Annotated in this window: 54 protein-coding genes (2 of these 54 running past the window's edge); 20 read left to right on the top strand and 34 right to left on the bottom strand. The window is 47.4% G+C overall.

Annotation, left to right across the window (positions count from 1 at the left end; all coding sequences use genetic code 11):
• The 5 genes from ACKKE8_RS04800 to ACKKE8_RS04780 form a co-directional block, all read left to right on the top strand.
• A protein-coding gene (locus ACKKE8_RS04800; RefSeq protein ID WP_409177161.1) for an ATP-binding protein crosses the window boundary here: on the top strand, positions 1–1,145 show its 3' portion. 319 nt of this gene lie to the left of the window's left edge; only the last 1,145 of its 1,464 coding nucleotides appear in the window; its start codon lies beyond the left edge, outside the window; its stop codon occupies positions 1,143–1,145.
• A 15-nt stretch (positions 1,146–1,160) separates the two neighbouring features.
• The gene (locus tag ACKKE8_RS04795; RefSeq protein ID WP_017249936.1) at positions 1,161–1,856 is read left to right on the top strand and encodes a response regulator transcription factor; all 696 of its coding nucleotides are present in this window, start codon (positions 1,161–1,163) and stop codon (positions 1,854–1,856) included.
• 326 nt (positions 1,857–2,182) lie between these two features.
• The gene (locus ACKKE8_RS04790; RefSeq protein ID WP_409177160.1) at positions 2,183–3,655 is read left to right on the top strand and encodes an S-layer homology domain-containing protein; all 1,473 of its coding nucleotides are present in this window, start codon (positions 2,183–2,185) and stop codon (positions 3,653–3,655) included.
• Between the two features lie 101 nt (positions 3,656–3,756).
• Positions 3,757–4,422 (top strand): ankyrin repeat domain-containing protein, encoded by a 666-nt coding sequence (locus tag ACKKE8_RS04785; protein WP_409179070.1) that lies wholly within the window; start codon positions 3,757–3,759, stop codon positions 4,420–4,422.
• 179 nt (positions 4,423–4,601) lie between these two features.
• The gene (locus tag ACKKE8_RS04780; RefSeq protein ID WP_409177159.1) at positions 4,602–6,311 is read left to right on the top strand and encodes a hypothetical protein; all 1,710 of its coding nucleotides are present in this window, start codon (positions 4,602–4,604) and stop codon (positions 6,309–6,311) included.
• Between the two features lie 303 nt (positions 6,312–6,614).
• Here the strand turns inward: ACKKE8_RS04780 and speD are convergent, their stop codons facing one another.
• Positions 6,615–7,430 carry an adenosylmethionine decarboxylase gene (speD, locus tag ACKKE8_RS04775; RefSeq protein ID WP_409177158.1) on the bottom strand — a complete coding sequence of 272 codons (816 nt, stop codon included), beginning with the start codon at positions 7,428–7,430 and terminating at the stop codon, positions 6,615–6,617.
• Between the two features lie 199 nt (positions 7,431–7,629).
• Here speD and ACKKE8_RS04770 point away from each other — a divergent pair, with 199 nt between their 5' ends.
• A complete protein-coding gene (locus ACKKE8_RS04770; RefSeq protein ID WP_409177157.1) occupies positions 7,630–7,983 on the top strand; it encodes a DUF805 domain-containing protein in 354 nt (117 codons plus the stop codon).
• Between the two features lie 103 nt (positions 7,984–8,086).
• Here the strand turns inward: ACKKE8_RS04770 and ACKKE8_RS04765 are convergent, their stop codons facing one another.
• The 11 genes from ACKKE8_RS04765 to ACKKE8_RS04715 all read right to left on the bottom strand — a co-directional run bounded on the left by ACKKE8_RS04765 (position 8,087) and on the right by ACKKE8_RS04715 (position 19,830).
• Entirely contained in the window at positions 8,087–8,959 is an 873-nt protein-coding gene (locus tag ACKKE8_RS04765) for a sugar phosphate isomerase/epimerase family protein (RefSeq protein ID WP_409177156.1), read from the bottom strand.
• 45 nt (positions 8,960–9,004) lie between these two features.
• Positions 9,005–10,000 (bottom strand): Gfo/Idh/MocA family protein, encoded by a 996-nt coding sequence (locus ACKKE8_RS04760; protein ID WP_409177155.1) that lies wholly within the window; start codon positions 9,998–10,000, stop codon positions 9,005–9,007.
• Positions 9,997–10,902: a Gfo/Idh/MocA family protein gene (locus ACKKE8_RS04755; protein WP_409177154.1), complete on the bottom strand. Its 906-nt coding sequence runs from the start codon at positions 10,900–10,902 to the stop codon at positions 9,997–9,999. The genes ACKKE8_RS04760 and ACKKE8_RS04755 overlap by 4 nt, the downstream gene beginning before the upstream one ends.
• 51 nt (positions 10,903–10,953) lie before the next feature.
• On the bottom strand, positions 10,954–12,156 hold the full coding sequence (locus ACKKE8_RS04750) for an ROK family protein (protein WP_409177153.1): 1,203 nt from the start codon (positions 12,154–12,156) through the stop codon (positions 10,954–10,956).
• 22 nt (positions 12,157–12,178) lie between these two features.
• Complete coding sequence (locus ACKKE8_RS04745; protein WP_409177152.1) at positions 12,179–13,141, bottom strand: ABC transporter ATP-binding protein; 963 nt, start codon at positions 13,139–13,141, stop codon at positions 12,179–12,181.
• A complete protein-coding gene (locus tag ACKKE8_RS04740) occupies positions 13,134–14,126 on the bottom strand; it encodes an ABC transporter ATP-binding protein (protein ID WP_409177151.1) in 993 nt (330 codons plus the stop codon). Before ACKKE8_RS04740 ends, ACKKE8_RS04745 begins: the two co-directional genes overlap by 8 nt.
• Before the next feature lie 18 nt (positions 14,127–14,144).
• On the bottom strand, positions 14,145–15,035 hold the full coding sequence (locus ACKKE8_RS04735) for an ABC transporter permease subunit (protein WP_409177150.1): 891 nt from the start codon (positions 15,033–15,035) through the stop codon (positions 14,145–14,147).
• Positions 15,036–15,054: 19 nt separating this feature from the next.
• Positions 15,055–15,978, bottom strand: a complete 924-nt coding sequence (gene nikB / locus ACKKE8_RS04730; protein ID WP_409177149.1) for a nickel ABC transporter permease — start codon at positions 15,976–15,978, stop codon at positions 15,055–15,057.
• A gap of 67 nt (positions 15,979–16,045) precedes the next feature.
• On the bottom strand, positions 16,046–17,632 hold the full coding sequence (locus ACKKE8_RS04725; protein WP_409177148.1) for a glutathione ABC transporter substrate-binding protein: 1,587 nt from the start codon (positions 17,630–17,632) through the stop codon (positions 16,046–16,048).
• A gap of 72 nt (positions 17,633–17,704) precedes the next feature.
• Complete coding sequence (locus ACKKE8_RS04720) at positions 17,705–18,769, bottom strand: Gfo/Idh/MocA family protein (RefSeq protein ID WP_409177147.1); 1,065 nt, start codon at positions 18,767–18,769, stop codon at positions 17,705–17,707.
• Between the two features lie 104 nt (positions 18,770–18,873).
• Positions 18,874–19,830 (bottom strand): ROK family protein, encoded by a 957-nt coding sequence (locus ACKKE8_RS04715; RefSeq protein WP_409177146.1) that lies wholly within the window; start codon positions 19,828–19,830, stop codon positions 18,874–18,876.
• Between the two features lie 207 nt (positions 19,831–20,037).
• Between ACKKE8_RS04715 and ACKKE8_RS04710 the strand changes: the two genes are divergently transcribed.
• The 8 genes from ACKKE8_RS04710 (at position 20,038) to ACKKE8_RS04675 (ending at position 24,810) form a co-directional block, all read left to right on the top strand.
• A complete protein-coding gene (locus ACKKE8_RS04710; RefSeq protein ID WP_409179069.1) occupies positions 20,038–20,283 on the top strand; it encodes a spore gernimation protein GerQ in 246 nt (81 codons plus the stop codon).
• A gap of 13 nt (positions 20,284–20,296) precedes the next feature.
• Positions 20,297–20,668, top strand: a complete 372-nt coding sequence (locus ACKKE8_RS04705; RefSeq protein WP_409177145.1) for a spore coat protein — start codon at positions 20,297–20,299, stop codon at positions 20,666–20,668.
• 15 nt (positions 20,669–20,683) lie between these two features.
• Positions 20,684–21,820, top strand: a complete 1,137-nt coding sequence (locus ACKKE8_RS04700) for a zinc-dependent alcohol dehydrogenase (protein ID WP_409177144.1) — start codon at positions 20,684–20,686, stop codon at positions 21,818–21,820.
• A gap of 30 nt (positions 21,821–21,850) precedes the next feature.
• Positions 21,851–22,045 carry a hypothetical protein gene (locus ACKKE8_RS04695; protein WP_409177143.1) on the top strand — a complete coding sequence of 65 codons (195 nt, stop codon included), beginning with the start codon at positions 21,851–21,853 and terminating at the stop codon, positions 22,043–22,045.
• Between the two features lie 11 nt (positions 22,046–22,056).
• Positions 22,057–22,350, top strand: a complete 294-nt coding sequence (locus ACKKE8_RS04690) for a spore coat protein (RefSeq protein ID WP_409177142.1) — start codon at positions 22,057–22,059, stop codon at positions 22,348–22,350.
• Positions 22,351–22,560: 210 nt separating this feature from the next.
• On the top strand, positions 22,561–23,124 hold the full coding sequence (locus ACKKE8_RS04685; RefSeq protein WP_409177141.1) for a hypothetical protein: 564 nt from the start codon (positions 22,561–22,563) through the stop codon (positions 23,122–23,124).
• Between the two features lie 273 nt (positions 23,125–23,397).
• A complete protein-coding gene (locus tag ACKKE8_RS04680; protein ID WP_409177140.1) occupies positions 23,398–24,165 on the top strand; it encodes a matrixin family metalloprotease in 768 nt (255 codons plus the stop codon).
• 120 nt (positions 24,166–24,285) lie between these two features.
• Positions 24,286–24,810 carry a GNAT family N-acetyltransferase gene (locus tag ACKKE8_RS04675; RefSeq protein ID WP_409177139.1) on the top strand — a complete coding sequence of 175 codons (525 nt, stop codon included), beginning with the start codon at positions 24,286–24,288 and terminating at the stop codon, positions 24,808–24,810.
• A 12-nt stretch (positions 24,811–24,822) separates the two neighbouring features.
• Here ACKKE8_RS04675 and ACKKE8_RS04670 read toward each other — a convergent pair whose 3' ends face one another.
• From ACKKE8_RS04670 to ACKKE8_RS04590, 17 genes are all read right to left on the bottom strand, one after another.
• Positions 24,823–26,076, bottom strand: coding sequence for a CynX/NimT family MFS transporter (locus ACKKE8_RS04670; RefSeq protein WP_409177138.1), 1,254 nt, complete (start codon positions 26,074–26,076; stop codon positions 24,823–24,825).
• Between the two features lie 206 nt (positions 26,077–26,282).
• Positions 26,283–26,852, bottom strand: coding sequence for a helix-turn-helix domain-containing protein (locus ACKKE8_RS04665; RefSeq protein ID WP_409177137.1), 570 nt, complete (start codon positions 26,850–26,852; stop codon positions 26,283–26,285).
• Between the two features lie 102 nt (positions 26,853–26,954).
• Entirely contained in the window at positions 26,955–27,554 is a 600-nt protein-coding gene (locus ACKKE8_RS04660) for a response regulator (RefSeq protein ID WP_409177136.1), read from the bottom strand.
• Entirely contained in the window at positions 27,551–28,693 is a 1,143-nt protein-coding gene (locus tag ACKKE8_RS04655; protein WP_409177135.1) for a histidine kinase, read from the bottom strand. Before ACKKE8_RS04655 ends, ACKKE8_RS04660 begins: the two co-directional genes overlap by 4 nt.
• Positions 28,694–28,756: 63 nt before the next feature.
• Positions 28,757–29,815: a fatty acid desaturase gene (locus ACKKE8_RS04650; RefSeq protein WP_409177134.1), complete on the bottom strand. Its 1,059-nt coding sequence runs from the start codon at positions 29,813–29,815 to the stop codon at positions 28,757–28,759.
• A gap of 256 nt (positions 29,816–30,071) precedes the next feature.
• Positions 30,072–31,091, bottom strand: coding sequence for an ABC transporter substrate-binding protein (locus ACKKE8_RS04645; protein WP_409177133.1), 1,020 nt, complete (start codon positions 31,089–31,091; stop codon positions 30,072–30,074).
• Between the two features lie 117 nt (positions 31,092–31,208).
• Positions 31,209–32,798 (bottom strand): AraC family transcriptional regulator, encoded by a 1,590-nt coding sequence (locus ACKKE8_RS04640; RefSeq protein ID WP_409177132.1) that lies wholly within the window; start codon positions 32,796–32,798, stop codon positions 31,209–31,211.
• Between the two features lie 111 nt (positions 32,799–32,909).
• Positions 32,910–34,970 (bottom strand): Fe(3+)-hydroxamate ABC transporter permease FhuB, encoded by a 2,061-nt coding sequence (gene fhuB / locus ACKKE8_RS04635; RefSeq protein ID WP_409179068.1) that lies wholly within the window; start codon positions 34,968–34,970, stop codon positions 32,910–32,912.
• Positions 34,971–34,990: 20 nt separating this feature from the next.
• Positions 34,991–36,010: an ABC transporter substrate-binding protein gene (locus tag ACKKE8_RS04630; protein ID WP_409177131.1), complete on the bottom strand. Its 1,020-nt coding sequence runs from the start codon at positions 36,008–36,010 to the stop codon at positions 34,991–34,993.
• A 267-nt stretch (positions 36,011–36,277) separates the two neighbouring features.
• Positions 36,278–38,155, bottom strand: a complete 1,878-nt coding sequence (locus ACKKE8_RS04625) for an FtsX-like permease family protein (protein ID WP_409177130.1) — start codon at positions 38,153–38,155, stop codon at positions 36,278–36,280.
• Positions 38,156–38,168: 13 nt separating this feature from the next.
• Positions 38,169–38,936 (bottom strand): ABC transporter ATP-binding protein, encoded by a 768-nt coding sequence (locus tag ACKKE8_RS04620; protein ID WP_173605832.1) that lies wholly within the window; start codon positions 38,934–38,936, stop codon positions 38,169–38,171.
• Between the two features lie 176 nt (positions 38,937–39,112).
• Complete coding sequence (locus ACKKE8_RS04615; RefSeq protein WP_409177129.1) at positions 39,113–40,120, bottom strand: ABC transporter substrate-binding protein; 1,008 nt, start codon at positions 40,118–40,120, stop codon at positions 39,113–39,115.
• A 159-nt stretch (positions 40,121–40,279) separates the two neighbouring features.
• Positions 40,280–41,731, bottom strand: coding sequence for a polysaccharide deacetylase family protein (locus ACKKE8_RS04610; protein WP_409177128.1), 1,452 nt, complete (start codon positions 41,729–41,731; stop codon positions 40,280–40,282).
• Positions 41,732–41,854, bottom strand: a complete 123-nt coding sequence (locus ACKKE8_RS04605; protein WP_409177127.1) for a hypothetical protein — start codon at positions 41,852–41,854, stop codon at positions 41,732–41,734.
• A 6-nt stretch (positions 41,855–41,860) separates the two neighbouring features.
• Positions 41,861–43,090 carry an efflux RND transporter periplasmic adaptor subunit gene (locus ACKKE8_RS04600; RefSeq protein ID WP_409177126.1) on the bottom strand — a complete coding sequence of 410 codons (1,230 nt, stop codon included), beginning with the start codon at positions 43,088–43,090 and terminating at the stop codon, positions 41,861–41,863.
• A gap of 20 nt (positions 43,091–43,110) precedes the next feature.
• Positions 43,111–46,242 (bottom strand): efflux RND transporter permease subunit, encoded by a 3,132-nt coding sequence (locus tag ACKKE8_RS04595; protein WP_409177125.1) that lies wholly within the window; start codon positions 46,240–46,242, stop codon positions 43,111–43,113.
• Between the two features lie 38 nt (positions 46,243–46,280).
• Entirely contained in the window at positions 46,281–46,664 is a 384-nt protein-coding gene (locus ACKKE8_RS04590; protein WP_409177124.1) for a MarR family winged helix-turn-helix transcriptional regulator, read from the bottom strand.
• Between the two features lie 228 nt (positions 46,665–46,892).
• Between ACKKE8_RS04590 and ACKKE8_RS04585 the strand changes: the two genes are divergently transcribed.
• Positions 46,893–48,056, top strand: a complete 1,164-nt coding sequence (locus ACKKE8_RS04585; protein WP_409177123.1) for a sensor histidine kinase — start codon at positions 46,893–46,895, stop codon at positions 48,054–48,056.
• 35 nt (positions 48,057–48,091) lie between these two features.
• The gene (locus tag ACKKE8_RS04580) at positions 48,092–48,811 is read left to right on the top strand and encodes a response regulator (protein ID WP_409177122.1); all 720 of its coding nucleotides are present in this window, start codon (positions 48,092–48,094) and stop codon (positions 48,809–48,811) included.
• A 72-nt stretch (positions 48,812–48,883) separates the two neighbouring features.
• Here ACKKE8_RS04580 and ACKKE8_RS04575 read toward each other — a convergent pair whose 3' ends face one another.
• From ACKKE8_RS04575 to ACKKE8_RS04565, 3 genes are all read right to left on the bottom strand, one after another.
• Positions 48,884–49,360, bottom strand: a complete 477-nt coding sequence (locus tag ACKKE8_RS04575) for a GNAT family N-acetyltransferase (protein WP_409177121.1) — start codon at positions 49,358–49,360, stop codon at positions 48,884–48,886.
• 1 nt (position 49,361) lies between these two features.
• Positions 49,362–49,502, bottom strand: a complete 141-nt coding sequence (locus ACKKE8_RS04570) for a hypothetical protein (RefSeq protein ID WP_409177120.1) — start codon at positions 49,500–49,502, stop codon at positions 49,362–49,364.
• Between the two features lie 145 nt (positions 49,503–49,647).
• Positions 49,648–51,369: an amidohydrolase gene (locus ACKKE8_RS04565; protein ID WP_409177119.1), complete on the bottom strand. Its 1,722-nt coding sequence runs from the start codon at positions 51,367–51,369 to the stop codon at positions 49,648–49,650.
• Between the two features lie 274 nt (positions 51,370–51,643).
• Here ACKKE8_RS04565 and ACKKE8_RS04560 point away from each other — a divergent pair, with 274 nt between their 5' ends.
• Entirely contained in the window at positions 51,644–52,093 is a 450-nt protein-coding gene (locus ACKKE8_RS04560; RefSeq protein ID WP_409177118.1) for a MarR family winged helix-turn-helix transcriptional regulator, read from the top strand.
• Positions 52,081–53,697: a DHA2 family efflux MFS transporter permease subunit gene (locus ACKKE8_RS04555; RefSeq protein ID WP_409177117.1), complete on the top strand. Its 1,617-nt coding sequence runs from the start codon at positions 52,081–52,083 to the stop codon at positions 53,695–53,697. The genes ACKKE8_RS04560 and ACKKE8_RS04555 overlap by 13 nt, the downstream gene beginning before the upstream one ends.
• 72 nt (positions 53,698–53,769) lie before the next feature.
• Here ACKKE8_RS04555 and ACKKE8_RS04550 read toward each other — a convergent pair whose 3' ends face one another.
• Positions 53,770–54,525, bottom strand: a complete 756-nt coding sequence (locus ACKKE8_RS04550; protein ID WP_409177116.1) for a metallophosphoesterase family protein — start codon at positions 54,523–54,525, stop codon at positions 53,770–53,772.
• 264 nt (positions 54,526–54,789) lie between these two features.
• On the opposite strand from ACKKE8_RS04550, the gene ACKKE8_RS04545 reads away from it, so the two are divergent.
• Positions 54,790–55,347, top strand: a complete 558-nt coding sequence (locus tag ACKKE8_RS04545; RefSeq protein WP_409177115.1) for an RNA polymerase sigma factor — start codon at positions 54,790–54,792, stop codon at positions 55,345–55,347.
• Positions 55,344–57,098: a DUF4179 domain-containing protein gene (locus ACKKE8_RS04540; RefSeq protein ID WP_409177114.1), complete on the top strand. Its 1,755-nt coding sequence runs from the start codon at positions 55,344–55,346 to the stop codon at positions 57,096–57,098. The genes ACKKE8_RS04545 and ACKKE8_RS04540 overlap by 4 nt, the downstream gene beginning before the upstream one ends.
• A 402-nt stretch (positions 57,099–57,500) precedes the next feature.
• Here the strand turns inward: ACKKE8_RS04540 and ACKKE8_RS04535 are convergent, their stop codons facing one another.
• Positions 57,501–57,671: the end of a SagB family peptide dehydrogenase gene (locus ACKKE8_RS04535; protein WP_409177113.1), read on the bottom strand. The gene runs 1,425 nt beyond the window's last position; 171 of the gene's 1,596 nt are visible here — the last part of the coding sequence; its start codon lies beyond the right edge, outside the window; its stop codon occupies positions 57,501–57,503.

Below are 57,671 nucleotides of genomic sequence, written 5' to 3'. Positions count from 1 at the left end.
CCCCAACCATCAATCAGCCCGAGCTGGAAAACAGCTTGCCGCCCTATGACTTGAACAACAACCAGATTCGCAACACGTTCAACATCGGTGAAAGATTTTATGCGTATGCCAAGTTTGACTTCAAATTTTCGGATGGCGCAAAAGGCAGTGTCTTTGTGATCCGCGAGCGCAGTCCATTTGGTGAGGTTATCCGCAAACTGCTGCCGATTCTCGTGTTCCTCCTCATCGGCGTCATTGTCATCGCAAACGTCTTGTTGTACCGCTGGATTACCCGCAGCGTCGTCAAGCCGCTCGATTTACTCCGCAATTCGGCTGAGAACATCAAGGAAGGCAATTTAGACTTTGAGCTCCATCTGCAAACGAAGGACGAGATTGGACAACTGAACGAAGCGTTTGAAAACATGCGCAAACGATTGCAGGAATCAGTACGGCTGCGCCTTGCGGACGAAGAAAGCCGCAAAGAATTGATTTCTAACATCTCGCATGATTTGCGTACACCGATTACCAATATCAAGGGCTACATCGAGGGAATCCGCGATGGCGTAGCTGATACCCCGGAGAAAATGGACAAGTACGTGAACATCATTTACTCCAAGGCGGTAGACCTCGACATGCTCGTCGATGAGCTGTTTCTCTACTCCAAGCTCGATCTGAAACAAGTGCCCTTTACGTTTGAGCATGTAGATATCGTGCAGTTTTTGGATGATTGTATCGACGAGATGCACTACGATCTGGAAAAGAAGGGCATCACAATTCAGTGGAATCAACGCACAACAGAAGGCACCCTGGTCATCGCCGATCTAGAAAAAATCAAGCGCACCGTCTTAAACATCATTGGGAACTCGCAAAAATACATGGATAAACCTGAGAAAATCATTTACGTCTCGGTTCAAGCGGACGCTCATTGGGCGACTATTGAAATCAAAGACAACGGCATCGGTATCCCGCAAGAAGCCATTCCTCACCTGTTCGAACGCTTTTATCGGGTGGAGCAATCCCGTAATTCTTCCACGGGCGGTAGCGGTCTCGGACTTTCCATCGCGCGCCAGATCGTCGAGGGTCACGGTGGCACCATCTGGGTAGAGAGCAAGCAAGGAGAAGGTACCAGCCTGTTCTTTACGTTAAAACGTACCCACAAACAATAGGAGGTGCACATTCCCATGTCTTCACGCATCCTCATCATTGAAGATGAGACGACCATCGCTCAGCTGGAGCGGGATTATTTTGAACTGAACGGCTTTCAGGTCGATTTATGCCACTCTGGCAGCGAGGGCTTGCCGCTTGCCATCAATGGCGATTACAGTTTGATCATCGTTGATTTGCAGCTTCCGGGCATGGACGGCTTCGAATTGTGCAGCCAGATCAGACAAGTCAAGGAAGTGCCGATCCTGATCGTCTCCGCCAAAAAAGAAGAGATCGATAAAATCCGCGCCTTTAATCTCGGTGCCGATGACTATATTACAAAGCCCTTTAGCCCAAGCGAATTAGTAGCCAGAGCCAAAGCCCATCTGACAAGATACGAGCGTTTGACAGCCCGACAGCCTCAACCATCGAACGCAGAGATTCACATTCGCGGTCTCGTCATCGACAAAGTCTCAAGAAGAGTGTATGTACGCAATCAGGAAGTCATTTTCACGACAAGAGAATTCAATCTGCTTGAATTTTTAGCGACGCACCCGAATCGGGTTTTTAACAAAAATGAGCTGTTCGAACGAATCTGGGGCATGGATTCCAGCGGAGATATCGCGACCGTTACAGTGCACATTCGCAAGCTGCGTGAAAAGATCGAAGTCGATCCGTCCAATCCGCAGTATATCGAGACGGTCTGGGGTGCCGGGTACCGATTTACTGTCTAAGTGTGAATACCATGATCCATCACAAAGCCTTCGGCGAAAACGAGGACGGATTTTCCGCTCCACGTCAAAGCTGGGGTTTTTTTACGTGCAAGAAAGTTTAACCACTTCACCGTATCAAAGCGTCATTGCTTAAACTTTCTGGAACGCATAATGACTTTCCGCTAAAGCGCGGTCGCTCCTCCATGTCCAGGCTTCGATAGAGGTCATTTTATCTTTTTTTAAGAACTTTTTTAGATTCTATTAATCTCTTGTTTCTTGGCAGTTTATGTCTCTCGTCTATCCTACAGGTAATCAAGTAACAACCGACTCTAAAGGAGGACCAACCGATGAGAAAGTTTTCCAATAAAATCGCAATCATGATGCTCGCCACTGTTTTGGGCACAGCATCCCTTCCTTACGCTGTACTGAACGTCCAAGCAGCTTCCACTCCCCTAAGTGCACAAGAAATTCAAAAAGCGGTTAGTGAGCTCGCCAAGCTGCAAGTGATGCAAAGCAACTCCAACACTCACAATCAAGTTACACGCGCTGAACTGGCAAAAATGGTCTCGCACACATTTGGTTTGCAAGGCGGCAAAACAGATAAATCCGTAACCTTCACGGATGTGAAAACAAATGATTGGTTCTCCAAATACGCGGTTGACCTGGTATCTCTTGATATTATGCAAGCAAAAGATGGCAAGTTCGATCCGCGTGGAACTGTGACGGATGCTGAGCTCACTCAAGTCGTTGCAAAAGCGCTCAAGCGCGATGCGAAGTCCGTTAACTACTGGGCAGAACGCTTCTTCTCTGCAGACAGCACCGCTACACGCGGCGAAGCTGCTTATCTGTTGAATACAGCTCGTCAGGCGATGCCTTCTGACAAAGCAAGCATCACGAACGTTCAAGCCTTGAACGAAATCACGTTGATTGTGACCTTCGACGCTCCGTTGACCGCAGAAAACGAAGCATTTGCAAAAGCAAAAGAAGACTTTGTCTTCAGCGAAGGTCTGACACTGACCAACATGCCACGTCTGAAAACGGGTTCTACCAATACTTACATCGTGCCGACCTCGGTTCAAAAACCAGGAACAACCTACGAGCTGACTTACAAAGGGAAAAAGGCGGGCACATTCCAAGGCAACGCAACCAAGATCGACATGACGGAAGTACGACAAGTAACAAACGACACGTTTGAAGTGGAGTCCTTGCGTGAAAATGGTGTCCTTGATTACGGATACATCATCTCTGCCTACAGCGGCGGACGTGGAGCAAATGCATTGGTGCTGGATCAAAACAACAGTGCAGACGGCAAAACGTATCAAATCATTCCTTCCATGCAAGCAAGACAAGTGACCATTACACCGGAAGGCGGACAACCAATCGTAGCGAAGTACGTGCCTTTCACACAATCAACAGACGGCAAGCAAGAAATTAAATTCCGTCTCCCAGAAGGCCAAGTCCTGACTCCGGGCGTTACGTATACCATTACGTCCGACTGGGCGAATATCGCGAATCCTACCTTCGTCGCAGAAGAAATCGCTCCGCTCGAAATCAGCGAAGCCAAAGCAGCTAGCGAAACCTCTATCACGGTTACCCTGACAGAGGACCCGGGAGACGAGCTGTTCTCTGGACGCAGCGTAGAACTCACTAGTGCAGACGGAGAAAAACTGCTGGCGACGTACAAATATTCCAGCCGCAAAGGTACTACAGGCGTGTTTGACATCCAGCAAGATGGTAAACTGAAAGCAGGTACCACATACACGGTAACACCTGTCGGCGATTGGGCTAGCAAATCTTCTGCTGAGTTGACAGTGGAGTAGTCTTTGGGGTGTTGCAGGTATCCAAATCAAAAGAAAGGTGTGGGCTCGCTATACTGCGTATTGGTCTTATGACGATCGCCATCGCTCTGACTGGGTGTGAGATGAATTGGAATACCCTCTTGGCGAGTGGCGAGCAGCAAGCAACCCAGGCGGTGAAAGTTGAAATGGATAAGCTGAATCAAGCCTTATTGACAGCAACCAGTCAAGGAGACAAAGCAGCGATTGAGAGGCTGCTTGCAGAAGGAGCAGATATTGACGCTACTGATAGTAGGGGCCGCACCTCTGCGATGATCGCGGTCCACACTGCTCAACTCGACATTTTCAACTTGTTGGTTGAACACGGAGCCAACATCAACATCCGAGACAAAAACTTAGACAATCCCCTGCTCTTCGCAAGCGCAGCAGGCCAGCTCGCATTCGTAAAAGCCTCGATAGCAGCAGGTGCCGATACGACCATTACGAACCGTTTTGGCGGAACGGCCCTAATTCCTGCGGCTGATCGTGGACATGTCGAGATCGTCAAGGAACTCCTCACCACCTCTGATGTCAACATCGATCACGTCAACAGATTGGGCTGGACCGCTCTCTTAGAAGCGGTGATTTTGGGCGATGGTGGCAAGAAGCATCAGGAAATCGTGAAGCTCCTGATCGAGCACAAAGCCAATGTCAATCTCGCTGATCACGATGGTGTGACTCCTCTACAGCATGCGAAAAGGCATGGCTACAAGGAAATGATTGAAATGCTCACGCAAGCAGGCGGTAAATAAAAGGACTTCTCCCATATGAAAAAGGATAGGATCGTCAGGAATCATCTGACCCCTATCCTTTTTCTTATTTCCTAGACCAAAAGACCCTGCAAAACTCAAAACTTTTTCTATATTCAGGCGTCAATTACTAGTGGACTATTCCATTATGCCTATAACATTTTGATAGGAGCCTGTTTTACATGACCGTCAGCTCGTATACATCTATTCTGGAAACGGACAAACGCATCCGAAAAGCTTCTCCTAACCTTGAAGCCAAGGTGGAGATGTACAAGCTCTTTCTTGCTTCTACAGATGCTATCGAAATCCATATGAATAACCTGACGCATCCTTTGACTACCCTCAGAATCTATGACATCCATCGAACAAAACTCGCAGAAGCTGAATATAGTCCGAACGCTCCCATCATCCTTCCATTTTTTCCGGAGGAAGATGGTCTTTACTATGTGCAGCTGACGATTGGGCCTGATCCAGACCCGCAGCACACTTATCAACTGCACGTGGATAAGTACAAACGCCTATCGGGGATCATCAATCAATCGGAGGAATTTACAGCAGAGCATGGTCCGTACATGATCGGACCAGAGGATGTCATCATAGCTGGTGGGACTTCAATCAGCTTTGAAGCAGGTACATCCATCAACGTACGGTGCCAAAACAAGATCATCGTCCAAAATGGTGCCTCTATTTCTTTTCGCGGAGAATCAGACAAACCCATCGTCGTCATCGGTGCCATAGACGATACAACCGCGCACCGTTGGAATCAGCTCGTGTTATCTCCCGCAGCTGAGGCAACCTTCCAGCACATCATTGTGCAGTACGACAACGACGAAGACGGAGTGGACTTCCTGACCTCAGCAGCCCCTTTCGTCGCGATCGCCTCATCCGTTGAAGAATTCGAGTCAACCGTTGCCAAAACGAACTATGTGGAGCGGGCCGCAGTCGTGTCTCCCTCTTCTCGCCTGGACTTCATCAAAACTTGGTTCCAGCAGTCCAGCCCTTATCGCTTCCATATTTTTGGCGACCTCTTGCCTGAGCTTTATTTCGGCATTGATGTCACCACCTTTGCGCGATGGGAAACGGATACGAATCGGATTAATGAAGAACGCGTAGAAGCTGGTGAAATCAATTACTGGGATTTTGTTAACGGCAACTTCACTGCCGATTTGATAGAAGCTACGTATCTGTTTGCCAATAATGAGAGCAGCCCGGAGCTGCGAATCCAACGATTGATTGATTTTCTGATCATCGCGCAAAAATGGAGGAGAAAACACGGGTGCTTCAGCCTGTTCGACATGATCGATCCGTTCCATGATCACGACGAGGAATTTTACAAGACGTTTGAACAGATGTCGTCCTCCTTTTGGCTCGCGCACAATACGTCCATTATTCACTGGGATACTCTTTCACGAGAACTCGGCATATGGCAAAAAGAAAGTTTCTTCGAACGGCAATTCATCAACTCCGTTATGATTCGCCTGCACTTCGCAGCTGATCTGCCGTTCACTCTTCCGGGGTATGGAAACAACATTCCACCTGTCGGCTTTCTCGGTATTTCCATTCACTTTGGCCCGTTCCGCTATCCAGAGGATTATCCGGCACCCGAGCCTGAATTCGATGTCAATTACGGCGAACTCTCTACAGCTACCTATGTGAAATTTATGTTTGAATCGTTTCTCAATGGCAAAACGAATCCCGTCTACACGTGGTGGATACCTACGCAAGCGGATAAAGAACTGTTTCGAACCTTGCAGGAAAAGGGCATCTCGCTGGATTCCCCTCCGGAAGATTGGGACCGCGAATTCGTGCAGCCTGCTAGAAAAACGCTGGAGGAGATTCGGGCATTCTACCTTAACCCTACTGCAAATGAAAGGTTCACCTCCAACTATTGAGGTCGGGAGAAGTCATGCCACATGACTTTCGAACAGCAGAGGATTATTTCGGGGGTTAGACTTTTTCGGCAGTTATGTCTGGGAGTTTTTTGAGAGATGATCTTTTGTTTCATCATCTTGTGTAACCTGTAGAAAGTATTTCGATTTAAGATCTTTTGAATTAACGTTCAGGGAAGCACAAAAAGTTGCGTGGAAAGAAGCGCATTTCCAGTCCAAGCGCCTCTGGAGCGGACAGTCTAACCCACAGCGGGGCGGAGGCCGAAGCGTAGACTGGAAATGCGCTTCTTTCCCCCACTAGAGCTACTAATTCACAAAATTTTTCCCATAGTAAATCTCGTCCATCTCTATTTGCAATTGCTTGGCAATATCCTCCTGCTCCTCCGATGTCAGCTTATCCTTCGTGTATCCGAACAAATAATTGTTCAGATCAAATTGCCTGCGTTTGCATTTGGTATGGAAAATATTATCTTGGTACACATTCACATCAATCATGTGGAACAATTCCTTAATTTCCTCGGGAATATAATTTTGGATCGAACTGATGTCGTGATCGATAAACAGCTTGTATCCATGTATATCCCGGGTAAAACCGCGCACCTTGTAATCAATTGTCATCAAGTCTGTATCAAACGAACGAATTAAATAATTGAGTGCTTTGAGCGGAGAAATTTCGCCACAGGTCGACACGTCGATATCGGCCCGGAATGTACTGATACCCTCCGTTGGATGGTACTCTGGGTACGTATGCACCGTAATATGGCTCTTGTCCAATTGCAGCACCAGATTTTCAGGCAAAGGTCCGGGGGATTCCTCATAAGATTCAGTAGGGACTTCTACGACTGGCCCCTCGGATACAAGAACAGTGACGCTCGCCCCTTGTGGTACGTAATCTTGTTGGGCGACATTCAGTATATGTGCACCGATAATATCCGACACGTTTTTCAAGATATTCGTCAATCGCTCTGCATTGTATTGTTCATCTATGTATTCGATATACGCTTCCCGTTCCGCTTTTGTTTTCGTGTAGCAAATGTCGTACATGTTGAAGCTGAGTGACTTGGTCAAATTGTTGAAGCCATGCAGCGTAACGTTTTGTTCTGTTTTTTGTTCCAACGTCATTTCCCCCTGTGGTGGCATCCAAAAACTCGTTTGCTCTTACTTTTTCCTCCATCTCCTTCATAAATACCCACTACTTTTGTCCCACCTAAAAATGATTCGATAGCATTAGGAAAACTTGACAGGATATGGTTCTAATCCCCTGTGTTTAGTGATAAAATATCGAAGTGTGTCAAAATTTAGAAGAAAGGGGGAAATTATCATGCATTGGTATACAAGCGTATTGAAGAAATACGTCGCTTTTACAGGAAGAGCTAGACGTCAAGAATATTGGATGTTCACTTTGTTCAACATCATCGTATCTCTGGTAATTGCTCTCGTAGACTCATTAATTGGTACAGCATCTGTTTTGGGCATAATCTATTCACTGGCAGTATTGCTGCCTAGTTTGAGCGTAACTGCTCGCCGATTGCACGATACTGGAAGAAGCGGTTGGTGGATCCTTCTCTCGTTTATTCCTTTTATCGGTGCAATTATTTTGATCGTATTCTTGTGCCAAGACAGCCAAGGAGACAACCAATACGGTGCGAATCCAAAAACTTCGCAATCCTTCTAATGTCTCCATCACCTCTCCTCATAAGGGAGAGGTTTTTTATTTTTGGACCCAAAGAAAAAACGGCAGTTCGGGGCTCCCCAAATGCCGTTTTTCCACTACCGTTTTACGCCTCGTCCCAAAAACGTCGCAGGTTGTCCATCCCAATCTTGGAACCTTCTCGACAATCCTCCATGCCTTCGAACTCGACCGTGATATAGCCATCATAGCCGGACTGCTTAACCAGCTTGACGACTTCACGAATGTTGATGTCACCTTGGCCGACTATTGCTCCACGCAGGAAGTTGCCATTGACGGTCTTGAACCATTTGCCAGCGCCTGGATCATGGTAAGACGGACGGAAGTAGAAATCTTTGAAATGTACGAGCGAAGCGTAAGGCAGATTTTTTTGCACACCGACCAGCGAAGCCTCGTCTACACACATGAAGTTTCCGATATCCAGCGTCGTTTTGAAATTCGGACGATTGACCTCATGCAAGACACGCTGCACGCGATCGCTTGCCTGCACCAGCCAGCCATGATTCTCGATTGTCGTCGTTATTCCGAATTGCGCGGCATAATCAGCGATTCGGCGGCTTCCCTCGACCATCTCAGCCAAATGCTTTTCGAAGTACTCGATCGTCGTCTCCTCTACGGGAACAGTAAAAGCGGACACATCGTGGCGCATATGCTTGATACCCATGCGTTGCAGCAGATCGACATGTGTTTTTACGCGTGCGACTTCTGCTTCGAAGGCTTCTTCGTCTGGTTGAATAAAGTTGGTCGGCATCGAGTAGTTGGACAGCTCGATCCCTACCGCTTTTGCCTTATCCCGAACAGCGTCTGCCAATTCGTAGTTATCGACCAGCGTAAAACCGTACGGCACAATCTCCATGTGCTCGCCGCCGTTATCCGCGATCCATTGCACGACATCCAGTACATCCATTTCCCCAGCTCGGATTGCTGTCAGTAGACTGTAAGTGCTCAACCCAATTTTCATCAGTTCCACCTCATTTGATTTATTTTATAGAAAGGCTACTGCTCATCATGATGAGAAATGCACCTTGTTGATAGTCACGACTTGCTTGAGACGATGGGATTCATAGGCTGCCTTCACCACTTCGAGTGTCCGCAGTCCATCCTCTCCTGTAATAGACGGAGGTCGGCCTTCCCTAACATTTTGCACAAAATCGGCGATAAGCCGCTCATCCATATCCACAGCCCAAGGTAAGTTCTGCACCTTCGAATCGCGGTCATTGTAATAGAGCGCGTGTTGCTTGAACACATCGACGTCCAACGTACCTTTGGTGCCGACAACTCGCATCGTCACATCTCCCCACGTCGGGAACGTCTTCGGCCGCGACCAGCTCGGATCAATTCCGACGATCACGCCAGACTCCATTTCCACGGAAACCAGGCCACAATCCTCTACCTCAATCTCGTAAAAGCGTGTGTCCAGCTCAGCGTAGACGCTTTTTACTTCGTCTCGGAGCATCCAGCGTACGAGGTCCATCAGATGGACGATGTGATCCGTCGCTGCCCCGCCACCAGACAGCTCTTTTTCAATGAACCAGCCACCTGGCATTTGCCCGTGGTTCGTGCCATCGATGGCGAGAATGTCTCCGAGAGCACCTGACTGAACGAGCTGTTTGACGTTTTCCATCACAGGTGCAAAACGGACAGGATAGGCAACCTGGAGCATGACACCTTCCTCTTTGCAGACCTGAATCATTTCACGTGCATCCGCAATCTCGGTGGCAATTGGTTTCTCGCACAGAATGTGCTTTTTCGCTCGCGCTGCCGCAATCACGTGCTCCTTGTGCTTGGCATTTTCTGAGCAAATAATGACCGCGTCGATACCGGATTGCAAAAAGGCTTGCAGATCTTCGTAAAAATCGAGCTGGTAGGCAGTCGCTATTTCCTCTCCACGGTGCGAGTCATCATCCCAGACTGCTATCAGTCGCGCATTCGGGTGTTTTTGCAAATAAGCAGCGTAGCTATGCGCATGCATATGGGCGAAGCTGATGATTCCTACCTTCATCCCCCGTCACCTCCGTGCATGAGCTTCACAGGTTGTCCCTTCTTGACCGATTCTCTCGCCGCCGATGCGATATCGAGAGCAGCGAGCAGATCACGAGAATGCAGACGTGGCATTTCCTGCTTCTGTACACAGCGAATCAAATGCTCCCGCTGTCGCTGCATCAGGTCCATCCCTGGGAATATTGTCGAAAGAAACTGCTTTCCCCGACTCCAGCGAATAGGGGTGCTTTCCCGGCTATCATGTGCAATCATTCCTTGATCACCAGTAAGCTCAAAGGAAGCATGTTCTGTCCCCTCCGCCCAAGATAGCTCTACATGAGCAATTGCCCCGCCTGCCATTCGAAGCATGACCAGCCCATAATGGACGATCTGTCCTGACTCATTCGTGTGCTTAACCTCTCGTGCCATCACTCGCTCAACCTCGCCGAATGTCCAGCGCAGCCAATCGAATTCATGTATTCCAAGCGCTTGAAAAATGCATTTCCCTACATTTCCAGCCGATGCAGGAGCACCTCTTCGCAAGCGAATGACGCCTGCTTTGCCGATGGCCCCATTCTTTATTTGTTCGTGCGCTTGCTCGTATTCTGGAGCAAAACGCAGCGTATTTGCGAATTGCAGCACGAGATCATGCTGATTGCACAAACTGATTCCTTCACGCCCTAGAGCAGAACCGTCTGCGCATAAAATATGCTTCCCCGCCTGGGCAGCAAGTGTCACCCATGGGTCAGCGCTGTCCGTAATAGAGCCTATATCCACGATATCGACTTCTGCTCCCTGCAAGATTTCGCGCAAAGAAGACAAGCTGTCTGCCACCCCTACAATCTCTGCCTCTTTGATCCGAAGCCAAGCCTGCGACTCTTTAACGCTTGTTCCTGCTTCCCCTGCGACCACAACTTTTGCCACGATCCCGCTCCCCCTCTCCTCGAGCTTTGTGGACTGCTTGACACAACTCTCCTATAGCGAAAACTGAAACGTATCCTGCAATAAAACAGCGGCAGCTCCTGCGACCTCTACATTTTCACCCAATGAATTCGGCCGAATCTCCAATTCCTCCGTCAGGATTCCATGCGCGTATTCCCCCACGTAGTCTTTTACTTTGGCGATCAGCAGCTCATTTTCGAAGGCAATCTCGCCGCCAAGAATGATGACCTCAGGATTGAACAAATGAATCAGATTGACCAGTCCCGAAGCCAAATAAGAAGCCGTTTCCTCCAAAATGCTGACCGCAAGCGGGTCCTGCTCTGCCAAAGCCTGACGAAACACCGCAGGAGTAATCCGGCCAACATCCTGCTCCACCAAATCCGAGATGCGGCTCGACTTTCCTTTCGCAAGCGAGGAGACCAGCTTGGAGTAAATCGTTGGCCAGCTCACGTAATTTTCCAGACAGCCAACATTTCCGCAGTCGCACCGCACACCTGCCCGATCAATCGTGGTATGACCGAACTCACCGGCCCCGCCTTTAAAGCCCCTGTAGATGGCACCATTCATCAAAATACTGGCTCCCAATCCATCCCCAATCGTGACGTACAGCATGTTTTGATAATGACTGAAATCCCCGATGGTCTTCTCGGCGAGCAAGTATGCGTTCGTGTCGTTATCCAGCCAGGTTTTCAACTGGAAACGCTGCTCGATCATTTCTTTAACAGGTGCGTTCTGCAACCGGAGCTTCGGATTGTAGCGAATCACCCCATTGACCGAGTCCACGATGCCTTGCGTGACAATTGAGATTCCCATACATGTCTCCAGACTCGCGGCTCCACGCAAAAATTGCTCAATGATGTCCATCAAATAAGCGAGGACGCTCTCCCCTTGGTACGGCTTGATTGAGTGAACTTCCTTTCGTTTGACTGCGGCTTCCAGATTCATCTCGGCAATCGTAATCCTCGAGCCAGAGATCGAAATGCCAATCAGAAAGCGACTATTAGGTGAAAACTGGACCAATATCGGTTTTCGTCCGCCATTTGACTCTCCTGTTCCCACCTCGCATACGAACGAGTCACGAATCAACTCACTGACTGCCGAGGTCACGGTAGTAGGACTCAGTTTGTTCCGCTTCGCTATTTCACTCCGGGAAATGGGCCCGTAATGACGGATCGTATCGAATATGATGGAGCGATTCAGTTCCTGGATCAGCTTTAAATCACCCGTCCTACGCATGTAACCATCCCTTTTATTCAAATCACAAATGGCAAGCGACAAAATGATCTCGGTCTGCTGCTTCCCGCAGTGCAGGTGGTGTCGTTTTGCATATGTCCATCACGAACGGACAGCGCGTATGAAACAGACAGCCTGACGGCGGATTCACCGGGCTCGGCACATCCCCCTGCAAAATGATCCTCTCCCGCTTTGCCCGTGGATCAGGAATCGGAACCGAAGAGAGCAGCGCTTTTGTATACGGATGCCCGGGATTGGCAAAAATCGTTTCCTTCGGGCCGGATTCTACGAGACTCCCCAAATACATCACGCCGATCTTGTCGCTAATATGCTCGACCACGCTCAAATCGTGGGAAATAAACAAATAGGTTAAATGAAATTCTTCCTGCAAATCTTTTAGCAAATTCAAGATTTGCGATTGAATCGACACATCGAGAGCTGAGACTGGCTCATCCGCGACGATCAGCTTCGGCTTCAAAATCAAGGCGCGAGCGATGCCGATACGCTGCCGTTGCCCTCCACTGAATTCATGGGCGAATTTCTCCGCATGATAGCTGGAGAGCCCGACGACCTCGAGCATTTCGGCGACAATCCGATCCCGCTCTTGGGCAGACAGTTTCGTATGAATGAGAAGAGGCTCTGCTACCACATCGCGAATTTTCATCCGCGGATTCAGTGAGGCGTACGGGTCCTGAAAAACCATCTGTACCTGCTTGCGCACTTCCCGCAGCTTTGTTTCGTTCATTTTGGAGATTTCTTCACCATTGATCCAAACCTTGCCCTCATCTGGCATCAAAAGTCTTGTGACCAAGCGCCCTGTCGTCGACTTGCCGCAGCCACTCTCTCCGACCAGACTGAACGTCTCGCCTTCCTTGATCTCGAACGAAACGTGATTTACGGCTTTTACGCTTTTTTTGCTGCTTAATAGACCGCTATCAATCGGGAACGTTTTTTTGATACCGTCTACCACGACTAGTGATTTAGACATGAACATCCCTACCTTCCTCTTGATAGAGCCAGCAGCGGCAAGATCGTTCCTCTCCCACCGTCGTAATGGCGGGCTCCTTTTCCCAGCAGACAGGCATGACATCCTTGCAGCGCGGAGCGAATTTGCAGCCCTTCGGCATATTGTTTGGTGTCGGTACGTTCCCTGGAACCGAATCAAGCCGCGCGCGCTTCTGCCCGATTTTGGGGACAGAGCCGATCAAGCCTTTCGTATACGGATGCCTGGGTTCGTCGAACAAATCGTAAACAGATGCTTCCTCCACAACACGCCCTGCGTACATGACCACGACACGGTTGCACATCTCAGCCACGACGCCTAGATCATGCGTGATCAACAGCATCGACATATGCTCTTCAGCCTGAAGCTGCTTCATTACGTCGAGGATTTGTGCTTGAATCGTGACATCGAGTGCAGTTGTAGGCTCATCAGCGATCAACAGGTTGGGATTGCAGGACATCGCCATCGCAATCATGATGCGCTGTCGCATACCGCCAGAGAGCTGATGCGGATACTCTCCCATAATTTCGCTTGGTCGCGGAATGCCCACCTTTGTCAGCATGCTCACTGCTTGTTCTCGCGCCTTTTGGTCGGAATAGCCGAGATGCAAACGAATGGCTTCCATCAATTGCTCTCCGATTTTCATCACCGGGTTGAGCGAGGTCATCGGCTCCTGAAAAATCATCGAGATTTCTTTTCCGCGAATACGGCGCATATCACTCTCCGAAATCGAGAGCAAATTCGTGCCGTTGTAAACAATCTCGCCATTGGTAATCTCACCAGTCGTGTCCTTGAACAGGCGCATGATCGACAGGGAAGTCACGCTCTTGCCACAGCCTGATTCGCCAACCAGTCCAAGCACCTCGCCTTTTTTTATATGAAAGCTGACATGGTCGAGGACGACTGTCTTCTGGTTGTCTCTCGTAAATTGCGTCTGCAGATGCTTTACTTCAATGATGTTCTCACTCATCTGCCCCATCTCCCTCGTTTAGTTCTTCGTTTTCGGGTCCAAAATATCGCGCAAGCCATCCCCAACCAGGTTGAACGCCAGCACGGTCAAAAAGATCGCAATCCCGGGAATGATGACCACATGAGGAGAAGTGGCGAGATAGTCACGGCCCATACTGAGCATCGCCCCCCAGTCGGGACTCTCAGGCTTCGCCCCCAGACCGAGAAAGCTGAGACTGGATGCTGCCAAAATCGAGGTACCGATCCGCATGGAAAAAAAGACGATCATACTGGAGACGGTCTCTGGAAAGATGTGTCGAAAAATAATCCGGCTGCTTTTTGCCCCCATGGATCGCGCCGCTTCTACAAACACCGCTTCCTTGGCAGCCAATGTATTGCCGCGAATCAAACGCGCAAACGAAGGAATACTGAACACCGCAACTGCCACGACGACATTCGTTAATCCCGGGCCGAGGATCGCAACGATGGCGATTGCGAGCAGCAAGTCGGGAAAAGCGAACATGACGTCACTCCACCGCATGATGAGGCGATCCAGCCATCCGCCGTAATATCCGCTAATCAAGCCTAATACCGTTCCAACCACTGCACCGACCACCACAGAAGAAAAGCTGACGCCTAGAGAGATACCCGTTCCTACGATGATACGGCTCAAAATATCTCGTCCGTATTCATCTGTCCCTGCCCAATGTTCCATGGATGGTGTCTGCAACGTTACGTCATAGTTCGGTTCGTACGGATCATACGGCGCGATCCACGGGCCAAACAGTGCTATCACAAACAAAAACAAGATAAAAAACCCAGCCCAGAAAGCTGTCTTTTGTTTTTCCCACTTCTTCCAAAACTCGCGGGCTCGGGATTTCTTTTCTGTGGGAACTACAACGTTATGCCCGATTTCTTTTACTACCTCCATTTACGTCACCTCCTTGCCATTAGCTGTCATAACGGATTTTCGGATTCAGTGCCTTGTACAAGATATCTACCAGCAGATTCACGAGAATGAACTCCAGCGAAAACAACAGGATGACCGCCTGTACGACCGGATAATCGCGAAAAGCAATGGAATCGATCAATAGACGCCCCATACCCGGAATGCTAAACACCGTCTCCACGACAACCGATCCGCCCAGCAAAAAGCCGAATTGCAATCCGGCGATGGTCACGACCGGAATCATTGAGTTTTTCAGGGCGTGCTTGCGAACGACTACAGATTCCTTCAACCCTTTTGCCCGACCCGTTCGGATAAAATCTTCCTTTAATGTTTCGAGCAGGGATGACCGTGTAAATCGGGCCAGCATCGACATGATTCCTGCTCCCAAGGTTAATGAAGGAAGCACGTAGCTTTTCCAGCTCTCGACCCCACCAGTGGGAAACCAGCCCAGCGTGACAGAAAAAACTTGTATGAGAATGAGCCCCAGCCAAAATCCAGGTAAGGAAATACCAGAAATCGCTGTCAGCATCCCTATGCAATCCGGCCATTTATTGCGGAAAACAGCAGAAATCGTCCCAATCAGCAGTCCGAGCACCAAGGCCCAGCCCAGGCTCATAAATGTCAACGTCATCGTTACGGAAAAACGATTTTCAAACATGTCGCTAATGGGAAGCCCTGTCTTCAAGGAGTGTCCCAAATTTCCTGTCAGCAGGTTTTGCATGTAGTTGACGTACTGGGTAAGCAATGGTTTATCCAAGCCCAGCTCCTGACGCACCCGCTCGAGCTCTTCCAAGGTCGCTTCTTTTCCCGCCGCCAAACGGACAGGATCACCCGGAACCAGATGGATAAAGAAGAAAATGAGCAACGACACGACAAAAATAATCGGGATGATCTCGATGAGTCTCTTCACGATATAACGGAACATGGTACGGTTCCTCCTAAAAGAAAAGCAGCGCCCAGCGGCAGACAATGACCGAACGCTGCTTCAAGTATTATTGGAACGCCGCTTCTCTTACATAGATGCCGCCACTCGGTGTGATATAAACACCGTTCACGTTCGCGCGTTTTCCGTACAAGATTTCATCGACTGCTAGGAAAATCCATGGTGCATCTTTAAACACATTTTCTTGCACGACGCCATACAGTTGCTTTTGCTTGTCTTGATCTGATGATTGTGTCGCTTCCTTGATGCTTTGGTCGACAAGGTCATTTTTGTAGAAAGCCGTGTTCGCTCCCGCAGGCGGGAAATTCTCGCTGCTAAACAACGAACGCATCGCATTGTCTGGATCAGCAGAGGACCAGCTTACGTACCACATGTTCATTTTTGCTTCCTCTGGCGACTTGATGCCGTAGATTTCATCGGATAGCGTCGCTTCTTCCATCGATTTCACTTCAACGGTGATGCCGACTTGCTTCAATTGCTGCTGGATGAATTGCATGCCTTTCATCGTATCTGAGTTCGTATTGCCCCAGATATCGGTTGTGAAGCCGTTCTCGTAGCCTGCTTCTTTCAAAAGCTGCTTTGCCTTTTCGATGTTGTACTCATAGACGCCTTGCTTCGAGTAGTGTGCGATCGTTGGGGACATCACGGATTCCAATTGCGTGCCGTATCCTGCCTTTACCACTTTAATGAACGCATCCTTATCGACTGCATGGTTGATGGCTTGACGAACGCGCGGATCATCAAACGGCTTTTTCAGCATATTGATCGAGACATAGCGGGTGATAGTGGAGGGTGTGCGCTCTACCTTTACTCCCTCTTCACCGTTCAGTGTCTCTACTTGCTGCTCCGGCAACGGATAGATGACATCGGCTTCACCCGTTTTCAGCATGGCTACGCGGGAGCCGTTTTCAGGAACGGGCTTGTAGACGATTTTACCGACCTTGGCTGCTCCCTTGTTCCAGTGATCTGGATTCAGCTCTACCGTCAGATGGTCACCCTGTACCCATTCCACGAATTTATATGGACCTGTACCGACTGGATTTTTGGTAATGTCTTTGCCGTACTTTTCCAGAGCCGCCGGGCTGATGATTCCTGTCGTGAACTTGTTAATCATCGCGGAAAACGGCTGGTTCAGCGTCACTTTCACTGTGTGCTCATCGACAACCTCTGTGGACTTGATGTATTTGTAGTTCCGATAAGCTCTCAGGTTGTTGTCTTTGTTGCTCATCCGGTCGAAGTTGATTTTGACCGCTTCGGCATTGAATGGTGTGCCGTCATGGAACTTCACGTTTTGCCGGAGCTTGAAGGTATACTCTGTCGCATTTTCATTCACTGAATATTCAGTCGAGAGACCCGGCATGAGCTTCAAATCCTTGTCATAAATCAGAAGACCTTCAAACATCGCGCTTTGGACACCTGATGACAGTGCATCCCCTGTATTTTGCGGGTCCATCGTAATGAAGTTTTCGTTTACGGCGATGACCATCTGATCCTTTTGCGGCGCTCCCGTCGTTGTCCCCCCATTGGAAGCTGCCGGAGTTCCACTACCACTTCCACCGCCACTGGAACATCCGAAAAGTAAAGCCACTGAAAAAAGTAAGACGGATGTGGTTCGCAAAAACGATGCTTTTTTCATTTCTTTTCCCCCTTGTCTTCATCTACTCTATGGGTGAGATCTGGATGTCCATGGATAGGTCTTGTCTGCCGATTATCGCGTAAATACGATTTCTCTTCCGGTCGCAGCTGATTCGTATATGCCACACAGAATCTTCATCATCTCCACACCGTCCTGCACAGGGCTGAGCGTTTCTTTTTCACCCAATATGCATGCGATGAAGTGATCAATCTCGTTTTGGAAGCCTCGCTTGAAATCAAACGATAATTTATCCATCTGCGGGCTGACATTCAGGATCGTGTCATGCTTTTCTGCAATGATGGACAGCTCTGGCTCCACCTCTGCGCCTCCCTTGTCTCCGTACAGCTTGACGGCCAACTCGTCTTTTTTCGCATGCAGGGTATAGCTCACATCTACGAAAAGGGACGCTCCGTTTTCAAAGCGAATGAGTGCATTAGCCATATCCTCGACAGTGTTTTGGGAAGGGTCGTAGTCAGCTGCTTTGTAAAAGGAGAGGTTTTTGACGTTTGCCCGATTGCCCAGCTTGTTGTATGTATTGCCGCTGACAGTCGTTACTTTTGGGCAGCCCATCAAGTACCAGCACAGATCAATGACATGCACACCGAGATCGATAAGTGGACCTCCGCCAGATCTGTCCTTGTCAGCGAACCAGCCTCCCGGATTGCCCAGACGGCGCAGACAGGATGCCTTCGCGTAATAAATCTCACCCAGCTCGCCCGCATCGATGAACTGTTTGAGCAATTGCGCATTGGTATCGTATCTTCTCACAAAGCCCACCTGGAGCAGCTTGCCACTCTCTTTTACGGCTTCTTCTATCAGGAGAGCGCTTTCAACTGTTGTACTTAAAGGCTTTTCCAAAAGCACGTGCTTACCCGCTCTAAGGGCAGCGATGGCAATATCTGCATGCGTGTTGTTCCACGTACAAATACTCACTGCGTCTACCTGTTCATCTGCAAAAACATCCTCAAGCTTGCTGTAGTAGGCTTCGGCCTCGTACTTCTGTGCTTTTTCCCGAGCGCGCTCCTCATTGAAGTCGACGACGGCACGAATTTCTGTACGCTCGTTTTGCTGGTACGATTGCAAGTGCATGTCTGAAATTGATCCTGCACCAATCACCGCAACTCTCACTTTTGCCATGATGTTGTCTTCCTCCTTGCTTCTCATTCGTTAATTAATTTTTTCAGTGGAGTAATTAATAAGATGATACAAAATTGTTTTAATTTTTGCAATACGGATTTTGATTAAAAATTTGATGCTTTCTCTCCTGGTTGATCTAGCGCAAAAACTCCCCCTGCCGCTCCCATTACTCCAGCTTCCACCCCAATCTGGCTAAGGATGACACGTACCTCCTGCGCCAATCCAGGGATACATCTCTCCCTCATGCTCTTCTCAATTTCCGGCATGAGTATGGTAGATGCGTTCATAACTCCACCTCCGAAGACGATTACCTCCGGATTAAACAAATAGATCAGATTGGCTGCTCCGACTCCTAAGTAAAACCCTGCTTGCTTGATGAGTCGCTTGGAGAATGGGTCTCCTGCTAGTGCAGCCTCACTGATCGCTTTGGCCGTGACTGGCTCATTTGTGGTTGCCAGCTTGTGGCGAGCGGCGTTTTCAATGGCAGTACCCGAAGCGTAGTTTTCCAGGCACCCTCGATTGCCGCAGCCGCATGGCGGTCCGTTCCAATCGATCGAGATATGGCCGAACTCACCAGCACTCCCATCTCTACCTGAAATCAATCGACCATCACTGATCACTCCTGCCCCTACGCCTGTGCTGACGGTGACATAGATCATATTTTGTGTGCCAGCCCCTGCCCCCCATAGCCACTCCGCGATTGCCGCTGCATTCGCATCATTGAACAGCCGGACGGGCAGTCCGAACCTCTGCTCGATCAAGGTGCCTATCGGTACATTTCTCCAGCCCAGATTGCTCGCAAAAATGACCTCGCCGCTATCGCTGTTAATCACACCAGCTGAAGCGATTCCAACGCCGCGTACTTCTTCTGAATGGATGCCGCTTGCTGACAGGACATCGTGCGTGGCGGACAGCACCCTTTCGATCACTGCCTTTTCTCCCTCTTCCGCGTACGTAGGCAGTTGCTTTCGTGCGATCAATCGGCCTGTACGGTCCACTAGGCCAGCCAAGATTTTGGTCCCACCCAGGTCCAGCCCAATCGCATACTCCTCTTTTGCCATACTCGTCTCTCCTTTGTTTACCGTAACCGCTCGATGTTAATTTCTCCAATGGCTTTATAAATTCAACTTAGCTTTATTTGTAGCACACCCCTCTCCTTTCGTCCAGATTATTCTAAAAATTCATTTCGTCGGCAGACTTCTTTCGAATACCAAGTAGTACATAGGACAGAATAGAACTGTTAAAACGTCCAAAAGGAGGATTGTACTCTGAATAAACAGACGCTGGCTGCCCATGAATCACTGGATATCCATGAAGTACTTAACTTCAAAACACTCTGCCTCGCCAAATCCAAGCTGATGCAAGGCATCGTATTTGATCAGGATTTACGAGCGTTGATGCAAAAAGATGTAGAGCAATCCTTGCAAGCAATCGCGGAGCTTCAGGCTGTTTACAAGAACGCACCCTTCCAGGCACCGATCCCGCAAACTCGTCCCACACCCATCATAAACTGAAGGTGAAAATCCGATGAACAACGATTATCAAGATCCCATTCATGCGCTAAACATGCCGGAGAAGGCAGATATGACTTTTGCCATGGACTTCCTCATCCGTGCCAAAGAAGGCGTCCGAAACACAGCAATCGCTCTGACTGAAACAGTTACTCCCGAAGCAAGAGCCATCTTGCGTAAACAACTCCACCAAGGAATTGCCCTCCATCAAGAAATCGCGGAGCTGATGGTCAGGAAAAAGTGGTTCCATCCCTACGAACTCCATGAACAGTATCAACTAGACCACCTCTCCGCCTTGGAAACGATCCAAATCGGGCAAATGAACCTCTTCCCTGAGGATACCTCGCGAAAAGGCATGTTCGATCGGACACCAGATGAACACCAGTGATGGAGGAACTTATCGATGAAAGCTGTTACATATCAAGGCATTAAAAACGTAATGGTTAAAGAGGTACCTGATCCGAAGATTGAAAAGCCCGATGATATGATCGTGAAATTGACCAGCACCGCCATATGCGGATCCGACCTCCATTTAATTCATGGCATGATCCCCAATTTGCAAGAGGATTATATTATCGGTCACGAACCAATGGGCATTGTCGAAGAGGTTGGCCCCGGTGTAACCAAGCTAAAAAAGGGCGACCGCGTCATCATTCCATTTACGATTGCTTGCGGCGAATGCTTTTATTGCAAAAACCATTTAGAGAGCCAATGTGACAATTCAAACGAGAATGGCGAGATGGGTGGCTTTTTCGGATATTCCGATACAACGGGTGGTTATCCTGGAGGACAGGCGGAGTATTTGCGGGTGCCCTTTGCGAACTTTACCCATTTCAAGCTTCCCGGAGACTGCGAGGTAGAAGACGAGAAGCTATGCCTGATCGCCGATGCGATGCCAACCGCATACTGGAGCGTAGATAACGCAGATGTGAAGAACGGAGATACCGTGATCGTTCTGGGCTGCGGACCAGTAGGCCTCCTTGCCCAAAAGTTTTGTTGGTTGAAGGGTGCAAAACGTGTGATTGCGGTTGATTATATCGATTACCGCCTGCAACATGCAAAGCGTACGAACAACGTTGAAATCGTAAACTTTGAGCAAATGGAGAATATCGGCAACTACCTGAAAGAAATCACGAAGGGTGGTGCTGACGTTGTCATCGATGCTGTTGGTATGGATGGAAAAATGTCCGCTCTGGAGTTTCTGGCGAGTGGCTTGAAGCTGCAAGGAGGCGCCATGGGGGCAATCGTCATCGCTTCCCAAGCTGTCCGTAAAGGCGGCACGATCCAAATTACCGGTGTTTATGGCGGACGCTATAATGCCTTCCCTCTTGGAGACATCATGCAACGCAATGTCAACATACGTTCTGGACAAGCTCCTGTAATCCACTACATGCCATATATGTATGAGCTCATTACCACCGGAAAAGTCGATCCAGGCGACATCATCACACACGTCATTCCCTTAAGTGAAGCAAAGCGTGGATACGAAGTATTTGATACGAAAACAGACAATTGCATCAAAGTCATTTTAAAGCCTTGATGAAATGACGGGAAGGAGGATGCTCCTGCGATGAATTACGGATTGCACGAACAGCTTGAACTGCATGAAATTGCTTCTTTTAAAACCATTTGCATGACCAAGTCCAAGACGATGCAAGCCCTGGTTTCCGATGAGACGTTGAGACAGCTTTTGGCCGACGATGTTCTCGTATCCACCAGACAGCTTCAAGAGCTGAGCTCTATACTGGCAAAAGCAAATTCATAGGGGGACAACGCATGACTGGCATTCTTCAAAGCTTAGCTGGTATGGGTGGCCTGACGGATCAAGTAATCGCCATGGACTTTCTCATCTCCGCAAAGAGCGGTGTGCGGAACTATGCGATGGCACTGACGGAAACAGGCACCCCAGAAATTAAGTCAACACTCACCAAGCAATTAGAAGAAGCAATCGATTTGCACGAAAAAATCAGCCTGTACATGATTGAGCGTGGCTGGTACCATCCATGGAATGTTACCGAGCAGATTCAGTTGGATCAGCAAAATATCCAAACCGCGTTAAATCTTCCGTGAAGTGAAAGCACCCTCTTTGGGTGCTTTTTATTTTGTCTACCATTCGACAATATCTCCTAAAGTAAAAAGAATAGACATCCTATAAAATGGTATATATAGGTAGCTTTGGGAGGGGCGATGATATTCATCTCATTATTCTGTGTAGAGTACCTCAACATTCGATGATCGTTTCAGAGCTACGTTTACTACTGTCATGAAAGGTTGATGTTCATGTTTAAAAAAGCCCTGATCATCCTGACATTAAGCTCAGTTGTCGCTGTACCAAGTGTAGCCGCACAAGCCCAAGGGGCAGCTCTACCTCTACATGAGAAGGCGCCAGCCTCCGCAAAAACAATAATCAAAAATGCCGCATTTGGTCAGGAAGTCTGGGTAATGCTCGGCTCCCCGATTCCAACCGGATGGGTCGTGATCAGATCTTCTGGCAATATGAACCTGATTAAGGATATGAACAATGCTCCTGCTGGTTACGAAGTTTGGGTAATGCTCGGCTCCCCTATTCCTGACGGATGGGTTGTGATCAGAAGTTCTGGGACTATGAACCAGATTAAAAATTTGAACAACGCTTCTTCTGGGCAGGAAGTTTGGGTAATGCTCGGCTCACCTATTCCTGACGGATGGGTTGTGATCAGAAGCTCTGGGACTATGAACCAGATTAAAAATTTGAACAACGCTTCTTCTGGGCAGGAAGTTTGGGTAATGCTCGGCTCACCTATTCCTGACGGATGGATCATTATCAGATCATCGGGAACAATGAACCTGATCAAGCGCCTATAGGCTAACATGGCATGCATCTCATCAAAAAGCTGATGTCGACAATCAATCGACATCAGCTTTTTTCCTTTTCTCTTTAGCCACAGGCTGAGGACTGTAGTTAACTTGAAAATACTGGATTATTATTTTACCATTAGAAAAACAATTTCAAAATACTTAAAAGAGATGGGCTAGTAGGAATGGAATTGTTTTTGTAATCAAAAACATATGAAAAGGAGGTCCAAAGAGAACTGTACTGGGAACCACGAAAACTCTTGCTTGGAAAGGAGCCTCATGATGTTAGAAAGAATTTTGGGTAAACTTTTATTGCTCACCATTACTCTTGTCACTCTTGTAAATGGATATTTTGTTACGCCGACAAACGCACAGGATCAATCAGAATATCGCGTGGATTTTAGTGGTGTATCCGCTTCGATCCCTGTCAATATCCGTACCGGACCGACTACTTCTGCTACTATCATCGACAAGCTTCAACCAAATACCCGCGTACAATTTTCAGGTTGGACCCGAGGTACCTCGCTCAATGACTTTTGGACAAATGCCCCTGATAATAGATGGTTTTTCTACGAGAAAAGTGGCGTGAAATACTATGTTGCCTCTGCTTTTATTAATGGAAACCCACCTGAAATCGATCAAAATAAGCCCCTCGTTTCGTACCAAGTTACCATTACCACAAACATTCCTGCTCTTAGACAGGCCTATGAAAATGCCATACGAAATTGGAACAACACAAGCATTGTTTCATTAACACCAACACAAAATGCTCCCATTACCTTAGGAGAAGGCTATGCGAGGGGTTACGATGGATTTGGTTGGTGGCAATCGAATGGTTCCGGAGTAACCGGTGGCACAGTCATCCAATGGAACAGAGTAAGCAACAGAAACGCTGCTTATTTAGAAGCCTTGGCTACTCATGAAATTGGACATGTCCTCCGACTAAATCATAGGTCGGATCACTCGATCATGAATAACTCTTGGTTGACCAGAATCACTGCTCCTACCCAAAACGACATCAACGAGCTTAGAAACATCTATAGTCGATAACTCCATTGTCCACAAAAAAGATGATGCGAGGCACTCTTTTGGCTGTCGAGAAAGTCGACGGCCTTTTTTGATGAACAGCCCCACTTTGGCGATAGACTCCTTTCCCGAAGGAGAATCCCAATGAGTAATCAAATCCTAAGTACGCGCCTGACTCTTACTAAAGTTGCATTACAAGATTGGGAGCTGATCCGCTCCATCTATTCCAACCCGACACTGATGGAGCATACCGGAGCGACGATGAGCGAGGAAGATATCCGCCGTAACTTCGAGAAAGAACTCGCCCCATGGAGCCTCGAATCCACCCACTGGCTAACCTGGATCATACGTGAAACCGACTCCGGTAACGACGTTGGCTTGATTAGCATCTGCACCCGCAACAGAGAAAATCTCACTGCGGAAGTAGGCTTCATCATACTGGACGGATTCAAAGGCAAGGGCTATGCAACGGAAGCAATCAGACGCGTAATTGATCTCGCTGTGGATACTTTTGGATTCAAAAAATTTACGGCTGTTTGTTCCGAAGAGCATGTGGCTTCCCGACGCGTTTTAGAGAAAGCTGGAATGAAGCTGGATAAAATCGGGCCCGAAAGCACTGAAATTGCGGGCACGATGGTGAATGACTGTTTGTATTCGTTGGAGAGATGACGGATTGTTTGCTTACATCGCTTTTGGCGGCATTGTACTCGGTGGAATCGTTGCCTTTGAACCAATATAACGATTTCTAGCTGCACCTAGACCAAATACAAAGATCAAGATTGACGCACAAACCAAAAGTAGAAGTGGAACAGTCCAACTGTCCGTTACATCATGCAAATATCCGAATAGGGTCGGGCCGATTGCAGCAAGTAGGTATCCAACTGATTGAGCCATACCGGACAGCTCTGCAGCTTGTTGAGCATTCTCTGTACGTAAGCCAAAAAACATCATCGATAAACTAAATGCAAAACCTCCACCAATTCCTAGCATGATGATCCACCAAACAATAAAATTCGAGCTTCCGTAAAGTAATCCAAGCGTTCCAATTAAAAGCAAAATGGTCGTAATCGTAACTAATGAACGTTGACTGGACATACGCCCTGCGATAATCGGAACGACAAAAGTAAATGGAAGCAAGGCTAACTGCATAATGGAAAGTAACCAACCAGATTGATCTGAACTTGTTCCTTGCTGTTTTAAGATTTCAGGTAGCCATGTGATAAGTACATAGAAAACCATAGATTGGAGTCCCATAAACAAGGTTACTTGCCACGCTAGTGCGGAACGCCATAAATTCACACTGCTGTCAGCCGATTGATTTTGAACGGTGGCTGTTTCCCTATTGCGGCGTTTCATTTGAGGTAACCAAAAAAATACGGATACCAAACTAAGAATGCCCCATATTCCCAATGCCCCTTGCCATCCCACTCCTAATCCAACTGCAATGGGAACACTAATTCCGGATGCTATCGCCCCCAATAAATTCATAGAAATGGAATATACACCAGTCATTAAACCAATTCGTCTAGGAAACTCTCGTTTAATCAGGCTAGGCAACAATACATTAGAAACAGAAATTGCCAATCCGAGAACAGCCGTACCGATATATAAAGTAGCGATTCCAGATAGGGAGCGCAAAATAACCCCAAGAGTAAGTAGGATGATGGAAATTAGAATCATTGCTTCTACTCCAAACTTTCGTCCTAATTTAGGAACAATAGGAGAAAAAAGTGCAAAGGCTAATAGGGGCAACGTGGTAATCATACCTGCCAGCGTATTCGAAATATGAGCATCGTCCCTAATAAGACCAACTAGAGGCCCTACCGAGGTTAAAGGAGCCCGTAAATTAGCTGCAATAAATATAATACCTACAATAATCACCCAAACTGCTGATCTAGTAGCAATTGTATTTGATTTTATATTTTGAGTGCTCATAAATTTCCCTCCTTAATTCGAAATTTAAACAAAAGTATATTATAATATTCTTTATATCGAATAAAGTATAATATAATATAACAAAGAGCAATTGTCCAATATCTATCATCTCTAATAAATCACAACAAAAAATAACCCTTTAGCAACCATTCGGTCGATAAAGGGTTATAGACGTCGTAGTCCATGAGAATACAGGGGATCGATTTTTAGACCCCATATTTCAATATAATATGGATCACAACAAGATCGTCGGATTGATTTATATATGAATGCGGGCCATCTGCACAAAAACTAATCGAATCATATTGATTCAAGGTGTATGACTCATTATTTACATGGATGGAAAGGGTTCCTGACATTACTGTCGCAATTTCCGTTGTATTGTGGTGATGCTTCTCTGGATAGTATGAGCTATTCGGTTGTAAATAAGCTCTACACGTTTCAATTTCATTACTTACGTTTTGAAAAATTGGCTCAATGACCCAATCTTTATTCTCCCCAGCAATTCTGAGTCCCTTCCCAGCTCTGGACAGATTCACACTGTTTTCGGTTGAGAATAAAGCCAAGAGTGGTATAGATAAGCATTTCGAAATTTTCCACAACACCCCGATTGTTGGGTTGGTTTCTCCACGTTCAATATTTCCGAGTGTCAGCTTGCTCACACCGGATAATTCTGATAACTCTTCAAGGCTTAAATGTTTCTCTTTACGAATTTTTTTTAATACCCCTCCAACCTGTAAAACAACTTGTTTGGGATCATCGGTTTCTAGATTCACTTTAAGCCTCCCTTTGATGAAATCATACTAAATATAAATCATAACCCCATAAAAAAGAAACCCTTCCTGCCAAAACAGAAAGGGCCTCCTCCAGCTGATCTGCTACTTAAACCAACCTTTTTCCTTGGAATGCATAATCGCTTCAATTCGATTGCTCACACCGAGCTTGTCGAGAATGACGGAGATGTAATTCCGCACAGTCCCTGTCGTAATGTACAGCTGGCTGGCAATCTCCTTGGTGTTCTTCCCGTCAGCGATCAAGAGCAGAACTTCCTTTTCCCGCAACGTCAGCGGATTCTCTTGGCCGTATGCCTCATCCACCAGCTCAGGCGCATAGATTCGTTTGCCTGCCATGATACTGCGAATCGAGCTGGCCAGCTCTTCGCTCGGACTGTCCTTGAGCAAGTAGCCGTTAGCACCTGCTTTTAAAGCTCGTTCAAAGTAACCTGGGCGAGCGAAGGTGGTGAGAATCATCACCTTGCAGCCGCTGCCTTTCAATTCCTCGGCAGCGTCCAATCCGCTTTTGACTGGCATTTCGATATCCATAATGCAAATGTCGGGCTGATGCTGATGCACGAGCTTGACGGCATCCTCACCATTACTTGCTTTGCCGACGACCTTCATATCCTCTTCCAAATCGAGCAGGGAAGCAAGGGCTCCTAAAAGCATCCGCTGATCCTCTGCAATGACAATGCGAATCATCCTCCCGCCTCCTGTTCCGGTTGTTTGAAGACGTTGGGTACCCGAATCACTAGCTGTGTTCCAGACTCCGAGGACTGGATTTCCATGCTTCCGTTGACAAATTCCAGCCGTTCCTTCATCCCACGCAAACCGTTTCCTCGGTAGACCAATTCCTCTGCCATCCCAATCCCATTGTCCGTTACGCTTACGACGAGGTCGGTGCGAGTGGGCTCGATGACAATGGAACAGTCCGTGGCATTGCTATGCTTCACAATGTTGTTGACCGCTTCTTTCAGGCACATGCACAACACGTTTTCCGTCATCAGCGAAGTGTTGGTCAGATTCGTGTCGCCTTCCAGCACGAATTCAATTTCCGCTGCATTGAAAATTTGCTTGATCCGAAACATCTCATCTTCTAGCCGCGTCCCACGCATTTGCGTGACCATTTCCCGCACTTCTTTCAAAGCGATTCGCGCGGTTTGTCTGATTTCCTCCAGCTCCGTTCTCGCCAGAGCAGGATTTTTGTTGATCAGCTTGTTCGCCAAATCGCTTTTCAACCCAATCAAGGAGAGCTTCTGTCCCAACGTATCGTGCAAGTCACGGGCAATGCGTTGGCGTTCCTCGAGCTTGACCAGCTCTGAAATTCGCTTGTTCGCATGCTCCAGCTCTCCCTGCAGCTTCTCTCGCTTATTCCAGTTGTACGTAGTCACGGGCAAGAGAATGACAGCAATCATGCTAACCAAAACAAACGGAAGCTGGCCAATCAATTGCGCGTTTTTGGTGAAAAAGCCGATGTTGACCGATATAGTGGTGCTAATCAAATGAACCGTGTACAGCGTAACGAAGCCGATCTTGTTCTCGATATTCCCGATAAAAAACGCCAGGAAGAGCGAGAAATACACATAGCCGAACATCAAGGTCATGGCGACGGATATAATGATCTGCACACTCGTCCAAAAGTAAATCAGCCAGCCCTTTGACAAGAAGGAGAATACATAGCAAATGAAAAACAGAATGATCATGATGATTCCGATCACCGCTTCGTATGTCGAGGATGACCGGAAGATGAAATAGAATGGCAGGATGTAGAAGACAACCCACACATAAGGGCTCAAGCCCGTATTTTTTTGAAGAATGTGATACCACTTCTGCTTCTGCATGCTTGCCCACCTTTTCTTCGCCACTCTCTCAAGTGTATCGGAATTCAAAGGTTTATGGCAGGCTTATTTTCCTTCCAAACTCGGTTTGGAGCCTTGAAGTGCATCCATGATCGCTTCCGATTTAGTAGCAGCCAATCGCTTGATGCCTTTGAAGCTCACAAAACGCTTGTTGCTCTCATCCCATAAATGAAAACGCAGGCACTGCAAGCTGGACGCCAGTGTAATCGTTGTCGCCATCTGGAGCGGTGGTGTCTCGTTGTGTGCTTTTTCCAGGTTGTAGTTCGGTACGCGTGGGCTTAAGTGATGGACGTGGTGAAAGCCAATATTGCCTGTGATCCATTGCAAAACCTTCGGCAGCTTGTAGAAGGAGCTTCCTTCTACAGCCGCTTTCACGTAGCTCCACTCTTCATCGTTCTCAAAGTACGAATCCTCATACGTATGCTGCACATAAAACAACCAAATCCCAAACAAGCCGGAGAAGAAAAAGATCGGACCTTGAATCAGCAAGAATGCTTGCCAGCCAACCGCCCAGATCAAGAGCGAATAAAGACCGACCAGCAGCACATTCGTCAAATACGTATTCAACCGCTCTTTGCGGCGAGCTCGCTTTACATTAAAACGATATTGGAGCAAAAAGACAAAGATAGGACCCAAACCAAACATGACGATCGGATTACGATACAGCCGATAAGCGATTTTACCCCAGGTAGAAGCTTCGAGATATTCATTGACAGTCATCATCCACAGATCGCCTACGCCTCGTTTGTCGAGATTGCTACTCGTTGCATGGTGAATATTGTGACTATTCTTCCATTGTTCATACGGAACGAGAGTAAGCACGCCGGTAATCGTCCCCACGATGTCATTCGCCAGACGATTTTTGAAAAAGGATTGGTGGCAGCAATCGTGGCAAATGATGAAGGTACGGATGACGAAGCCAGCTGCGACAATGACGATAGGCAGTGTGAGCCAATAGGACACAGACAGACTGAGATAAGCACCGTACCAAAGTACAATCAGCGGAACTAACGTATTGATTAGCTGTCGGATACTCTTTTTCATGTCGGATTTTTCAAAGGGGGCAACATTCTTTTTCAATTGGGCAATGTTGTTTTGATGCATTGCTTGTTTCCTCCTCGATTGAAGCGTACAGGGACATGTGAATTCGCCGGACGCAATAGTCTATCTTTATTGTAGAAAATAGCGTCTGACCGCTGTAGTCATAAACGTCAAGTCGAGGACATGACAAATGTCATGGTTGAACAAACGACTGGAAAATTTAGGGTGCGTGAACTAAGCGGTACATCCCATATTATGCCAAGAAAAGACCCCATCCATTCTTCCGGATGCGGTCTTTTGCTTTGACGCCGTATTCTTTTTACTTCACATCAAGGCGCTTCACGATATCTTCGAGCAGCAAATTCGCTGCCTTGATGCCGCCTGCTTTGTTCCAAACCGTTTCGTCTACTTGGTAAACTTGATTGGTCTTCGCCACATTCAGAGATTTGAAGACTGGGCTTTCCATCCATTTTTTCGCGTTGTTCGCAATGTCTTTAGATTCCTTCGTTGGCTCCGTTACCCAGTAGAACAGGATGTCCCCGTCCATAGCGGACATACCTTCTTCGCTGATCATTTCTGCAAAGTTGTTTACGTCCTGGGAAGCTGGACGTGCGAGTCCCAGCTGATCGAGCAGCACACCGCTAAAGGTATCTTTTTGATAGATTTGTACGCCTTTTTTGGAGAATTTCGCTACGGATACTTTCGTAGAAGCTTTAGGTCCCAGCTTCGCTTTCGTAGCAGCTACACGGTCGTCGAATTCTTTCAGGACCTGCTCGCCTTCCGCCTTCTTGTTCAGTGCTTCTGCATAGAGCATAAAGTTGCTTTTCCATCTACCGGACAGCTCTTCAGAGAATACGGTTGGAGCGATTTTGGACAGTTGATCGTAAATCTTTTCATGACGTACTTTGTTTCCGATGATCAAATCAGGACTCAGGCTTACAATCGCTTCAAGATTCGGCTGGTCTTCGAAGCCCAACACTTCTACGCCTGTCATCTCATCTTTGATGTGAGGATACCAAGGATCTTCATCCCAGGACTGTACAGCAGCGATTGGCTTAACGCCAAGTGCAAGCAACGCTTCGGTACCTTCATTAGTCAGTATAACCACGCGTTCCGGTGTTCCTTTAATTGGAGTGGTACCCATTGCGTGTTTTACTTCACGTACTTCATTAGAATCGGCTGGTGCTGGAGTAGCCTCAGTCGTCGTTCCCGATGCAGCTGGCGCCTGTTGAGCTTGATTGGCATTGCCACCGCAACCGGCAAGGACAACCAGCATGCACAGCACGAAGAAGCTGGTCATGATGTGGCGCATGGTACGTAAACTGGTCTTACTTTTCATATCGAGAATGCCCCCACTTCTGCTTATCAACTTAATGATAACAATTATCAATTGATAGTATATAGAGACTCCTCTTACTTTTCTATGGACGTGATTGTCTAATTGCCATGGACCAGATTACCCTTGTGCGACCTGGAGAAAATACGCAATGCTCCTTTGAATCGTATGCTCTCTGCCAAACGGTCCCCATGGGTCCCATTCGTGATTGGCTGGATGGTACACTTTGTTTTCCCGCACTGCACGCAAGTCTCTCCACAACGGGTTGTTCCACAGCGCTGCCACATGCTCCCGCTCACTCCAGAACACGATGATTCGCTCCGGGTTCAATTCGATCAGATCGTTGAGCGCATGTGGTTTATAGGCTGCGTGGGTCACACTCGGGTCAGGCGCAAATCCAAGCTTGTGATAAAACAAGTCTGCGAGGGCATGTCCCTCTACACCATATAGTCGCACCTCATCCGCAAGCACGCGAATCATCGTCCATTCACCCGTGCGTGTAACCGGCAGTAGTGCATCTCTTGCTTGTTTTTCTACTTTGTCGATGTGCTTGATAATTTTCTCTGCCTGACTCTCTTTCTTGAAGAGCGTCGCCAATCTGGTTTGGTAGTCAATCCAGTTCGGATAGCCGTCAAAGGAGACCGTACCTTTTATTTTCTCCCAATCTCCTGCCTCTCGATTGTGGAAAAAATTCATCCTGACAATCACATCAGGCGACAAAGTCAAAATCTCTTTCGGATCGATCAACTGCTCTGCATTCAGTGCTTTTGTTCCGCGCAGCTTTTGCTGCAAATAGGAAGGAAAGCCCGTCCTCGTTTCAAAGTAGTTCGGGAAGGAGGGGGCAGCAATCGGCTGAATGCCCATCGCAAGAAAATGATCCTGCAAAAACAGCTTGCTGACCACGACTACCCGCTGGTCACTTTGCTTCATATAAATTTGCGGCGACAATCCTTCTCGTTTTTTAAAGAGTCTACTAAAATACAGCTCATCGGCATAACCTACGTTTCGAGCCACATCCTTCACACTTCCTCCAGAATGGGCAAGCAGCTCCTTGGCCTGCTCCATCCGCAACCCAGTCAAATACTCCCCGGGTGTCATTCCCGTCGCACGTTTGAAAGCACGGCAATAAGAGCTGGGGGTCAACCCCGCCAGTTTCGGCAAGCTTCCCAATTCCAGTGACTCGCGGTAGTGCTTTTGCATGTAGGCGATGGTCTCCTCAATCGCTCCATTGCCCTTTTCCTCTTGCTTTTTCTGTTCATCATGAACAACACCAAGCAGTTCGTAGAGCAATGCTTGGCTCCGTAAAAAAGAAGAGTAGTCCCGCTTCCGTGTCAATTGCGAGAGCTCCTCCAATACCGTCAGAAATGAGGCGGGAGTAGAGACAGTCAAAACCTTGACTTCTTTCCTCTCGGGAGCGCTCTCGTGCTGATCGCGTCTCGCTTCCACGTAATGCAGCCTGTATATGTGCAACGGTCCTGATTGGCATCGCAATTCTTCTATCTTCGTCGTCGGACGCAACAACAAGAGGTTTCCGGCATCGAGCTCCTGCTTTTGACCATCAACCGTAATCTCTGCGCTTCCTTCTGCCACATAGCAAAGGACATGGGTGTTTACCTCCACCTGACGCAGGTGAAAATTCTTCATTCGCTGTTTGCGAAAGGCAGTCATCAAAAAGCCAGGATAATCTTGATTAATCGTCAACAGAATCACATCCTTCTATCACCGGAAATAGCAAAAAAAGTAGACAAGCTGATTGCCGGAATCAGCCTGTTCTACTTTCATCATGTTGGAGATCTTTCTATTTGGCAAGTACCTGCCTATCTATTGTGAGGAACGAGTCGAACGGAACATCAGCAAGAACAGATATGGCGCGCCTAGTAACGCTACCACGACCCCGGCCGGAATGTCTTTCGGGATCATGACGATCCTTCCCAACAAATCAGAAGCAGCCAGCAACACAGCTCCAAGCATGGCGGAGACGACAACGGCACGGCGATGATGAGGTCCAACTAGCATACGTGCAGCATGCGGAGCAAGAAGACCGATAAATCCTACGGCTCCGACACTGGCAACTGCCGCTGAAGCGAGCAGCACTGCAATAACTGCCACAGACAACCTCGTCATCCGCACCTTTAATCCCAATCCAGTCGAACTCTCGTCGTTAAATGACAAGAGGTCCACCCGACGTCCTAACCACCACGCGATCGGTACTAAAACGAGGATCGTAGGCAACAGGCGGCCTACTTCCATCCATCCCCGCCCGTAAGTACTTCCTGCCAGCCAGGTGAGTGCAGGCGCTGCCAAGATCATGGAATGTACGATCAAGATATTGATAAGAGCGGCACCTGCGGCAGAAACCGCAATACCTACAAGTGTTAATATGATTGGATTGAGTCCCCTTCTCCAAGAGACCGCGTACACAATCGCGGCAGAGATGATTCCCCCTGCAACAGCCCCAAGCGGCATCCAAGCCGATAGTTGAGGAAATACGAGGAGTACGATAATCGCCCCTACACCCGCACCGCTCGTTACACCGACAATTTGCGGATCAGCCAGCGGATTACGTACTGCACTCTGCATGAGACTTCCGCTGATCGCGAGTGCCACACCTGCCAACATCGCTGTCAACAGTCGCGGCATCCGCAGCTCAAACACCAATTGACTGTACATCTCGTTTCCTTGTCCCATGAAAATGGCGATGATCTCTGTCCACGGCAGGTACAAGTTTCCGCTAGACAAGCTGAGCATCCAGACAACCACGAGCAGCACAGCAAGCGTACACACTATCAACGGATACGAAACTTTGCGTTGTGCTCCTCCGACGCTCATCGAGCCTCCAGTTCCAGCACTCATACTGCGCGAGACACGCAAAGCCAGCCAGATCAACCACGGTCCGCCAATAGCTGCCGTGATGGCTCCTGCTGGAAGTTCACCATAATGATTGATGAACATACGTGCAATCGTATCGGAAGCTACAAGCAGCGCTGCCCCCCAGATGGCACATAGCGGCAGTAGCCATCTATGCTGCGTGATACCTGACAATCGCACAAGATGCGGAGCCACGAGTCCGATGAAACCGATTGGCCCGACCACACTGACACTGACGCACGTGACCAAGATCGCAATAAACATGGTGAAAAGCCGTGTTTTTGCCACCTTTTGCCCCAATGATTTCGCCGTCTCTTCATTAAGGCTAAGTACATCGAGCTGTCTGGACATGAAAAAGCTGACCAAAATTCCAGCTATAATCCAAGGCCAACTGAATTCTACACCCGACCAGTCATTTTGCTTCAAGGAGCCTGAGCCCCAGAGGAAAATGCCATTTGTCGTTTCTTCATTAAACAAGATGATGGCACTCGTCAAGGAGGAGTACACCAAGGTGACAATCATCCCGGACAATGCCACACGCACTGGCGTACCTTTACGCCCGCCAGACATGAAGTATACGGTAACGGCTGCAAGTATTCCGCCCACCATTGCAAATGGAAGCGGGTGTTCATGCAAGTATGATGGCAAAAAAACCATCCCGAACACCACGAAGAAATAAGCACCCGCATTTACCCCCAGTGTCGTTTCCGAAGCGAGCGGGTTTCGTGTCACCGTCTGCATCAATGCACCGGCAATAGCCAATGCTGCACCAGACAAAAGCCCCATGACCGTTCTCGGAAGCCTGACACCTTGTATCATATGGTGATCGGAAATGTCTTGCGGAGCAATAATGGCCTGTACAACAGAACGCAGAGAAATGTCTGCCATCCCTTGTGTCAAACTGACAAATGTAAGCATCAACAGCGCGACAAGTCCACTCCCTAACATCAGGAACAATCTCCAGCCCCCTCTTTGTGAGGAAGTGGCTGGAGTGATGTCAGTTCGTGTGAACATTTTATGTTTGGCTAAACTCATTATTTTGCCAACAGATCAACAGCTTTATTCGCGAGAATCTTTGCAGACATGGTACCACCATACGGCCACAGATCTCCGCCCAGAGCATAGACGCGATTTTCTTTCACAAAAGTAAGACCGTTCCAAACAGGGTTGTTCTTCAATTGATTTTCAATCACGTTGTCATCATTTTGAATGATATGGAGGAAATTCGCATCCTGCAACGCTGGAAGTGCCTCCACATCTGCCAGTGTCATTCCTGTTTGCTCAAATTTCTTAGGCTTATACTTATTTGTCAGACCAATATTAATCAAGATGCTTGCTGCTGTAGAGTTATCCGTAGACAAACGGAATTCTACCGCATTTTGACTGCTGTAGCCCATCGCGAGGACAAATGGAACTTTATCTGCACCAACTTTGGCCAGCTTTTCTTTTGCTTCCGCATAAGTCTTGTCGAGGTCTTTCAAAGCCGTTTCGGCCTCTGCATTTTTACCTGTGATATCCGCAATTTGCTTGAAGATCTCGATCATTCGATCATACTGTGATCCTTGACCTTCAGCCGGATTCGTATCAAAAGCAATCGTTGGGGCAATTTTGCTCATTTCGTCGTAATTCGCTTCTACATTTCGTTTAATACCGATAATCAAATCTGGCTTCAACATCATGATCGATTCCAGGTTTGGGGAAGTACGACTCCCTACATCCACTACTTCTGGAGCAATCTCCACAGGGAGTTTCACCCATTTTTTCATATTAGGAATATCTGCAATCCCTACAGGCTGAATACCTAGAGCCAACAAATGCTCTGCTGAGCTCCATTCCAATGCAACGATACGCTTAGGAGTGCCTTTGATAGTCGACTCTCCCATCATGTGCTTCACTGTCCGCACTTGCTCTTCAGCCGGCTTCGCCGCGTCAGGCTGAGCGGTAGCAGCTTGGTTGGAACCAGATTGTGCAGTTGACCCTGCATTGCCGCAAGCAGCGAGTAGCAGCATCGCAGACAAAAATACAAGCATCACTGGTAATTTCATAAGACGCATAAAAATTTCCCCCTTATTTTTCTGGGTGTTACATCGAATGATAAAGGATGTTGCATGATGGACATAGCTTCCAGTAGATTATGATAATGATTATCATTATCTTTGTCAACGGAGGAATGTGCTAATTTTTTCTGTTTTCCAACTGTGTTGATCTGGAAGTAGCATCTTGAAGTCACTTTCAAGTTATTTAACCAAGGCTTCTTCCACCCCACAACTGCTCCGCTTAAAAGACAAAAAAATCCCCCTCAAATGAGGAGGATTGATGATTTACGCTTCTTTTGGCAACACAATTCCACGATAAAGCCGAACCGTGATGTAATAGTAAATCGCATAGATCACAACGAAAATCAGCGTTGGAATCCAGATGTTCAGATACGGATCCAAGAGGATGAACGAGAACATCTCCATACCGATTAATACGTGCATCAGACCGATGATCGCCGGGAAAATGAATACCATGAACAGCTCTTTATAAATCGAACCTACCAGCAACGATTGACGTACGCCGATTTTTCGCAGCATGCTGTAACGGTCTTTGTCACGAGAAGCACCGGACAAGATTTTGAACATCAGGCAGCTCGCCATCATCGCCAGGAAGGCAATTCCGAGGAAGAAGCCCATGAACATCGTCCCGCTTGTAAAAATATACATGCTCGCATACGTGCTGTATTTAGAAGATGTGTATACGTCTTTCGCTTCCACATTTGTGATAGACCCAATCATTTGCTTTTGACGTTCATCCATTGCTTTTAATTCCTGCGTGTATTTCAAATAGTCATCTACCTGGGCAAGGAGAACCTTGTGTTCACTTCCGGCGGTTTTCTCATACGTCGCCTGATCCACAACCAGAACAGATTTGCTCTCAATCATCTGGTAGTTGATAAAATTGGTGAATATTGCTTTGTCCCAATCCTCAGGAATAGCATCGTAGTTACCTTTGTCTTCTTTTGACGCACTTACGATATACGTCTCTTTCGGAAGCGGATCCGTCACAAGTTTTGGCTTGTTGTCAGCAGAGTAATTTTGAATGCTGTTCGTGGAAATCTGCAGCGGATTTGCCAGCAAGTCTTCCTTCAAGTAGTAATACGCCTTGTCGTCGACTTTGTATCGATACGTATTTTGCTCCAGGACGTTCATTTTTTTCAATGCCTGGTAATCCGCATCAACCGGATCATGCAGATTCACGTCATACACATGGAACACCGTAGTAAACAAATTAACGTTTTGCTGGAACGCCAAGCCCCCTGCCATCGCCCCGACACCGAGACCGATTAACATTGCTACTGTACCAAGGATTTTGGTCAGGTTGTTCACCCGAAAGCGCAGCTGAGCAAAGGTGAATGCGTTCAACTTGCTATCATTCAGCTTTTTATTTTTCTTTAAAGCCTGTACAAGAACGGGCAGCAACGAGATGAAAATCAAATACGTCCCGATTGTGCATGAGATAGCCCCGACGACAAAGCCGAGTGCTTGCAGGTACATAATCAAGTGCAAGCATGTATAGCCCAGAGCCAACAGGATAACTCCAAGGATAGCGACTAAAACCGCTCCGATTCCTTTTGACTTGATTTTGTCATTTTGTTGCTCGGCACGGATGAGAGCGAGCTCAGTTGCACGAGCCAAACGAGTCGCATTGATCGTGGATGTGATGATAAACAGGATGAGGAAGAATCCCCATGTCATCCAAAACGCTGGCAGATAAAAAGGATAGTACCCATCTGTCGATATCTCCAGCATATTCATGAGCAAGACGCCGATACCGCTTGCAAGCGCAATACCAACCAGACTACCGATTACCAAGGAAATGATCCCCATCGTCAATGTTTCCAGGAACAAAATCTGGCTGATTTTCCCCTTCTTCGCCCCTAAGACCATGTACATTCCGAGCTCTTTGCGCCGTAGCGAGAGTAGGAATGAGTTGGCATAGAAGATGTAAAAAATCGTGATAAACGCCAGCAGGAACGCCCCTACATTGAAAACGATCTGAATCGAAGAGATCATCGAGTTGTTTTTCGTGTAATCAGAATTGAGGGCTAGCGTCTGGAACATATAAAAAATCGAAATGGAGATGACCAGACCCACGAGCAGAACCAGATAGTCCTTCATCATCTTCCGCATACTGGACAAGGATAGCTTTAAAAGCATGAAAGGTTACCTCCTAGCGTACATCATGTGATGCACCTAGCTCGGCCAGTACATCCAGAATTTGTTTAAAAAATTGCTGACGATCCCCCGTACGTTGAATCTCGGTATACAGCTTTCCGTCCTGAATGAACAAGATACGTTTGCAATAACTCGCAGAAAAAGCATCATGCGTAACCATCATGATTGATACTTGGTGGTTCTCATTCAAATCTGTCATCGTTTCCAGCAAGCTTTTCGCATTCTTCGAATCGAGGGCGCCCGTCGGTTCGTCCGCCAGCAAAATCGCAGGATCATGCACAAGTGCGCGTGCTGCTGCGGCGCGTTGTTTTTGTCCCCCGGAAATTTGAACCGGATATTTTTGCAAAATCTCTTCGATCCCGAGTGTTTGTGCTACTTTACTTACTTTGTTGCTGATCTCTTTGGAAGGGACACCTTGCAGAGACAGCGGCAATGCAATGTTCTCATACACGGACAAATTCTCTAGCAGATTGAAATCTTGAAAGATAAAACCGAGCTTTTGCGAGCGAAAATCTGCGAGCTGGTTACGCTTCATCTGTGTAATGTTCGTTCCCGCAATTTCAATAAAGCCTTCCGTTGGACGATCCAGTGTGGAAATCACGTTGAGCAGAGTCGTTTTACCCGAACCGGATGGCCCCATGATTCCCACGAACTCTCCTTTGTCTATGGTCATCGACACGCCTTTTAAGGCATGCGACTGGCTTTCACCTTTTGTCCCATATATTTTTTGAACGTCTTTCACTTCTAGTACAGCAGTACTCATTCTACGTTCCTCCATTCTATCTATTGGCTAGCGTTCATTGTTTCCGTCGCTACTAACTGTAACCAAATTCCAGAATAGGAGCTATTGATGTTCCTTACAGTTTTCTTTACATTTTGTAAGGTTTATTACGTGAGACGAAAAAAAGCCATCCGGCGAGGGATGACTTGCATTGTAAGCTATTTTTTACTTTTGTTCTCTTCGTGCCTTTTGATTAGCATATCTACGAACATATCAATATGGGCTGTGATCGCGATTGGGTCATAGCGATAGAATGTATCGTAGTCGTTGTAGAAAATTTGATTGTTTTTGGCAGCAGGGGTGACTTTCCAGACAGCGGACTCCTGTAAGGTTTTCAAGGCTTCGCTATTTTTGTCCGGGTTGTAGAAAGTCACGAACATGTAATCCGCCGCATATTCTGGCAAGGTTTCCATGGACAGCTGTACGGTTTGCTCTTTGGATTTGTCTGCGTGCGGCATTTTCAGTTTCAATGCATTGTACACCGTTTGACCACCGCGTCCTGCGTTGTCACCGAAGATCCACAAATCTCCTTTGTTGGTCAGCTCGTAGAGACCGACAGTCGCATTCTCATCCACGATGCCTTTCAACTTTTCACGGCCCCAGGCAGCCTTCTTGTCAAAGTCTGCAATGAACTTGTCTGCCTTTTCTTTATCGCCAACCACTTCTCCGAACAATTTGACCGTATCGTAAATGTTTGTCGCCGTACCGTACGGGAGATAAACGGTTGGAGCGATTTTGGACAAGGCTTCATAATTGTCATCATACATGACGACGATGAGATCAGGAGCGAGCTCTAACGTTTTCTCCACATTGATCCGCGGGCTACCTACGTCCTGCGCATTTTTTAATTGTTCGACGGTAAACGGGCTTTTGAAAGCTTCCGTCTCTGCACCGATGACGTTTCCGCCTACTGCAATCAACTCGCCTGCGTAGTAGTCGGTCACAATACGTTGTGGCTTGTCAGGGATTTGAATCGTCCCTTTTGGTGTTTCGATGGTGCGCATTTTGTTCTCAGTAGGGGCTTCTGTTGACTTGTCAGTTGGCTTGGAAGCAGACTCCGTCGCCGGTGCTGGCATTGCCGTATTTGCTCCACCGCATGCTGTCAAAAAAAGCGAGAACACAAAAATGACAGCAAGGACAGCTTTTACTGGTTTATTCGTAAGCATGATGAGCCTCCCTTATGTACGTCTGTAAGGTAGATGTAAGTAATGCTGCAATCGATATTGATTATCATTATCGCAAAAACTATAACAAAGAGTATTTTTACTGTCAATCGCCCGAGCCTTGTGAAAATAGGCAAAAAAAATCCCTTTCTCAGAAAGGGATTAGTTGCCGGAGCGGCTTTGTTTGATCATATCGTCCATCTTTACAAAGGTGTAGCCTTTGCTTTTCAAACTTTCCAGTACAATCGGGAGTGCCTCAGTCGTGTGGATGTCATCGAGCATATGCAGCAAAATGACACTGCCATTTTTCGTCTTGCTCATAACGCCATTTACAATATCTTGGGCACTGTTTTTCTTGTCCCAATCCAATGTGGTGACATCGTACAACGCAATAACCTTGTAACCCGTGGCTGCAATCACTTTGGCTGTATGATCGTCTACTACGCCAGTCGGCGGACGGAACAGCATGACAGGCTGCTGTTGAATCGCTTCGGTAATGACCTGGTGTGCTTTAACCACGTCCTTCTGCAATTCTTCCGCTGTCAGTGTCGTTATGACCGGATGGCTATAAGAATGGTTTGCCACATCATGACCACTCTCCACCATCGCTCTCGCCAAATTCGGATTGTTCTCCACCCCTTTTGCCCGCAAAAAGAAGGTCGCTTTGACATCATGCTCTGCCAAAATGTCTAATAGTTTCGTTACGGTTTTGTCGCTTCCCCAGTCGTCAAAGGTTAACGCGATCTGTTTTTTATTTGTGTCGACTTGATAGACGAGCTCATACTTGGCATTTTCGAATTGTGGATTCAGTTTTGCAGCGTCAAAGCCTGGTATTTGTTCCAGCGGCTTGCGTTCACCGCCGTTTTTCACCATCTCACTGAGCGGGACAAACTGGTAGCCGATATCCGCTGCTGCCTTGGCGATCAATGGAATGGCAGGAATTACTTCGGGATTGATGTCTGTATTGAGTGAAATAATGCTACCTCTGGACATGTAGCGAGCTATGTAATCTCCGATGGTTTTGGCGTCTTTTTGCAAATCACGGTCCTTCGGATTGATGTTGTAGCTGACGACCGCTTCCATCCCGAGATGGGCGGCTGCCAAACGAACGTCATCCGTCACATCGCCTGATTTGGTTCGCACATAGCGTGGCGAAATACCCGTCTCGCGTTTGATTACCTCATTACTTAACTGCATCTCTCGAAAAATCTGCTCGTAGCTGAGCTTGCTCATGTCCAGTTGATTCAGTGTGTTATTTTGGATTTCATGACCGCGGGCCAAAATGTCTTTGGCGATGTTTGGTTCCTCGGCGACACGCATGCCTGGGAGAAAAAAGGTTGCTTTGATCTTATGAGTATCTAGCTGCTCCAAAAGACTTTTCATCATCTTATCGTCGCCCATGCCGTTAAACGTCAGAGCTAGTTCCTTGCGCCCCGTGTATACGTGAGACAGCGCCTTACTTTTTTCACCTGTGTATCGGGTGATTTTCTGTTTCTTCTCTATCTTCTGGCGCTCAGTGGATTCATCTTTGCTCGCAGACATCGAGCATCCGGAGACGAGTAGAATTGCCATGAGCAGTGCAATTCCTTTGCACAGTTTGGTGGAAATAATCATTCAGGACTCCTTATCAACTGCCATAGCTAAAATTATACTCTGTTTGGCAATTTTGGTAGAGTACATAATCTTTCCATTTGATAACAAAAAGAGGCGGATCTGCTCCGCCTCTTTTTCTTCCATTTCTGCTTACTCCTGAATACTCACCTTGCCGCCATCTGCAAGCAGAGTCTGTCCTTTTACCACGACTTTATCTCCATTCGCTAGGCCGGATACTACTTCAATCAACTCGCTTGTCGAGTTACCCGTCGACACTTCCACTTGCTTGGCTGTTTCCCCTTCCAGCTTGAACACATATTGTCTGCCTTCACGATCAAATACCGCCTTGCGAGGAATGACCAGTGACTTCGCTCCTTCTGAACCTTGCGGGAAGGTAACATTCACGACCATATCGGACTTCAATTCATTGGAAGCATTCGGGATCGTGATTTCTACTGGATAGGCTTTGAGCTGCGAATCCATGACTGGACTAATCGCCGTTACTTTTGCATCAATCGTTTTGCTTGTAGACTGCACGTTTACTTTCACGACTGTTCCTACTTTTACTTTCGTCACATCTGCTTCGGACAAATTCGCTTTGACCACAAGTGGATTCGTTTTGACGACGGTCACAATGGGTTGCTGGCCTGCCATCTGCCCTACTGCTCCAGTCACGCTTGCGACAAATCCATCGATTGGGGAGACAACCGTTGCATTCGCCAATTGCTCACGAGCATTTTGCAGTCTGACCTCGGACTCCGTTACACTCGCTGCCGATACTTGCACACCTGTTTTTTGTTTTGCGCCTTGCAGCTTCTGCTTTGCATTGTCATAGGAAATTTGGGCTTTTGTGAGCGTTGTATTGGCCTCATCCATTTTCTCAGCAGCAATCGCTCCCTGTGAAAATAACTGCTGATTACGTTGTTGATTCAGTTTTGCGTCAGCAAGCCCTCGTTCTGCTTCCGTCAAATCATTTTGCGCTTCCACCAAGCCTTGATTAGAGGTGCTGCCTGCCTGGGATAAATTCGCTTTTGCCACACGGAGAGCTGCTTCTTGTTCTCTTACGCTGTTGGACAGCTCATTCGTATCGAGTGTAAACAATAATTGTCCTTTTGTTACGGGCTGACCCAGCTTTACGGGTAGAGACGCAATTTTCCCACCGGTTTTTGGTGACATTTGAACTTCCTCACTCGGTGCCAATTTTGCAGTCAGTCCAGCCTCAGATGTGACCACGCCTTGTGCCACTGTTGCAACCTGTACAGGGGTAACCGTTTCTTCTGGTTGGGCAGCAGTCGTCGCTGCATTCTCCTGGCTTGAGCAGCCTGTGATCAAGGTAAGGGAGAGTAGCGCCACAATCGCGATTCTTTTATTTATGATCATGAATGGTTCCTCCTCTTTTCTCATGCGTTTTTCGATTCCAAAGTGGTAATCATTCTCTTTTCCTGTTTTTGCTTGCGTTTGTTGCGTCTCTTCTGCCCCATCTCATCAAACCATACGGTAACCACAGGTACGAGTATGAGCGTGATCATGGTAGAGAAAATCAAACCATACATGACAGTAGTAGCCATTGGCGCTTGCAGTTCTAAACCAGACCCCGCAGCAACAGAGAGCGGAGCAATGGCCATAATCGTCGTGAGGGTTGTCATCAGAATCGGACGCAAACGAGCAGGTCCTGCATGTAAAATCGCTTCATGTAACTCCCAACCCTTTTCACGCAACTGATTGATCAAATCGATTAATACAATCGCATTGTTCACGACCAGACCGATCAGCAAAATGTACCCGATCAAAACAGATACAGTAATAGGCGTGCCTGTAAACAAAAGCCCCAATATGACCCCAGTAAGGCTCGGAGGAACCGAGAACATGATGATAAATGGACTGAAAAGGGATTCAAACTGAGCAGCCATGACCATGTACACAAGCACGACGGACAAGACAATCGCGAGACCCAGATTCACAAAAGAATTTCCCATATCCTCGCTCTGCCCGCCCATTTCGATGGTGTATCCGTCCGGAACATTCAGCTTATTGATGATATTCGTAACCTCCGTCGCTGCCGCTTGCAGGTTATCCCCGATCAAATCGCTTGTGACCGTCACTTCGCGCGTCATGTTTTTGCGCTCAATCGATGGTGGTACTTCGACTTTGCTAATGGTCGCAACGGAAGTGAGACTGATTTGAGCGCCCGTTGGCGTGGAAATGCGCAGGTTCTTCAAGTAATTGATATCTTCCTTATAGTCTGCTGGCAGCTTGAGATTGATATCAATTTCATCTTCGCCCGTACGATACTGGGTAACCGTTTGACCTTGGAAAGAAGTTCGAACAGCAGAAAGGATTTCATTCGTTGTCAATCCGTACAAGCTCGCCTTCTCTGTATTGACCTTCACATCGAACTCCTGACTCATTTCCTGAACACTGGTAGATACGTTCATCGTTCCCGGTACCTTGGCTATTTCCCCTTTCACAATCTCGCTCAGTTCCGTTAAGACGTCCAGATCATCTCCGCGAATTTCAATCGAGATGGCTGCTCCGCCCCCCATACCACCGGAAAGGGATTTCACCTTGATATCGGCTCCTGCAATATGCTTGACTTGCTCTTGCAGGCCCACAGCAATTTCCTCTGTTGATCGCTGTCTCGTAGAAATCTCTCCTACGTGCAGTTCGATCGTTGCGTTATGAGAAGTAGATGCACCGCTCTCTGAAATACCGTCGCCACCCCCGACCGAGGACTTGACCAATTTCTTTTCTGGTACTTGATTGACCACTTCTTCTACTTGCTTCATGACTTTTTCAGTTTCCGTCAAGACGGTACCCTTTGGCAGCTTAATCTCTACCTGGATTAATCCTTGGTCCATATCTGGGAAAAACCCTGCTCCGAGAGATGGAACGAGCATCAATGATCCAATCAACATGGCAAAAGCAGATCCAATCACCGTTTTTCGATGACCCAATGCCCATTTGAGCACTCTTTGATAGCCCTTCTCCACTTTATGGAATCCGATATTAAACCAGATGAGTGGATTGAAGCCTCGATAGTTTTCGTGATTCGTGTGCTCCGGTACAGTTTTTAACATGCGAGCACTCATCATCGGTACCAGCAAGAAAGTGAAAACGAGTGCTGCGATGTGTGAGAAAACGACCGTCAATGCCAACGGTGCGAAGAGCTCAGCAACAATACCCTCTGTCAACGCAATTGGTAAGAATACGCAAATTTGTGCCAATGCGGATGCCATCACCGCGGTTCCCACTTCTTTGGAACCGACCAATGCCGCTTCCATCATACCCTTGCCTTGTTCCCGCTGACGGAAAATGTTTTCCAGCATAACAACCGCGAAGTCCACTAATGATCCCAATCCGAGCGTGAGACCTGCCAGGGAAATCAAGTTGATTGTTTGACCTGTCATATACATCAAGAGGAAGGTTGATATGATCGATACAGGCAGGACAATGACCGCAATGAGCATAGACGACAGACTGCCCAAGAAGAAGAACAGCATGAGTACGCCAATGGCACCACCTGCAAGAGCATGTACTACCGTGTTATCAACGGAACTCTGGATATATGTAGAGGTATCCATAACGATACTTGTTTCTACATTTGCTGGAAGCGTGCTATTAATCTTCTCCAGCTCAGCCTTTACGTCTTTTGCGATTTTGATCGTATTGCCACCGGTGCCTTTCATCACGGCAATTCCCAAGCTCGGCTTTCCATCAATGTAGCTCAGCTCGGTCACTTCTTTGATGGTGTCTGTTACGTTGGCAATATCACTCAATCGGATGAAGCTCCCACCGACAGAGATCGGAGTGAGTGCAATGGTGTCCACATTGGTGAATTCTCCTTGCACGCGAATACTCGACTTTGCGTCACCTTCCCGTATCGCACCAGCTGATCCGGATACATTACTGTTTTCTAGTGCTGCCTTTATTTGATCCAATGTCAATCCATAGGCACCTAGTTTGGCTGGGTCCACGATGATGTCAACAATTCGCTCTTGCCCACCAGTAACAGTGACAGAAGCAACACCGTTAATTCGTTCCAGGCGGGTCTTAATGACATCATCCGCGATTTTTTTCAGTTTGTTGACATCTTGATCGCCAGTTACAGCCAGATCAATTATCGGCTGGCTTGTCGGATCAAATTTCAATACCCTTGGTGAACCAGCTGATTCAGGCAAGCTCCCACGGACCAAATCTACTTTATCTCGCATATTCAGCGTGGCTTGATCCATGTTTGTTCCCCACTTGAAATGGAGGATGACCGAGGAGGAGCCGTTAACAGAGGTCGATGTGACCTTGTCTAAATTCGGAACCGTGCCTAATGCATTTTCGATCGGTTTGGTAACGAGCTTTTCTACCTCAGCTGGAGCCGCCCCCTCAACAGAGGTAACAACTACGGCGACCGGAGCAGACAGCGATGGCATCAATTCAATAGCCAAGCGGGGAAAGGTAACCAAACCAAAAATGAAGATGGCTACGGATATCATAATCATCGTGACCGGGCGTTTAATGGAAAGTTCAGATATATTCAAAATTTTCTCACCTCTTCGTTTATGGGGAGCTCAGTGTATCAGCTCAGAATTTCTTTCTCCAAAATAAGCGCGCGCAAGGAATGCAACGATGTAGGTGTGCAAGCACTTCCTTCTTGTTCCGCCCAATTCGCTGGTACACGCTCCGTCAATGCTGCCCACACAATTCTCCGATCCGATTTATCACGGAATCTGCGCACCAAGTTCATCTGTTCCAGCCGACTAATTAAGCCTGAGGTCGTACTATATGAAAGATCAATCGCCTTGCTGATTTCTCCCATTGTTTTCGGGCTGATCGCGATTTGCTCCAGAATGAGAACTTGTTGCCAGGTGATATCACTTGAATCCAATGCTTGCATGGAAAGCGTGGAAAATTCGGTGCTCGTATCCCTTAGAATCTTCGCTAACTGAAACAGTTCGTTCATAAAAGCCTCCTACCCATTGTCTATTTTTCGGACTATCGATCGGGGAATTCCCCTCCACAGATCACATTGTACTTATACGATTCGTCCCCGAAGTCTATCAGGTAGTCAATTTATGGAATTTGATTTTATCTATCCAGAGATAGAAGACCGTACACCCGGAGATAGACGACAGCGCATGCTAAAATGAAACTATAATGGGTACGTATTCCAAGAAAGGAGGTTGTCTTCTTGAACGCTTCAACTGCATCTTTACGCTCCCGTTTCCTGCTCATTTGTTTTTTTGTATTGATCTCATTTTTTCTCATTCCAAATGCTTACATGCATGAACCCGCCATTCCATTTATCATCACTCTGATCATCATCTTCTGCTTCCTGCTGATGTTTCTCAGGCCCCAAAAAAACTGGAGACCTTTTCAAAAAGACATCGCCATTATCGTTCTTGGTACCGTGTCATTTATAAAGGTTCTATATGTAGGAGAAGAGATCGGTCTATCCTTGCCATTGGTAGCTTTTATTGGTTTTCACATTCTTGAACGCCGAGCATTGTACTATGCGACTTTTTTTGGCGTATGCTCCTTTTCTTTCATGTACTTTTATGGAGACTATATTTTTGAGGAGGTAATAGGCTATATCGTGACCTATATCGGATGGTATATCGGTGCACGAGGATTTTCTCTTCAAAATCAAGCAAAGGAATCGAGTCAGCAGCATCTTAAACAATTGCAAAAGGCGCATGTTGAACTCCAGGAAGCCCATTCTGAACTTCAAGAGGCCTCTGTGAATACACTTCGTGCCGCTGTCCTCGAGGAGAGGACCAGAATCGCCCGCGATGTTCACGACGCCTTGGGACACAGTCTCACATCGTTAATCGTTCAATTGAATGCCTTGAAATACATGCTGCAAGGAGGACCGAGTGACGCACAGGAGGCTGTCCGAGATATGCTTACGGTATCCAAGCAAAGCCTCGATGATATACGCTCGTCTGTACATACATTAGCAGCAGACAAATCCTCTCTAGGAATCACACCGCTGCGTATACTCTTATCACGAGCCCAACAGCATACCGACATCAAAATGCAGTTGATTAGTCCCAATCCGGATATTCCGCTCTCACAGCAGATGACCATTACGCTTTACCGGATTCTCCAAGAAGCTATTACCAATTCCATACGACATTCGGATGCAACAGAGATTTTCATCACGATTGAAAAAAAGCAAAATTACCTATTCCTGGCTATTTGGGACAATGGGAATATTACGAAACACCATCAAATCAAGCTGGGCTCTGGTTTAACTGGTATTGTAGAGCAAACGAAGCAATTAAATGGAGACCTTTCCTATTCCATTCGAGAGCCCCACGGCTTTCAAATTGACATCAGCTTTCCGCTTTGATAAGCAAATTGCGATAGATACGGAGGAATGCCAGCATGGAAAATCAAAACAAAAAAGAGACCATTCGTGTGGTCCTGGTCGATGACCAAACGATGATCCGTCAAGGGTTGGGATATGTCATCAAAATGCAGAAGGATATGGAAGTAAGCGGAGAGGCTTCCAATGGAGAAGAAGCCGTGAAGATCGTGGGAGAAATCATTCCTGATGTAGTCTTAATGGATGTACAAATGCCGAATATGTCAGGAATCGATGCAACACGAGAAATCACTCGACTCCATCCTTCGATAAAAGTATTAATCCTCACAACCTTTGACACGTACGATTACATCGTAGACGGTATTCGCGCTGGTGCTGTCGGCTATATGCTAAAGGATTCCGATTCACAGGAGATGTTGGACCTCATTCGCAGGGCCCACCAGGGAGAGGCATTGTTCTACACGGCTACAGCTGCCAAGGCTCTAGCGGACGCCCTACAGTTTCAACAAAAGAATTACGAGTCTGCCTCTCATTCTGACTCTGATGCTGACTTTGACTCTGCGCTTCCACCCCTTGTCATGTTTGATCAGTTGACCGCTCGAGAGCGGGACGTACTTGAGCAGCTATCCCACGGCAAACGGAACGATCAAATTGCGCAGCACTTGCTTATCTCAGGAGGAACCGTCAAGACGCATATCCATCGGATTTTGCAGAAAATGGGCGTAGAAGATCGTACACAGGCAGTTGCCAAGGCGATCCGGTATAAAATCGTGAAATAAGGAAGGAAACGTAAAAAGCCCAAGCATGTTAATGCATGCTTGAGCGTTGATACTGATTGGAATAGACTGCAGCTATTCCATACTCTGTACCTTTTCGATTTCCACTTCCAACAACGGCAATATTCTGCCTGGGAAAACGGTAGACACGATTTCTCCTACTCGCTTTGCCCCTCTCGACAAGTAAAACGGTTCTGCGTACGGGTCACTATGGATGTTGATGACTGGGATATTCAGCTTTTGTGCCACCTCTACCATATGCTGCCACAGAGCCTTTCCGTAACCTTTTCCTACTGCCTCCCGTTCCATGAACAAAAAGCCTAATAGCCACTGCTCTTGCTCGGCATCCTTTTCCAGACTCATAAAGCCCTTGATGCTGCCGTCATCCTCTAGCACATATACTTCGTGTTTCTCGATATAGGCGGGTGACAGCGTCAGGTCGTCGCGACAGGCCTCCATGAATTCATCACTGTATCCCCAATAAGCTTTGGAGCGATAAGCTAGCTCGCTCAGTTCGCTTGCTTCGTGTCCTTTTGCTCTGCGGATGTTCATATTAATCGTTCCTTTCCTTTACTACGATATCCACAAGAATGGCTTCATTCTCATCCCATAGCACTGCGGTGTGGACGACGAATGGATTGCCTCCTACGTTCATCTCCAGTTTGATCGTTTTGATTCCTCCTGTTTGGGTCAAAGCGGACACCTCCAGCATTTGCTCGAATCTGAATCGTATGAATTATTCCTCAAAGATAGACAAGAATCCTTTCCGGACCTACTCTGTCAGCAGATTCGATTGCACAAAAAAATGGTCATCGCAATGGACGACCATTTTTCCTCTCTTACTTTGCTTCCTTTTGACGATAGACTTCCTTCCCTTCAACCAAGGTCAGCACAACTTTCGCATCCTTGATTTGAGTGGCCGGAATTTTAAACAAGTTTTTATCGAGCACGATGAGATCTGCCTTCTTGCCGACTTCGATCGAGCCTGTGATGTCATCCACGTGGTTGGCGTAAGCACCATCAATCGTGAAGCTGGCGATCATTTCCGCAAGCGTCGCACGTTCGTCTGGGTTGGCAATTTTGCTCGGATCGGTTACACCGTCCTCGATCCGCGTAATGCCTTGTTGAATGCCGTGCAGTGGATTGAATTCTGGCGTTACGATGTAGTCAGACGAAGAAGCTATATGCACTCCTTTATTCAGGAAGCTCTTCATCGGGTATTCTTTCTCTGCGCGTTCGCGGCCCAAGTACGGTACTTCGATCTCATCGTAGTAGCCCTCTTCCTGCATAAACCAGAACGGCTGCACGATTCCGACTGCACCCAGCTTTTTGAAGCGCTCGATATCTGATTCATTGACCAGTTGTAAGTGAACGAGCGAGTGGCGAGCATCGTGCTTACCATTTTGTTTTTCAGCGAGCTCCATACCGTCCAGTGCGATGCGGGTAGAAGCGTCCCCGATAGAATGGACATGCAATTGGAAGCCTGCCTTGTCTACTGCGGTAGCTGTTTGGTTGTAAACCTCTTGCTTCCAGATTAATTCTCCGTGTGTTTCTTTATGGACATACGGTTTTTCCAAGTAAGCGGTAGCACCTTCTACAACACCATCCAAGAAGATTTTAACGGCGTTGACTTGGAATAGCGGGTTTTGATTGCGCTCACGGATTTTTACGAATTCTGCGACCTGTTCAGGTCCTTTTTCTGGATTTGCTGTCAATGCATTGCGGAAACGGATGGTCAGCTTGTCCTCTTTCGCGAGCTCCTCGTATGCTTCCAATACGTTCGGATAGCGCAGCATATCCGGGTCGCGCACTGTCGTTACGCCGCGTTCAACCGCTTTTTCTTGGTAGGCTTCAATTCCGGACTTGTATTGCTGTACCGTGTATCCGCCGATTTTTGACAGCACCAGATCCATTGCACTTTCACGCAACGTTCCAGATGGTTCTCCTGTTTTCGGATCGCGCTCGATAATGCCGCCTTCAGGATTTGGCGTGTCCTTTGTGATTCCAGCCAGCTTCATTGCTGCCGAGTTCACCCACAGAGAGTGACCGTCATCCGAGGTCAGCGCAATTGGCGTTTTTGGCACGATTTTATCCAATACTGCCTTTCGCGGACCGATACCAGGCACTACCGGATTGCTCCAGCCGCGTCCTTGGAATGTTGGTTCGTTTGGATGCTCTTTTACGAATTTTTCGATGGTCGCAACGTATTCCTCGACAGAGCCTCCGTCAAACAAATCAATGGAGAAAATGAGTCCCGTCGTTTTGCTCGCATGCGTATGGCTGTCGATAAAGCCCGGCAACACCATTTGGCCTTTCAGATCGATTACATTCGTATCCTTGCCGATGTGTGCTTTCGCATATTCATCTGCGCCGACAAAGACAATTTCGTCACCGCGAATGGCCACTGCCTCTGCCCAGCTGTTCTTCATGTCCACTGTGTAGACCGCGCCGTTGGTTAGCACGACATCTGCTGGTTGTTTTGTCTCTTGGGCGGCAAAAGCCGACATCGGGCTCATCAGCGCTGTGGCGAGCAATGCGCTGGTTAATTTTTTCCCAAACACGTTAAGATCCCACCTATCTATTTATCTAAGATGAAAAGAATGCCAAAACCGATTGTAGCATCGCAACTCTGAAAATTCCATGAAATCCGGTCGAAAATTAGTATATTTTCCCGATTTATGGCGAATTCGATTACATAATGATCAACTAAATTGGTCAAATTGGAAAAAGGTTAATTTGACTTCCCTTCATGAGTCGATGTATACTCGTAAATGTTTTAGGGGGTAAACATTTAACTCCATATATAATTAAGTAGTAAAAACAGGAGAGGGTACCATGCAAAGCCAGATCAATTTTGAAGAACTTTATATACAACTCCAACGAAAAGTTTCAGCTGAGTCACACAAGCGTCTGGACCCACTCGTATCAGGATCACAAGCCATGCTTTTGCGAATTCTAGATATGAACGGTCCGCAGAAGGCATCTTCTATTGCAGAACGTATGAATATTACCCCCGGAGCCGTTACGAGTCTCGCTGATAAATTGATTGCTTGCGGCTATGCCACGAGAAATCGTGACAGTACGGATCGCCGCGTCGTGCAACTGGACATAACCGATCAAGGAAAGGATATCCTGCGGCAATACAAAGCCGTAGTGAGGAGCACGATTGAGCAGTTTTTTGCAGGCGTATCTGATGAAGACAAGCAACACTTAGTCCGCATCTATCACCAGGTTCTGAAGAATATAGAGCAACAAAGAGAGGAGCATCCAGATTGCAACAACTGACAGAGAAAAAGAAAGTAACCATTATGATCGCGATTATTACAGCCATGTTTTTCGCCGCGATCAACCAGACTATTATCGGGGTTGCCATGCCGCGTATTATTTCGAAGCTAGGTGGCATGGATTACTATTCGTGGGCGATTACGATTTATTTGCTGACCTCCACTGTCGCTTCTGTACTAGTAGGGAAGCTCTCCGATATATATGGAAGAAAACCATTTATTTTGACGGGTATCGGCTTGTTTAGTATCGGAGCCTTGTTGTCCGGTTTTTCCGCCGATATTTTTCAACTGATTACGTATCGGGGCATTCAAGGGGCGGGTGCCGGGATCATCATGTCCACTGCTTTTACCGCCATGGGTGATCTGTACGAACCTCGCGAGCGCGCAAAATGGGGCGGAGTCATGAGTGCTGTCTTCGGCGTATCCAGTGTGCTTGGTCCTCTGATGGGCGGCTATATCGTCGATCACCTCGACTGGCACTGGGTGTTCTGGATCTTCTTGCCGATTGGCGTGATTGCCTTTCTGTTGATCATGATTCATTTCCCGAAGGTACCGAAGCAAGAAGGAGAGTCTGTCGACTACTTCGGCTCGCTGTTCTTGACGCTCACCATCGTACCGATGCTGCTCGCCTTCTCATGGGCGGGAGATGGTCCGGGCAAATACGCTTGGGGCTCGTGGCAAATTATTGGTTTGTTTGTCGTCACAATCGTAGCGTTGATCGTGTTTATTATGATTGAGATGAAAGTAAAAACGCCTGTACTTCCGCTGGGCTTGTTCAAAAACAGTATTTTTACTGTCTCCAATCTGGTCGGATTCTTCCTCAACGCGGGGATGATGGGCGCAATCATTTATGTGCCGTTCTTTGTCCAAGGGGTCAAAGGCATCTCTCCGACGATGGCCGGTTATGTAGCGATGCCGATGTCTATTGCCATGCTCGCGACCTCCGCACTCGCCGGACAAATCATGACCAAGACGGGAAAATATAAAAAGATGGCATTGGGCGGACTCTTGGTCATGACCTTGGGCATGGTGCTGATGTATTTCATGTCCCCAACTACACCGATTTATTTGCTCGTGATCTACATGATCATTCTCGGATTGGGGATCGGGATTGCGATGCCGGTCTTCTCCTTAACCGTGCAAAATGCAGTCGCACCACAGCAATTGGGTGTCGCTACAGCAACGTCACAGCTCTTCCGTAACCTCGGCGGGACCATTGGAATTGCTGTTATGGGAACCGTCATGAGTGCCAGCATGTCTGCGAAAATGACGCAACTGTCTGGAGCCATGGGTCAAGGGAACAATCCCGCAGCAGCCGATCCTGCTCTGGCAGAGAAGCTGTCGCTCTTTACGAATCCGCAAAATTTGTTGGATCAGCCGAAAATTGAAGCCACACTGGCTAGTCTGCCACCGGATTTGCAACCGCTGTTTACTCACATGCTGGATATGATCCGAGAAGCGATGAGCTATGGGATTACGACTACGTTTTTGACTGGAGCGATTGTAGCCGGAATCGCTGTCATCATCGCACTGTTTTTGAAGGAAATTCCACTGCGTAGTGGGAAGATGGGACAGAAGCCGGAGGGCGAAGCAGGAAAGGCTTAATAGGAAAAGGAAGAGGCCACTTGTCCTCTTCCTTTTTTCATGGTCTATGTCTGGCTGCTCGAAAAATACACGCTATAGCTCCGCTCTTCCCGTTCGGATCGCATAGGCATAGTCTCTGCGCCCGTTTTCCTCAGCTTTTCTGGCTGCCTGCTCGAAATCATACGGAACCAATACGTGCTCGACCAGCCACGAGCCGCCTTGTTGTTTTACCGTGACGTACTTGGCATGGGGTGTCTTCGATTCCATCGAATGCGGATACGGCGCTTCCTCAAAATACGCTGGAAGTCCAACGCTCCCCGGGTTTACCACGAGCTTGCCATCTGGGAGCCATACGGATTTGGGCACATGCGAATGCCCGCAAAAAATGACTTTCTGATGGATGCCTGTCAGCTCGATCATCAAGGCGTTTGCGCTTTTCTCGTCAATCCCGTATGGAGCGACATTCTCCAATAAGTACACATCATCGGCAAATGGTGTACCATGGCAAAACAAGAGATCACCAAACGTCCACTGCTTTTGGAATGAACCGATCCAGCTGAGCATTTCTTGTGTCAGCAGTGGCTTCACGTAATCAAACGTGATGGACTCCATTTGCTCTTCCAGTAAATATCTGTCACAATTACCCATGATGTGGGTGATATGAGATCGCTCCATCAAGAGCTCTGCCGTTTTGATCGGATCAAGCGGTCCAAATAAAGTGTCGCCTAAATTCACAATGGTTTGAATACCGCGGGAATCAATGTCGTGCAGCACGGCTTCCAGTGCATAAGCGTTGCTGTGTATGTCGGAGATCACCGCGATGGAATGGTTGTTTTGGCTCAAGGTCATATACTCCTTTACGAAATTCGAAGCATCTGTGCTTATAGTATTACTGCAAAATTATGTAGATCTCCTGCTCCATTTCAGTGATGGCGGTATACGTGACAGATCAAGAGGATGCCCTTCTATCAAATGAAGAGAGGCATCCTCTTCCTATGCCATTTTCAAATTTCATGAAAAAAGTTTGAGAGGGGGTCACCCTCGTTTTCGTCTATAGTAGTGAACACCAAAAAGGAAAGCTGCGCAGCACCTTTTTGCAAGGAGGTAACAAACATGCAGGACGATCGAGAGGTCATTGCGGAGGTTCTTCAAGGAAATAAAGAGGCTTATGCTCTGATCGTCAATAAATACAAGGGAAAAATCGCTTCGATTCTTGGGCGCACGCTCCACCATTCTCATGATGCCGAAGACATGGTGCAGGAGGTTTTTATCAAGGCGTACTACAGTCTGCCAGATTATAAACCCAACTACTCCTTCTCTGCCTGGCTGTATCGAATCGCGATCAATCGCGGGATTGACGAGCTGCGGAAACGAAAGCGGATGCCTTCCGTAACGGAGATGGATGTCGAGGTCAAAGACGAATGTCCGATCCCGGAGGAAGGTTATCTGGAAAAAGAACAGCGTCATGCTTTGCGACAGCAGATGATGACACTGGACAAGAATCACAGGACAATTCTCGATTTGCATTATCTCCAGCATTTAAGCTACAGGGAGATCGGCAACAAACTATCTTTGTCCGTAGATACCGTGAGAATGCGCCTCTCCTATGCCAGGAAAAAGCTGCGAGACCAGCTAAGCAAGCCGGAGAAAAAAGGGGGTACCCCGCTTTGAATTGCCTTACGCAAAGACAGCTGATCGCCTACATGGAAGATCGTTTAACACCAGTGAACAAACGAAATATCGAAAGTCATCTCGATCATTGCACACACTGCCAGCACCAGCTGGAGCAATGGATCGATGAGCTGCACCATACCGAAGAAACAATGTGGGAGGACTCCCTCTCAACAAATATGGATCAAAAAATTATTCAGATGCTCTCCCCTCATCCCGTGAGAGTATTGAACCCTGCTACCCCTTCACACCAACCACCTGCGTGGAAACAAAGGAGTATTACAATCATGAAAAAAATGACGCTTGCCGCCGCTGCATTAACCGTCGTCGTATCGGGAGGAATGCTCGTCTCCCCGACCTTTGCTAGTTATGTCAATGCTGCTTTTACGAACAGCCCGATTGGCAAGGCTGATCCTGTAGTGCCTGTGAGCAATAGTATTCTTCAAAAGTCCGGGGACTCTGGTATCGAGCAAGCAGCCAAAAAAGGTTTCGTTCAAACCGTGAATGTAAGTGCGACCGACCAAGGTATCACTTTTGAGGTGAAGGAAGTAATGGCAGATCCTCTTCGCATCAGCATTGCCGCTATCGTAAAAGACAAGAACGGCAAGCCGATGGACAGTTTTTTGAGGGAAATGATCAGAAGAGATAACAAGGAGCAAGTCATTACAATCAAAGACGAACAAGGGAACGTACTGAAGCCTGTTGAGTCATCTGCAAATGAAGACACTCGCAAACCAAATGAAGATTGGCACAATGTTATGAATGTAGATACTGGTTACATGTCCTTGGATCGTGAGCTGCGCAGCTACTTTGATGATATAAGTGAAATTCCGGACGAGCTGATTGTAGAGTTCAACATTAAACAATTGGACGACATCAAAGGTAACTGGAAGCTGTCCGTACCTGTTGACATGAAAAAGGCAAAGGCCGCGACGAAGACACATGAAATCAACAAAACATACACGACTCCGCAAGGGCTCCAGCTGGACGTAAAACAGATGACGTTTGCACCGAGTGGGGTGGAAATGGTCGTAGATCGCTCGACTACGGATAACCAGCGAAAAGAATACAGCTACGAGTTAGTCAATGAAAAGGGCACAGTCGTCGCCGCTTGGGATTCCAAGACTGTCATCCGTGAAGCCAGCAAACAAAACAATGTCATCAAGTATTTGAAATGGGATCATAGCCGCTCTACTGAAAATGGAACAAGAGACTTCCACTACTTCCAACCAATCGATGCAAGCCAAAGCCTTACCTTCAAGCTCGGGTCTGTATATACAGAGGAAGCCGCTAAGCTTAACGCGAAGTTGGACGCCAATCGCCTCGAAAAGAAAGAAGTCATCACAGCGGAAGACCAGGGAGATCAGTTTACCTTCAAAAAATATCAAAAGGATCCAAAAGCGATCGTTGATGTTGAAGGCTATGACGGCCATCACCGCGTAAATGACGATGGGACTACCACGAAATTGGAAGGCTACGATCTGGCATTCGAGGCAACTCTCTCTCCAGATACTGCCGCTATGGGTCCCTACCAATACTGGACCATTACAGACGAGACTGGGAAAAAGTACGAAGACATCGACTACTTAATCGATAAGACTGAGTATGAAAATGATCGGGCGATTTTTGGAGGTACGATCTTCTTAGAAGACCTCACAACCCTGCCAAAGCAATTGATCATTTCTTCCGAGAAACGAATGGTTGAACACAAAAATGTAGAGTGGGAAGTACCGATTTACGCCGGAAAATAAGAGACACCCTTCATACGCAAAAGGCTGGTGGTACCTAAACCGGGAGATAGCAGTCGCCGCCATCGAGCAGGGATACACAGTCATTGCCTGGACACTGGATCAACCGCAGGATATCCGTACTGTGATGTCGTGGCACCCAGAGATTCAGATTTGCACCAACCATCCTGACCGGATGTTGGAGTTAGTGTAAAGAGCTCGATAAAAGGTCATCGGGAGATAAGTTCGTGGTAATATCCCCTAACGGTAGACAACGTAAAAAAGACATCTGCTGAAGGTGGATTTAGACGTTGTGATCGGAGGGGGATTTTTTCATGGGGAAAACGAAACGACCCCTCCCCAGTGGGATATCGGGAAACGGTCGCTGCGTAATTGATGTCTTTTTAAGTGTGCTCCAGCTCCTTCCTATACGTACAAATGTCCGGTTAACCTAATGGGTAAACGATAGGGCCCAACAGGTACTTGTATTAAACAGCTTCGGTTTACATTCGTGATTTTGTAGATTTTATCGCATGTTTTTGCATCATACTCGAGAAGCGGATGGCCTGCCAATCCGATCGAAGAAGCTACCAACAG

This window comes from Brevibacillus fortis, assembly GCF_046196545.1.
In the GTDB taxonomy this organism is placed as follows: Bacteria; Bacillota; Bacilli; order Brevibacillales; family Brevibacillaceae; genus Brevibacillus; species Brevibacillus fortis_A.
This window is presented reverse-complemented; position numbering and strand designations above follow the sequence as displayed.

Bases quoted from the DNA above. Each gene is read 5' to 3' on its own strand.
- ACKKE8_RS04795 (WP_017249936.1), top strand. From the start codon at position 1,161: ATGTCTTCACGCATCCTCATCATTGAAGATGAGACGACCATCGCTCAG.
- ACKKE8_RS04790 (WP_409177160.1), top strand. From the start codon at position 2,183: ATGAGAAAGTTTTCCAATAAAATCGCAATCATGATGCTCGCCACTGTT.
- ACKKE8_RS04785 (WP_409179070.1), top strand. From the start codon at position 3,757: ATGAATTGGAATACCCTCTTGGCGAGTGGCGAGCAGCAAGCAACCCAG.
- ACKKE8_RS04780 (WP_409177159.1), top strand. From the start codon at position 4,602: ATGACCGTCAGCTCGTATACATCTATTCTGGAAACGGACAAACGCATC.
- speD (WP_409177158.1), bottom strand. From the start codon at position 7,430: ATGACGTTGGAACAAAAAACAGAACAAAACGTTACGCTGCATGGCTTC.
- ACKKE8_RS04770 (WP_409177157.1), top strand. From the start codon at position 7,630: ATGCATTGGTATACAAGCGTATTGAAGAAATACGTCGCTTTTACAGGA.
- ACKKE8_RS04765 (WP_409177156.1), bottom strand. From the start codon at position 8,959: ATGAAAATTGGGTTGAGCACTTACAGTCTACTGACAGCAATCCGAGCT.
- ACKKE8_RS04760 (WP_409177155.1), bottom strand. From the start codon at position 10,000: ATGAAGGTAGGAATCATCAGCTTCGCCCATATGCATGCGCATAGCTAC.
- ACKKE8_RS04750 (WP_409177153.1), bottom strand. From the start codon at position 12,156: ATGCGTAGGACGGGTGATTTAAAGCTGATCCAGGAACTGAATCGCTCC.
- ACKKE8_RS04745 (WP_409177152.1), bottom strand. From the start codon at position 13,141: ATGTCTAAATCACTAGTCGTGGTAGACGGTATCAAAAAAACGTTCCCG.
- ACKKE8_RS04740 (WP_409177151.1), bottom strand. From the start codon at position 14,126: ATGAGTGAGAACATCATTGAAGTAAAGCATCTGCAGACGCAATTTACG.
- ACKKE8_RS04735 (WP_409177150.1), bottom strand. From the start codon at position 15,035: ATGGAGGTAGTAAAAGAAATCGGGCATAACGTTGTAGTTCCCACAGAA.
- nikB (WP_409177149.1), bottom strand. From the start codon at position 15,978: ATGTTCCGTTATATCGTGAAGAGACTCATCGAGATCATCCCGATTATT.
- ACKKE8_RS04725 (WP_409177148.1), bottom strand. From the start codon at position 17,632: ATGAAAAAAGCATCGTTTTTGCGAACCACATCCGTCTTACTTTTTTCA.
- ACKKE8_RS04720 (WP_409177147.1), bottom strand. From the start codon at position 18,769: ATGGCAAAAGTGAGAGTTGCGGTGATTGGTGCAGGATCAATTTCAGAC.
- ACKKE8_RS04715 (WP_409177146.1), bottom strand. From the start codon at position 19,830: ATGGCAAAAGAGGAGTATGCGATTGGGCTGGACCTGGGTGGGACCAAA.
- ACKKE8_RS04705 (WP_409177145.1), top strand. From the start codon at position 20,297: ATGAACAACGATTATCAAGATCCCATTCATGCGCTAAACATGCCGGAG.
- ACKKE8_RS04700 (WP_409177144.1), top strand. From the start codon at position 20,684: ATGAAAGCTGTTACATATCAAGGCATTAAAAACGTAATGGTTAAAGAG.
- ACKKE8_RS04695 (WP_409177143.1), top strand. From the start codon at position 21,851: ATGAATTACGGATTGCACGAACAGCTTGAACTGCATGAAATTGCTTCT.
- ACKKE8_RS04690 (WP_409177142.1), top strand. From the start codon at position 22,057: ATGACTGGCATTCTTCAAAGCTTAGCTGGTATGGGTGGCCTGACGGAT.
- ACKKE8_RS04685 (WP_409177141.1), top strand. From the start codon at position 22,561: ATGTTTAAAAAAGCCCTGATCATCCTGACATTAAGCTCAGTTGTCGCT.
- ACKKE8_RS04680 (WP_409177140.1), top strand. From the start codon at position 23,398: ATGTTAGAAAGAATTTTGGGTAAACTTTTATTGCTCACCATTACTCTT.
- ACKKE8_RS04675 (WP_409177139.1), top strand. From the start codon at position 24,286: ATGAGTAATCAAATCCTAAGTACGCGCCTGACTCTTACTAAAGTTGCA.
- ACKKE8_RS04670 (WP_409177138.1), bottom strand. From the start codon at position 26,076: ATGAGCACTCAAAATATAAAATCAAATACAATTGCTACTAGATCAGCA.
- ACKKE8_RS04660 (WP_409177136.1), bottom strand. From the start codon at position 27,554: ATGATTCGCATTGTCATTGCAGAGGATCAGCGGATGCTTTTAGGAGCC.
- ACKKE8_RS04655 (WP_409177135.1), bottom strand. From the start codon at position 28,693: ATGCAGAAGCAGAAGTGGTATCACATTCTTCAAAAAAATACGGGCTTG.
- ACKKE8_RS04650 (WP_409177134.1), bottom strand. From the start codon at position 29,815: ATGCATCAAAACAACATTGCCCAATTGAAAAAGAATGTTGCCCCCTTT.
- ACKKE8_RS04645 (WP_409177133.1), bottom strand. From the start codon at position 31,091: ATGAAAAGTAAGACCAGTTTACGTACCATGCGCCACATCATGACCAGC.
- fhuB (WP_409179068.1), bottom strand. From the start codon at position 34,970: ATGTTCACACGAACTGACATCACTCCAGCCACTTCCTCACAAAGAGGG.
- ACKKE8_RS04630 (WP_409177131.1), bottom strand. From the start codon at position 36,010: ATGCGTCTTATGAAATTACCAGTGATGCTTGTATTTTTGTCTGCGATG.
- ACKKE8_RS04625 (WP_409177130.1), bottom strand. From the start codon at position 38,155: ATGCTTTTAAAGCTATCCTTGTCCAGTATGCGGAAGATGATGAAGGAC.
- ACKKE8_RS04620 (WP_173605832.1), bottom strand. From the start codon at position 38,936: ATGAGTACTGCTGTACTAGAAGTGAAAGACGTTCAAAAAATATATGGG.
- ACKKE8_RS04615 (WP_409177129.1), bottom strand. From the start codon at position 40,120: ATGCTTACGAATAAACCAGTAAAAGCTGTCCTTGCTGTCATTTTTGTG.
- ACKKE8_RS04610 (WP_409177128.1), bottom strand. From the start codon at position 41,731: ATGATTATTTCCACCAAACTGTGCAAAGGAATTGCACTGCTCATGGCA.
- ACKKE8_RS04605 (WP_409177127.1), bottom strand. From the start codon at position 41,854: ATGGAAGAAAAAGAGGCGGAGCAGATCCGCCTCTTTTTGTTATCAAAT.
- ACKKE8_RS04600 (WP_409177126.1), bottom strand. From the start codon at position 43,090: ATGATCATAAATAAAAGAATCGCGATTGTGGCGCTACTCTCCCTTACC.
- ACKKE8_RS04590 (WP_409177124.1), bottom strand. From the start codon at position 46,664: ATGAACGAACTGTTTCAGTTAGCGAAGATTCTAAGGGATACGAGCACC.
- ACKKE8_RS04580 (WP_409177122.1), top strand. From the start codon at position 48,092: ATGGAAAATCAAAACAAAAAAGAGACCATTCGTGTGGTCCTGGTCGAT.
- ACKKE8_RS04575 (WP_409177121.1), bottom strand. From the start codon at position 49,360: ATGAACATCCGCAGAGCAAAAGGACACGAAGCAAGCGAACTGAGCGAG.
- ACKKE8_RS04560 (WP_409177118.1), top strand. From the start codon at position 51,644: ATGCAAAGCCAGATCAATTTTGAAGAACTTTATATACAACTCCAACGA.
- ACKKE8_RS04550 (WP_409177116.1), bottom strand. From the start codon at position 54,525: ATGACCTTGAGCCAAAACAACCATTCCATCGCGGTGATCTCCGACATA.
- ACKKE8_RS04545 (WP_409177115.1), top strand. From the start codon at position 54,790: ATGCAGGACGATCGAGAGGTCATTGCGGAGGTTCTTCAAGGAAATAAA.